Annotated in this window: 32 protein-coding genes and 1 pseudogene; 16 read left to right on the top strand and 17 right to left on the bottom strand. The window is 44.4% G+C overall.

Going from position 1 to position 44,427, the window contains the following annotated elements; genetic code table 11:
* Positions 1 to 141 precede the first annotated feature (141 nt).
* Positions 142 to 279: pseudogene (locus tag ACVA58_RS26565) on the top strand (GNAT family N-acetyltransferase); the annotation flags it as partial.
* A 126-nt stretch (positions 280 to 405) separates the two neighbouring features.
* Here the strand turns inward: ACVA58_RS26565 and ACVA58_RS26560 are convergent.
* From ACVA58_RS26560 to ACVA58_RS26550, 3 genes are all read right to left on the bottom strand, one after another.
* Entirely contained in the window at positions 406 to 642 is a 237-nt protein-coding gene (locus ACVA58_RS26560) for a PAS factor family protein (protein ID WP_446513264.1), read from the bottom strand.
* Positions 643 to 1,041: 399 nt separating this feature from the next.
* Positions 1,042 to 1,716 (bottom strand): tRNA (adenine(22)-N(1))-methyltransferase, encoded by a 675-nt coding sequence (locus ACVA58_RS26555; RefSeq protein WP_446513261.1) that lies wholly within the window; start codon positions 1,714 to 1,716, stop codon positions 1,042 to 1,044.
* An 88-nt stretch (positions 1,717 to 1,804) separates the two neighbouring features.
* A complete protein-coding gene (locus ACVA58_RS26550; RefSeq protein WP_446513260.1) occupies positions 1,805 to 2,134 on the bottom strand; it encodes a hypothetical protein in 330 nt (109 codons plus the stop codon).
* Between the two features lie 165 nt (positions 2,135 to 2,299).
* Between ACVA58_RS26550 and ACVA58_RS26545 the strand changes: the two genes are divergently transcribed.
* Positions 2,300 to 2,926, top strand: a complete 627-nt coding sequence (locus ACVA58_RS26545; protein WP_446513259.1) for an HD domain-containing protein — start codon at positions 2,300 to 2,302, stop codon at positions 2,924 to 2,926.
* 146 nt (positions 2,927 to 3,072) lie between these two features.
* Here ACVA58_RS26545 and ACVA58_RS26540 read toward each other — a convergent pair whose 3' ends face one another.
* From ACVA58_RS26540 to ACVA58_RS26530, 3 genes are all read right to left on the bottom strand, one after another.
* The gene (locus ACVA58_RS26540) at positions 3,073 to 4,089 is read right to left on the bottom strand and encodes an ABC transporter permease (RefSeq protein ID WP_446513258.1); all 1,017 of its coding nucleotides are present in this window, start codon (positions 4,087 to 4,089) and stop codon (positions 3,073 to 3,075) included.
* 73 nt (positions 4,090 to 4,162) lie between these two features.
* On the bottom strand, positions 4,163 to 5,656 hold the full coding sequence (locus tag ACVA58_RS26535) for a sugar ABC transporter ATP-binding protein (protein ID WP_446513257.1): 1,494 nt from the start codon (positions 5,654 to 5,656) through the stop codon (positions 4,163 to 4,165).
* A 79-nt stretch (positions 5,657 to 5,735) separates the two neighbouring features.
* Positions 5,736 to 6,734: a sugar ABC transporter substrate-binding protein gene (locus ACVA58_RS26530; protein ID WP_446513256.1), complete on the bottom strand. Its 999-nt coding sequence runs from the start codon at positions 6,732 to 6,734 to the stop codon at positions 5,736 to 5,738.
* Positions 6,735 to 7,362: 628 nt separating this feature from the next.
* On the opposite strand from ACVA58_RS26530, the gene ACVA58_RS26525 reads away from it, so the two are divergent.
* From ACVA58_RS26525 to ACVA58_RS26505, 5 genes are all read left to right on the top strand, one after another.
* Positions 7,363 to 9,270 (top strand): bifunctional 5-dehydro-2-deoxygluconokinase/5-dehydro-2-deoxyphosphogluconate aldolase, encoded by a 1,908-nt coding sequence (locus ACVA58_RS26525; protein ID WP_446513255.1) that lies wholly within the window; start codon positions 7,363 to 7,365, stop codon positions 9,268 to 9,270.
* An 11-nt stretch (positions 9,271 to 9,281) separates the two neighbouring features.
* The gene (gene iolD, locus ACVA58_RS26520; protein ID WP_446513254.1) at positions 9,282 to 11,132 is read left to right on the top strand and encodes a 3D-(3,5/4)-trihydroxycyclohexane-1,2-dione acylhydrolase (decyclizing); all 1,851 of its coding nucleotides are present in this window, start codon (positions 9,282 to 9,284) and stop codon (positions 11,130 to 11,132) included.
* Between the two features lie 11 nt (positions 11,133 to 11,143).
* A complete protein-coding gene (iolE, locus tag ACVA58_RS26515) occupies positions 11,144 to 12,052 on the top strand; it encodes a myo-inosose-2 dehydratase (RefSeq protein ID WP_446513253.1) in 909 nt (302 codons plus the stop codon).
* 16 nt (positions 12,053 to 12,068) lie between these two features.
* Positions 12,069 to 13,577: a CoA-acylating methylmalonate-semialdehyde dehydrogenase gene (locus ACVA58_RS26510; RefSeq protein ID WP_446513252.1), complete on the top strand. Its 1,509-nt coding sequence runs from the start codon at positions 12,069 to 12,071 to the stop codon at positions 13,575 to 13,577.
* A gap of 129 nt (positions 13,578 to 13,706) precedes the next feature.
* Positions 13,707 to 14,210: an RpiB/LacA/LacB family sugar-phosphate isomerase gene (locus tag ACVA58_RS26505; RefSeq protein WP_446513251.1), complete on the top strand. Its 504-nt coding sequence runs from the start codon at positions 13,707 to 13,709 to the stop codon at positions 14,208 to 14,210.
* Here ACVA58_RS26505 and ACVA58_RS26500 read toward each other — a convergent pair.
* Together ACVA58_RS26500 and ACVA58_RS26495 are read right to left on the bottom strand one after the other, a co-directional pair.
* On the bottom strand, positions 14,185 to 14,388 hold the full coding sequence (locus ACVA58_RS26500) for a hypothetical protein (protein WP_446513250.1): 204 nt from the start codon (positions 14,386 to 14,388) through the stop codon (positions 14,185 to 14,187). The genes ACVA58_RS26505 and ACVA58_RS26500 overlap by 26 nt on opposite strands.
* A 305-nt stretch (positions 14,389 to 14,693) precedes the next feature.
* Positions 14,694 to 15,494: a hypothetical protein gene (locus tag ACVA58_RS26495; protein ID WP_446513249.1), complete on the bottom strand. Its 801-nt coding sequence runs from the start codon at positions 15,492 to 15,494 to the stop codon at positions 14,694 to 14,696.
* Positions 15,495 to 16,051: 557 nt separating this feature from the next.
* On the opposite strand from ACVA58_RS26495, the gene ACVA58_RS26490 reads away from it, so the two are divergent.
* Positions 16,052 to 17,557 (top strand): Mur ligase family protein, encoded by a 1,506-nt coding sequence (locus ACVA58_RS26490; protein WP_446513248.1) that lies wholly within the window; start codon positions 16,052 to 16,054, stop codon positions 17,555 to 17,557.
* 419 nt (positions 17,558 to 17,976) lie between these two features.
* On the opposite strand, the gene ACVA58_RS26485 is transcribed toward ACVA58_RS26490, so the two are convergent.
* Both ACVA58_RS26485 and ACVA58_RS26480 read right to left on the bottom strand, forming a co-directional pair.
* A complete protein-coding gene (locus tag ACVA58_RS26485; protein WP_446513247.1) occupies positions 17,977 to 18,453 on the bottom strand; it encodes a hypothetical protein in 477 nt (158 codons plus the stop codon).
* 207 nt (positions 18,454 to 18,660) lie between these two features.
* Complete coding sequence (locus ACVA58_RS26480) at positions 18,661 to 20,142, bottom strand: winged helix-turn-helix domain-containing protein (RefSeq protein WP_446513246.1); 1,482 nt, start codon at positions 20,140 to 20,142, stop codon at positions 18,661 to 18,663.
* 312 nt (positions 20,143 to 20,454) lie between these two features.
* Between ACVA58_RS26480 and phnN the strand changes: the two genes are divergently transcribed.
* Positions 20,455 to 21,066, top strand: coding sequence for a ribose 1,5-bisphosphokinase (phnN, locus tag ACVA58_RS26475; RefSeq protein WP_446513245.1), 612 nt, complete (start codon positions 20,455 to 20,457; stop codon positions 21,064 to 21,066).
* Positions 21,067 to 21,221: 155 nt separating this feature from the next.
* On the opposite strand, the gene ACVA58_RS26470 is transcribed toward phnN, so the two are convergent.
* Complete coding sequence (locus ACVA58_RS26470; RefSeq protein ID WP_446513244.1) at positions 21,222 to 21,701, bottom strand: hypothetical protein; 480 nt, start codon at positions 21,699 to 21,701, stop codon at positions 21,222 to 21,224.
* Between the two features lie 247 nt (positions 21,702 to 21,948).
* The gene (locus ACVA58_RS26465; protein ID WP_446513243.1) at positions 21,949 to 22,692 is read right to left on the bottom strand and encodes a MaoC family dehydratase; all 744 of its coding nucleotides are present in this window, start codon (positions 22,690 to 22,692) and stop codon (positions 21,949 to 21,951) included.
* A gap of 619 nt (positions 22,693 to 23,311) precedes the next feature.
* On the opposite strand from ACVA58_RS26465, the gene ACVA58_RS26460 reads away from it, so the two are divergent.
* Together ACVA58_RS26460 and ACVA58_RS26455 are read left to right on the top strand one after the other, a co-directional pair.
* Entirely contained in the window at positions 23,312 to 24,445 is a 1,134-nt protein-coding gene (locus tag ACVA58_RS26460; RefSeq protein WP_446513242.1) for a serine hydrolase domain-containing protein, read from the top strand.
* Between the two features lie 53 nt (positions 24,446 to 24,498).
* The gene (locus ACVA58_RS26455) at positions 24,499 to 24,699 is read left to right on the top strand and encodes an alternative ribosome-rescue factor A (protein WP_446513263.1); all 201 of its coding nucleotides are present in this window, start codon (positions 24,499 to 24,501) and stop codon (positions 24,697 to 24,699) included.
* 69 nt (positions 24,700 to 24,768) lie between these two features.
* Here the strand turns inward: ACVA58_RS26455 and ACVA58_RS26450 are convergent, their stop codons facing one another.
* On the bottom strand, positions 24,769 to 25,212 hold the full coding sequence (locus ACVA58_RS26450; protein WP_446513241.1) for a DUF2753 family protein: 444 nt from the start codon (positions 25,210 to 25,212) through the stop codon (positions 24,769 to 24,771).
* 476 nt (positions 25,213 to 25,688) lie between these two features.
* Here ACVA58_RS26450 and ACVA58_RS26445 point away from each other — a divergent pair, with 476 nt between their 5' ends.
* From ACVA58_RS26445 to ACVA58_RS26425, 5 genes are all read left to right on the top strand, one after another.
* On the top strand, positions 25,689 to 25,922 hold the full coding sequence (locus tag ACVA58_RS26445) for a hypothetical protein (protein ID WP_446513240.1): 234 nt from the start codon (positions 25,689 to 25,691) through the stop codon (positions 25,920 to 25,922).
* A gap of 140 nt (positions 25,923 to 26,062) precedes the next feature.
* Positions 26,063 to 28,243 (top strand): DUF6351 family protein, encoded by a 2,181-nt coding sequence (locus ACVA58_RS26440; protein WP_446513239.1) that lies wholly within the window; start codon positions 26,063 to 26,065, stop codon positions 28,241 to 28,243.
* A 317-nt stretch (positions 28,244 to 28,560) separates the two neighbouring features.
* On the top strand, positions 28,561 to 29,901 hold the full coding sequence (locus ACVA58_RS26435) for a hypothetical protein (RefSeq protein WP_446513238.1): 1,341 nt from the start codon (positions 28,561 to 28,563) through the stop codon (positions 29,899 to 29,901).
* A gap of 342 nt (positions 29,902 to 30,243) precedes the next feature.
* The gene (locus ACVA58_RS26430; RefSeq protein ID WP_446513237.1) at positions 30,244 to 30,651 is read left to right on the top strand and encodes a GNAT family N-acetyltransferase; all 408 of its coding nucleotides are present in this window, start codon (positions 30,244 to 30,246) and stop codon (positions 30,649 to 30,651) included.
* Positions 30,652 to 30,723: 72 nt separating this feature from the next.
* Positions 30,724 to 31,068 (top strand): SH3 domain-containing protein, encoded by a 345-nt coding sequence (locus tag ACVA58_RS26425; RefSeq protein ID WP_446513236.1) that lies wholly within the window; start codon positions 30,724 to 30,726, stop codon positions 31,066 to 31,068.
* Between the two features lie 83 nt (positions 31,069 to 31,151).
* Here ACVA58_RS26425 and pfaD read toward each other — a convergent pair whose 3' ends face one another.
* From pfaD to ACVA58_RS26405, 4 genes are all read right to left on the bottom strand, one after another.
* Positions 31,152 to 32,789, bottom strand: coding sequence for an eicosapentaenoate synthase subunit PfaD (gene pfaD, locus ACVA58_RS26420; protein ID WP_446513235.1), 1,638 nt, complete (start codon positions 32,787 to 32,789; stop codon positions 31,152 to 31,154).
* A 15-nt stretch (positions 32,790 to 32,804) separates the two neighbouring features.
* The gene (locus ACVA58_RS26415; protein WP_446513234.1) at positions 32,805 to 38,669 is read right to left on the bottom strand and encodes a beta-ketoacyl synthase N-terminal-like domain-containing protein; all 5,865 of its coding nucleotides are present in this window, start codon (positions 38,667 to 38,669) and stop codon (positions 32,805 to 32,807) included.
* Entirely contained in the window at positions 38,666 to 40,714 is a 2,049-nt protein-coding gene (locus ACVA58_RS26410; RefSeq protein ID WP_446513262.1) for a PfaB family protein, read from the bottom strand. Before ACVA58_RS26410 ends, ACVA58_RS26415 begins: the two co-directional genes overlap by 4 nt.
* A 26-nt stretch (positions 40,715 to 40,740) precedes the next feature.
* On the bottom strand, positions 40,741 to 44,427 hold a 3,687-nt coding region (locus ACVA58_RS26405; RefSeq protein WP_446513233.1), incomplete at its 5' end, for a phosphopantetheine-binding protein.

Genomic DNA, 44,427 nt, shown 5'->3' with positions numbered 1-44,427 from the left:
AGCCTGACTCCTAATGAGTCAGAACGATTATATTGGGAAAGCTCTAAAGAGGTGGCCAATTATTCTTGACCACTACAAAAGTCTGGTTAGGGGAAGTTCCTGTCAACGACAGGCATTGAAAGCTCTGCTCCACCGCCTTATACATGGTCGGCTAACCCTCGCATGATGGCTTGTGCTGCGAAACTAGGTTTCAAATAAGAAGCGTGCATGAGAAAAGTACGTTACTACCAAGGCGAATACTACGACTCGGTAAATTATGGTCTTCTTCGTACGGAGTGGGAACAAGGGAGCGGAAACGCTGGGATACTTGTCATACAACATGATGCGGATAACTCATGTCGTTTGTGTTGTATTTCCGTGTCAAAATGGCCCTTTTGGAGCAAAAAGGGCCATTTGTATATCAACTTAATGGTTCGGGGCTTCTAAGACTTCAAGCGCTAAGTCTACCGCTTTCTCAATGTTGTGGCCCTCTAATTTACCCGAGCTTACAGGCCCTAATACATTGACATACAAGGCTAACTGTTTGCAAAATGGCAGGCTTAATTGTTCATATAGTGCTTGGCGAATTTGTGCGTGTTGCTCTGGGGCTTGAGCAACAAGACGTTTTAAAGTGTCAGATATAAGTGTTGTGTTTGTATTCATTTGCATCGTTAATGTTAGTTTGGGGGTAGTCTAATTCTATAACTTTTTACGACATTAATGCTGTGACATAAATCATACAATACCACAAATAAGCCGTAACTGAGACATCGAGAGATGGATTGATTCCGTGATCAGACAATCATCCCTTGAGGATAGGCGTTATAGGTAAGGGAAAATTTTTTACGTCCATTTTTCACTCTGAAATGGGGTTAAACCTCAGCCAAGAGTATCTCTCGGTAGACGAGGCTAAATTGCAGTATCAAGCTGATTCAGGGGACCGAAGCGGTAGGGATATTTGCGCACTTAAAGTGTTAGGTATGTCTTTGTAAGGAGTGGCCAATCCCATACTAAGTGTTGTATGGGATTCTGAACATCTGGCATTCTAGGCTTTGAAGCTAATCACACCACCACGGCACTGTAGCCGTCAACAATAGATTGAAGCTCGAGATTTGTGGCGTTTCCTCGTTGAATGCGACGGTAGTGATTCAAGGTTTTCGTTTTGTACTTTTTCGCGATTTCAGCTTCTTTGTCTGATGCCGGTTGCCAAATCTGGCTGCCAACGGTACTGATCTGTTCGTTTTCCCCTCGTGTTGAAGAGACATGCATGATTTCGTAAAAGCGTCGGTTATCTTCAATCAGCACTTCTTGTTTCAGGCCAAAGTTATGCTTTATGAGCTTTTGGCGTAAGGTGTATTGGTTATTTACCGGACATAGTAGAAAATCGATATTAGTGTCTTGATGGTTCAGGTGAATGGCTTCTACGAGATCGCACATCAAGTCACCGCCCACACCTGCAATGATAACTAATTGTTTTCCTGTATGTTGACTCAAAGGAAGCTTTGCTACGTCTTGGCAGTGCACTTGCCATGCCGCACCGGGGTAGAAACGTTGTAGGTTCTGTTCCAATGCTGTCATCAGATCCGGAACAATATCAGCAAAATGAATATTATCTGCTGCTTGTCGGGACAATAGTGCTGCACCGATAAGGCCATGGTCACAGCAACAATCCCAAACGTGGGTATAGTTAGGTGTAACCATTTGCTCGATTTGCTTCAATCTTTTACTGAGTTTCACTGGAGATGCCTGATTAACGTTTGAAAACGCGCGCATTGTAATGGTTTTTCACCTTATAGCGAAGTAGGTAAAGCCATAAAGTGTCGTATCAGAACAATGACATCTGCTTTGAGTGATGCGGTTTTATGTCAAGAGGGCAGTCGACCTCCTGAAAATACTCAACCCACACCTTGTTACTCCTTGGAAATTCACGCTTTAATGACTTCTTGGCTTGTTTCTTTATCTTGTCAGCATCACCCGCGAATGAGGCGTTGTTAAAGCCGTTTTCAACAAGTTGGAATTGTTCGGCATTTGCTCGGTAAATCATGAACCCGCGATCTTTCTTAAACGTCTTAAATTGAACCACTTCTTTGGGGTGCATCTGTTTTAGCTGTTTATCTATTAAAGGCAGTACCTGAGAGATATGAATCATATGCATGACATGTCGTTGTTGTGATCTACAAGATAACAAGAAAGCCTTTTCAATGATGGTTACTAAAGTTGCAGAATGAAAAACTCAGTTAATCTGGTAGAGGGTTAAGCCTGTTGCGTGTATTGTACTTTTTTGATTGAGCGATAGAGCATGGATCTGTAAGGAGCATAAGTGGTAGAAGCGTTCGAAAAACAGCTTGTTGAGTTTATTCAGTCTGAAATGCAGCAGGATCTCGCTCATGATATGAATCATGTGCTTAGGGTCGTTAAAACGGCCAAAGAATTATGCGCAAGTGAAGGGGCTGTGCTTGAAATCGTCCTTCCTGCCGCTTATCTACATGATTGCTTTTCGTTTCCAAAGAATCATCCAGATAGGGCGAAAAGCTCCCAGGTTGCAGCAAATAAAGCGGTGGAGTTCCTGGCTAGTATTGACTTCCCCTCTCAATTTTTAGATGCAATTAGTCACGCTATTGTTACGCACAGCTTCAGCGCGAATATAAAGCCAGAAACACTCGAGGCTCAAATAGTTCAAGATGCAGATAGACTAGATGCCTTGGGTGCTATTGGCATCGCACGTTGTATCCAGGTGAGTTCAAGTCTAGGTGTTAGCCTATATGATGCAGAAGATCCATTCAGTACTGACCGAGAATTAAATGATCGGCTCTACACCATCGATCATTTCTACACCAAGCTCTTTAAATTGAAGGATACGATGAACACGTTATCAGCAAAGGCTGAAGCAGAGAAACGTACCGTCTTTATGGAAGAGTACTTAAAGCAGTTAGGCTCAGAGATTTAACTCTTAGCTAAATAAAAAAAGCCACGTAACCCTAGGGGAGAAACGTGGCACCTCAACGTGAAGTCCTACAGTAAAGCTAATTCTTTATAGGCCAAGTTGTATTTATTTTTATGTACTTGTCTTTATGCACTTATTAAGGGCGATGACTATTTGCTCTTTTTCTGTCGCTTCATATCAAACACAACAGCCACGATAATCACCAGACCTTTCACGACCTGCTGCCAGTATGCCGAGACATTCAATAAGTCGAGGCCGTTCTGTAACACACCCATGATCATGGTACCAATGATGGTGCCTTGAATCGTACCGATACCACCGGCGTGGGATACACCACCAACGGTTGCCGATGCAATGGCATCTAGTTCGTACATTACCCCGAGTCCAGGCTGTCCAGAGTTGATACGAGCAGACAGGATGAGTGCTGCGATACCGGCTAGTAGGCCAGCATAGGTATAAACCAGGATCTTGTACTTCTTAACGTTAATACCTGATACATAGGCCGCTGTTTCGTTACCGCCGATTGCGTACGCATATTTACCAAAGCGTGTATAGTTCAGCAAAATGTATGACACGATGGCCATCACGATAAATATCACCACCGGAACTGGGATACCGGCAATAGAACCCTGACCAATCCACTGGTAAGAATCGATTAAGCTACTGACTGGACGACCGTCTGAGTAAAGTAGGGCTGCACCACGGGCGATGATCATCATTCCCAAGGTTGCGATGAACGGAGGGATACCAGTGTAAGAGATTAGCGCACCGTTGATAAATCCACATAGCGCACCAACAGCTAACGCGACGAGGATTGGGACTATAACCGGTAATTCAGGCATCGCCGGGTACATACGCATACCCCAGTCGAGGGTTTGCGCCATACTGGCCGAGGCCACGGCAGCGACTGCAAGGACCGAACCAGATGATAAGTCGATACCCCGGGTAATAATGATGATGGTGACCCCGAGTGCCAGAAGGCCGATACTGGCCATTTGGGTTACGACGTTAAGTAAGTTGGCTACTGTAAGAAATACTGGAGATAAAATTGACATCACCACACACATGGCGATGAATACAACGTAGATGGCATACTTTGAAATCAAGCGTTTATAATTCTGTGGCGATTTTGCACCAGACGTTGCTTCTATTAACTTCGCAATCATAATGACTTTCCTTGATAAATTATTGCGTCACCCTGTCACGACAGCAGTGAATGTTGTTATTGGCAAATGGTTGTTATGCCAGTGCCATAGACATGATTTTTTCTTGGGTTGCTTCAGGGCCGTCGAGTTCGCCTTTTAGTTTGCCTTCATGCATGACCAATACACGGTCACTCATGCCGATAACCTCTGGCAGCTCTGACGAGATCATTACTAAGCTCTTACCCATACCGGTTAAAAGACGCATGAGTTTGTAGATTTCAGATTTTGCACCAACATCGATACCTCGGGTCGGTTCATCGAGGAACAGGATATCGGGCTTGGTCAACATCCAGCGGGCTAACAATACTTTCTGTTGGTTACCACCGCTAAGGTTGTCGATAGCCTCGTTCATATGCGGGGTTTTTACCTTTAGCTTCTTACAGTGATCCTCACTGTCTGAGCGCATTTGGCGGACATCAAGGACGTTCGCAACCTTGCTCTTGTAAGCATCAAGGTGGGCAATTGATGTATTGGCAAATATATCCAACATCAAATAGAGGCCTGAATGGCGGCGATCTTCGGTTAAGAAAGCCATTTTGTGACTAATCGCATCTTGTGGTGCTTTGATTTCGACATGTTCGCCGTTGATCCAAATTTCGCCAGTATCTTTTTCGCGTACACCAAACAGCGTTTCGATAAGTTCGGTTCGACCAGCACCAACGAGACCTGCGATACCTAGGATTTCACCCTCATGGAGTTTGAAGTTCATGGGTTTAAAGCAGTCGTCAACTGATAGGTTTTTCACTTCAAGTCGAATTTTTCCCGGCTTGGCAGTTGGGGGTGGGAAAACATCGCCAAGATCACGGCCAACCATCATTTGGACAAGTTCGTCATGATTTGTGTCTTGAGCTTCACGTTCACCGATATAGCAACCGTCACGGAATACGGTAATGTCATCACAAATCTTGAAGATTTCATCCATCTTATGACTGATATACACCATGGAAACACCCTGGGATTTCAGCTTCTCGATGATATCGAATAAGTGTGCGACTTCTTTGTCGGTCAGTGCAGAGGTTGGCTCATCCATGATGATTATTTTGGAATCAAATGAAATCGCTTTAGCAATCTCAACCATTTGCATGGTGGCTACGGTGAGATCACTCATCAAGGTACGAGGGTCAAGTTCCAAATCTAGGCGTTGAAGCAGTGCATTGGTGTCTGCATACATTTTTTTATGGTCAATTAGCCTTAGTGGCCCTTTGAGTGGTTCACGGCCTAGCCAGATATTTTCTGCAATATTACGGTGAAGAACAGGGGAGAGTTCCTGGTGGATCATTGAGATGCCACTTTCTAGTGACTCTTTTGCACCAGAGAAGTTGACGAGTTCCCCTTGGTATCTAATGCTGCCTTCATCACGGTGGTACGTGCCAAACAGCACCTTCATCAAGGTCGATTTCCCTGCACCATTTTCGCCCATGAGTGCCATTACGCGGCCTTTCTTCAACGTAAGTTGCACATTATCGAGTGCTTTTACACCAGGAAAGGTTTTGGTAATACCACGCATCTCAAGTATTACTTGGCTCATACTGATTTGCTCCAAAATAGGCCCTACGTGGTTAGCGCGTTGTAGGGCCGAGTTAGTTATTTATAGAGAGGGATGTGGATTAACCTTTAGCTTGGAATTCAGCGAGGTTGTCTTTGGTTACAAGTTCAGCAGGGATCCAAGTGATTTTCTCTTGTGGCTTTTTATTGATAGCGTTCAGTGCAGCATCAAGTGCACCTCTGGCTTGACCGACACCATCCTGGAAAACGGTGGCATCCAATGCGCCTTGTTCAATAGCCATGATGCCATCTGGGGTCGCATCAACACCGACGACAATGGTGTCATCTAGTTTGCCTGCAGCACGAAGCGCCTGAATTGCACCTAGTGCCATGTCGTCATTGTTTGCCAGAATTATGTCGATTTGTTCACCAGAGTTGATCCAGTTTTCCATCACGATCATGCCTTGCGAGCGTTGCCATAGGCCGGTTTGCTTACGGGTAACGTTGTATTCTGGCTTGTCTTTGAAGAAGTCTTCTGCTCCTTGGGTACGAAGCAATGCGGCTTCAACCGTCATCATGCCCATGATGATACCGATATTTCCGCCCTCAAGCTTTGAGGCGGCATATTTTGCCTGTTCTTCACCGAAGCGGAGTTCGTCAGATCCAACATAAGAGACGCCTTCTGGTAGGTAACCAGGGCGACGGTTTAGGTATACCAATTCGATACCAGCTTTTTGAATGCTGTCAGTAACTGGTTGGGTTGCGTCCGTATTAACCGGAACAAGAATGATGCCGTCAACTTGCTGGACAATGAAGTTTTGGATTTGCCCCAATTGTTTCACGGTATCTTCTTTTGCATCGACGAAGATAAGTTCTACATCGCCTAACTCCTTCGCGTACTCCGCCATAGAGTCTTTCATGTAGACCATGAAGGTGTCGTCAAAGTTCGGAATAGCAACGCCGATCTTTGTTTTAGCTTCACCTTCATCACCACCACATGCAGCCAGTGTTAACACGGCGCCGATAATGGCGACTTTGCGTAGGATTCCCTTAGAAAGGGCCTTTGTCGTCGAGATAGAGTGTGTAAGTAGAGAAGTAATTCCATGTATCAATGACGGCATTGTTGCCTCCTTTATATTGTGCACCTAACCGTTTTTCTGGGTGAAATATACATTTCAAAAATACGGTAAATAGGTGCTATTCACTTTCTGGGACGAAATATCTAGCCAGAGAGCGTGTTCACGTTGATTGAAATAAATTTATTATTTTTATGTAAACAACTATATGCTCGAGCTCAATTAATAACCACCCCTGATTGAGTGTAAATGACAAAATTGTTAACCAAGTCTCACTGAAATCAATGCTTAATAGTTATCTCATGCTCTAATTTTATGATTTATAAGGCTTAATAATGCGTTAATATACTGGATTTATACTAAGTTGTTGATATGGAATGGAATATCAAGCTGAGGGTGAAATGTTGCTGCTATGTTACTGGTAAATGAAAAATATTTTTCATTGTGAGCGATTGTTGAATAGGTTTTGGGTTGGCAATAAAGTTTAACCTTGATCACAAAATATATTTTTCATTTCATTTTAAATTTAAAATGAAATGGATATTTCGTATGATAGGTGTATCGAAACAATAAGGGTTGGGATAGGTGTTCTCAACTTAGATTGTCAAAATCAGTTCAACCATTATCAGAGCGGTTTTTAACTACTGAGTAGTTAAAGGAAGGAGTGAAAAGGATGAATACCAGCAATAAGAAGTTGGATCTTATTTGTTTGGGTCGAGTTGCCGTTGACCTGTATGGCCAGCAAATCGGTGCTCGCCTGGAAGACATGGGCACTTTCTCAAAATATCTCGGTGGGTCTTCTGGCAACGTCGCTTACGGGACGGCAAGGCAGGGGCTTAAGTCTTCCATGCTTGCCAGAGTAGGTGATGAACACATGGGGCGCTTTCTGAGAGAAGAGCTTCAGCGAGTTGGTGTTGATACCAGTAACTTAATTACCGATGAAGAACGCCTAACTGCCTTGGTGATTCTCGGCATTAAAGATGAAGATACTTTTCCACTGATTTTCTACCGTGATAACTGTGCTGATATGGCGATTACTGCTGATGATATTGATGAGCAATACATCGCATCAGCACGTTGCCTCGCAATCACTGGCACCCACTTATCGCACCCTCATACCCGTGAAGCTGTTTTAACGGCATTACGCTATGCCCGTAAGCATGGTGTAAAGACAGCTATTGATATTGATTATCGTCCTGTTCTTTGGGGGCTAACCGCGCTTGGTGACGGTGAAACACGCTTTATTGAATCAGGTAAGGTTACCGAGCAGCTTCAAGAGGTGCTAGGGCTGTTTGATTTAATTGTCGGAACAGAAGAAGAATTCCATATTGCGGGTGGTTCTACCGATACAGTGGAAGCACTGAAAGCAGTGCGTGAAGTCAGCCAAGCAGAATTGGTTTGTAAACGTGGCCCTCTGGGATGCTCAGTGTTTACTGATGATATTCCTCATGATCTTGATGAAGGGATCACCGTTGAAGGGGTTCGCGTTGATGTACTCAATGTTCTTGGGGCCGGTGATGCCTTTATGTCTGGCCTGTTGCGCGGATACCTCAACGAGGAAGGTTGGGAAAAGGCGTGCGCTTATGCCAATGCCTGTGGTGCCTTAGTCGTCTCACGTCATGGTTGTGCACCAGCGATGCCTTCAAAGGAAGAGTTGGATGATTACCTGACTCGTGCCCATGATGTTCCTCGTCCTGATCTGGATGAGCGTTTGAACCACCTACACCGAGTGACGACTCGTGATAAAGAGTGGGAAGAACTCTGTGTGCTGGCGTTTGACCACCGTGTTCAGTTTGTAGATATGGCCCGAGAAGCAAATGCAGATATTAGCCGAGTCAAACCGCTGAAACAGCTGATTTTGCAAGCAAGCCGCGAAGTGGCCGAAGAAGCCGGATTGACAAGAAAAGCCGGATTACTCTGTGATAGTACATTTGGCCAAGACGTATTGAATGAAATTACCGGTGAAGGCTGGTGGATTGGCCGTCCGGTAGAGCTTCCAGCCTCACGTCCGCTTGAGCTTGAACACGGGAACATTGGCTCGCAGCTGATTGATTGGCCTTTAGAGCACGTTGTGAAATGTTTGGTGTTCTTCCACCCCGAAGATCATCATGCGCTGCGTCTTGAGCAAGAAAAACAAGTGCGTGAAGTGTATGAAGCCTGTTGTAAAACAGGGCATGAAATGCTGTTGGAAATTATTTTGCCTTCAGATATGGAACGCTCTGATGCGCTATATCTGCGTGCGATGCAGCGTTTTTATAATCTTGGAGTGAAACCAGATTGGTGGAAGCTGCCGCCAATGACTTCAGAATCATGGCAGAGCGTCGATGAGCTGATCCAAGCGAGGGATGAGCACTGCCGTGGTGTTGTGTTACTTGGTTTAGATGCCCCGGAAGAGGAGTTGAAAGCCGGCTTCAATGCGGCTGCAAGTACCGGCATAGTTAAAGGCTTTGCGGTTGGCAGAACCATTTTCGGCCAGCCTTCACGTCAGTGGCTTGCTAATGAGATTGATGATGCTGGTTTGATTGCACAGATCAAGCAGAACTATCACAACCTTATTACTTTGTGGCGCCAGCGTGGCTAAAGGAGTCGTTCATGAGTGTTAATACTGTTCGCCTGACCATGGCTCAGGCACTGGTGAAATACTTGCAAGCGCAAAAAGTGGAAATAGCTGGTGAAGTCCAACCTATGTTTGCGGGTGTGTTTGCTATCTTTGGCCACGGCAATGTCGCCGGGCTAGGGGAGGCACTTTACCACGCCAATGAAACACTGCCGACATACCGTGCCCATAATGAGCAAGCAATGGCACATAGCGCGATTGCTTTTGCCAAGGCCAATAATCGTCAGAGAATGATGGCTGCCACGACATCGGTTGGTCCCGGTGCATTGAATATGGTGACAGCGGCTGCACTTGCGCATGTCAATCGTCTACCCGTTTTGCTTCTGCCTGGAGATACGTTTGCTACCCGTGAACCAGATCCGGTATTGCAACAGGTTGAGGACTGGAGTGACGCAACAATTACGCCAAATGATTGTTTCAAACCAGTCAGCCGCTTTTTTGACCGTATCGCTCGTCCTGAGCAATTGCTAAATAGCCTGCCACAGGCGATGCGAGTATTGACGGATCCGGTTGAGTGCGGCCCTGCAACCATTGCGCTACCGCAAGATGTTCAGACCATGGCATTTGACTACCCGTTGCATTTCTTCAAAGAGACAATCCATCGTGTTCGTCGACCGGGGGCTGATGAGAAAGAGCTTGCTGACGTTATTGAGTTGATCAAGCAAGCTAAACAGCCTTTGGTAGTCGCGGGTGGAGGTATTCATTACTCTGGAGCGTTAGCGCAATTCCGTGAATTTGTAGAAACCTACCAATTGCCAGTGGGCGAAACCCAAGCCGGTAAGGGTGTACTGCCATGGGATCATACATCGAATCTAGGTTCTATTGGTGTAACGGGCTCAGCGGCCGTGAACACAATGGCTGCTGAAGCTGACGTCGTCATTGCTGTGGGCAGTAGATTACAGGACTTTACCTCTAGCTCAAGGGCCTTATTTAAGGCTGATGCCAAAATTGTTTCGCTGAATGTAAACGGCTTTGATGCCACCAAGCACTACGGAACGCCTTTGGTGGCTGATGCCAAGGCAATACTGCCTAAACTAACGCAGCAATTAGCTGACTGGCAGGTCTCTTCAGTTTGGCAAAATAAAGCAGAGACGCTTCGCCAGGAGTGGAATGAAACGGTTTCTATTGCCATGACAGATCGCGAAACGGATTTACCGACTGATGCCGAAGTTATCGGTGCGGTAAACCGCTCAGCCGATGAAAAAGACATCGTGGTCTGTGCGGCTGGTGGTTTACCTGGTGAGCTGCATAAGTTATGGCGTACCCGCTATGACAAAGGCTACCACTTGGAATATGGCTTCTCTTGTATGGGTTACGAGATCGCTGGTGGCCTTGGTGTCAAGATGGCTAAACCGGACTCAGAAGTGTTCGTCATGATTGGCGATGGCTCTTACCTGATGTTGAATTCTGAAATATCGACGTCGGTCATGCTAGGGCACAAGCTGGTGTTAGTGGTGTTGGACAACCGTGGCTATGGCTGTATCAACCGACTTCAGCATGCTTGCGGAGGCGCTGGCTTCAATAATTTGCTCAAAGACTGCAATACCGTTGAAGAAGGCGCACCAAAAACTGATTTCGCAGCCCATGCCCGTTCGCTAGGAGCGAAAGCAGAAAAAGTCGCCAATATCGCTCAGCTTGAACAAGCATTGATGCGAGCCAAGCAGGCGACATCTACTTATGTCATCACCTTGGATACTGACCCTCTAAGCACAACAGAGTCTGGTGGTTCATGGTGGGAAGTTGCAGTCCCCGAAGTGTCTGAGCGTGAACAAGTTCGCGCCGCCAGAGCGCGGTATGAAATCGCTAAACAACAGCAAGTTATTTAAGGAGAATAAGCATGACTGTTCAACTAGGTATAAACCCACTGACCTGGACCAACGATGACTTGCCATCACTGGGTGCTGAAACACCGCTAGAGACATGTTTGACGGAAGGGCGAAAAGCCGGTTTTGTAGGCTTTGAGCTGGGGAATAAGTTTCCGCGCGAAGCCAGCGTGCTTGGGCCAATTTTGGCAAACCACGATGTTAAGTTGGTTTCTGGCTGGTATTCCGGTGAATTGTTGACCCGTTCGGTAGAAGAAGAAATTGAAGCCGTACAACCTCACTTAACATTACTGCGTGAGTTGGGTGCCAAGGTAATGGTATTCGCTGAAGTGACTAATTGTATTCACGGGTTACAAGACACGCCAGTACGCTTACGACCTAAATTTCCCGCTGACAAATGGCAAGAGTATGGCAAGAAACTTAGCGAGTTTGCTAAGTACACCAAAAGCCAGGGTGTTGAAGTTGCCTACCATCACCATATGGGCACGGTTATCGAAACCGCGGAAGATATCGATAACTTGATGGAATACACCAGTGATGAGGTGGGCTTACTGCTTGATACTGGCCATCTGACTTTCGCTGGTGCTGATCCAGTGCTAGTCGCAACACGTTGGGCTCACCGTATCAACCATGTTCACACCAAAGATATAAGAGCGGATGTTCTGGCCGATGTGAAGAATCGAAATACCAGTTTCCTAAATGCGGTGTTAGATGGTGTTTTCACGGTACCGGGTGATGGTTGCGTAAATTACCCTGCGGTATTTGAGCAACTGAAGAAAGCGAATTATCAAGGTTGGTGTGTTGTAGAGGCAGAGCAGGACCCTTCCATTGCTCACCCAATGACGTATGCAACTTTAGGTTTTAACAATTTACAAAAACTTGCTCGCGAGGCCGGGCTATTAACTGGCGAAGGCCAAGAGTAATTACAGGAGCAAAACAATGGAAACAGTTCAAAACTTCATTCAGGGCCAAATCAGCGAAAGCCACAGCCAGCGCTTTGCACCGATATTTAACCCGGCGACAGGCGAACAAACTCGTCAGGTGGTTCTAAGCTCTGCGGCCGAAACCGCTGAAGCTGTCGCAGTAGCTGACAAAGCATTCCCAGCCTGGGCGAAAACTTCACCGCTTAAGCGTGCCCGTGTCATGTTCAAGTTCAAGGCGTTGCTAGAGCAGAATATGGACAAGCTGGCCCGTATAATTTCTAACGAGCACGGCAAAGTTTATTCAGACGCGGTCGGTGAAGTAACTCGCGGTCTGGAAGTGGTTGAGTTTGCCTGTGGTATTCCGCACCTGCAAAAAGGTGAACATTCAGCAAACGTTGGTACAGGCGTTGATAGCCATTCATTGATGCAACCGTTAGGTGTATGTGCAGGTATTACCCCATTTAATTTCCCGGCAATGGTACCAATGTGGATGTTCCCGATTGCATTGGCAACGGGTAATACGTTTGTTCTGAAACCATCAGAAAAAGATCCTTCATTGGGGCTGGTCATTGCAGAGCTGCTAAAAGAAGCAGGCTTACCAGATGGTGTGTTCAATGTCGTTAATGGCGACAAAGAAGCCGTTGATGTACTCCTTACCGACCCTAAAGTTCAAGCGGTTAGCTTTGTTGGTTCGACCCCAATTGCCGAGTATATTTACTCAACCGCATCAGCACACGGTAAGCGTTGCCAAGCCCTTGGTGGCGCAAAAAACCATTGTATCCTAATGCCAGATGCAGATTTGGATATGGCGACAAGTGCTATTATGGGCGCAGCCTACGGCGCTGCTGGTGAACGTTGTATGGCATTGTCAGTTGTCGTTGCTGTTGGTGATGAAACCGCTGATCAGGTTATTGATAAACTGAAGTCACAAATTGATGCGATGAAGGTCGGTCCTGGTGTGGTTGATGGCCCTGAAAACGACATGGGCCCAGTTATTTCTGCACAGCACAAAGAGAAGATCTGTGATTACATTAATTCAGGTGTAGAGCAGGGTGCTGCACTGGTTGTTGATGGTCGCGATATCAGTATTGATGGTCATGAAAATGGTTTCTTTGTTGGGCCAACGCTGTTTGATAATGTGTCACCAGAAATGACTATCTACCAAGAAGAAATCTTTGGCCCAGTCCTAGCGATTGTACGTGTACCGGATTATCAAACCGGTCTTGAGCTTATCAACCGTCATGAATACGGTAATGGCACCGCTATCTTTACCCGTGATGGTGAAACTGCGCGTCAATTCAGTGAAGACGTACTAGCTGGCATGGTTGGGGTAAACGTGCCAATTCCAGTCCCAATGGCATTCCACAGCTTCGGTGGCTGGAAGCGCTCGGTTTTCGGCCCGCTGAATGTGCATGGTAACGACGGTGTGCGCTTCTATACCCGGATGAAGACAGTCACTAGTCGTTGGCCTACCAGTGTTCGTCTTGAGCAGCACAGCAGTAGCTTTGTTATGCCAACCATGTAATACGATTTGAGTTAAAGAATAATGCCAGGCTGTTCTCAGTCTGGCTTTTTTAATCGTGGTAGGTTTATAAAATGACTAATTCATTGTTTATTGGATTTGGTATCGCTATGAATAAAGGATTTAATCAATATGAAAATAGCAATTGGCAATGATCACATTGGCGTCGAGATGAAGTGCCATATAATAAAAAATCTTGAGGCTTTGGGTCATACAATGGTGAACGTTGGTACTGATGACAAAGATCGAACACATTCTGCTTTGTATGCAGAGGAGGTAACAAACCTGATAAACCAAGGCAAGGTAGATCAAGGGATTTTGATATGCGGCACAGGTGTTGGTATGTCTATCTGTGCCAACAAAGTTAACGGTATTCGTGCAGTGATGGGGGCAAACCTTTACACGGTAAAGCAATCAAAAGAGCATAACGATACCAATGTGCTTACCCTTGGTGCGCTCACTACCGATCTATCTACTGCGGTGCAGCTCGTTAAAACATGGCTTGATGCAAAGTTTGATGGTACGGAAACACGCCAATATAGGCTTAGCCTTATCTGCGATATAGAAGCTCATCAGCTAAAAAAGAAGAACTTCACTGTAGATGATGGCATTAGCGAAGTGCTTCAATTGCCATAGGTAGCAATTCTACCCAACTATAGATAACAATAATGGCTATTACGACTGTCCATATAATGCGCTCAACCCAACTCTTGCGGCTGTAGTAGCGAAATGGGTCTGGTTCACCACAATTAGGGCAGGTATGAGCGCGTTTAGAAATCTCTTTTTCGCAAAGTGGGCAAGCTAGCAGTGGCATTCTTAATTACTCCGTACGTATTAGTCACTTTTTAAACATAGTGTAAAATCAGTAGGCTGGCGAAAGCCTTAAGTGAATAGATTCAGCAAAAAGTGAACCATATCAAGTTTTCTTATTTTATTGGTACTAAGGGTTAAATCGCCATCAATGAGGCAGTCAATAGAAAATATATTGTGTAGAAAAACGGGAATTTGGCTGTAAAAAGATGCAGGGAGATGTAAAAAAGCGAAGGAACCCCCTTCGCTTAAGAATATGGCCAAGTCAGTAATGTTGAGCAAAGCAAATTGAAGCTACATGGATACGCATTAATAACCAAATGCAGGACTTAGCACGTCATAAATGATCGCCGGGTAAGCTGGATCCATCTTTAATGGTCTGTTGTAGACAGAGTCTGTTTCGTTGTCTATGAAGTTGGCGATGAAGAACAGTTGGTCAACAGTGCGATATGAGTCCATCACAAAGTCTGAGCCTGCACCATCTAGCGGTGAGCCATCAGAGAACACATGGTTATTATCCGAAATGATGGCAAGTGGGTGTTTCATAGTGTGGTAATCCTCCTCCTCTGTACAGGCGTTTTCCTGGCAGAAACCCAGCGAATAGAAGACTTCGCCATACTCAATATGCAGCTCTTTGCCATCTAAGCCAGTTGCTATATGGTTGGCTTGTGGCCAAATTTTACCTGCAGCGATATTGTCATCATTCACTACCCACGTGAAGTTGTGCTCAAAGTCAGTGCTGCTGTGGCCTGGATCATTGTCAGCTGTATTCTTCGCCGCATAGTAGGTGATTGTAAGAGTGTCATTTTGCCAATCACAGCCAGTAAAGACTTCGTATTGCGGGTGCTCACCCTCAAAGCTACAGGCTTTGTGAAGAGCAGCAACTGTCATACCAAAGCGTTCAGAAACTTCAGAGTACCAGTTGTCTGGCTGTGGGCGATCTGGGCCAAACTCAGGCAAGTGCTCTGGTACCTCAGGTACAGGCCTCTCCGGAACTTCAATTTCAGGCAAATGAGTTGCAGGTGGCATTACTTTGTCATCAGTAGAGTTATTTGACGAGTTACAACCAGCTAGCAATGCAACAGCAAGGATTGCAGAAAGTTTTTTCATTTCAATTCACCATAATGATGACCTACCACAGTAGTAGGTGTTGGGTTAAGTGCTTAAGTTATGGTGTATTTATACAGTGTTTTATTGTTGTTGGTATAATTACTATCGTTGATATCTATCATAAGCAATTCTGATTGCTGAGATAAAAGAATATTGTTTTATTAAATTTTTTAATTTAAATAAATAGTGTTTTATTAATATTGAGTGCGTATGCCATCATCAAAACTTCGACATTCACCTGACGAAAAGAGTGTACTCGCTCTGTGAGTCATTTCTGCTTGGTGTGTGTGCTATCACGTGGCGGCTGATCGCCTTTAGATTAAAATCAGGGATAGAGACGGGTTGTAAGGTTGATCTGTAACCAGTTGTTCAAAAAGGGTTGGACAAAATAGCTGAACTGCGTAGCCAGAGACTCCAACAACAAACTTGTCATGCTATGATTGCTGGTTAACAACATTAGCTAGCAGTATTGATTATAAGTTTCGACTGGTCATTGAGATTCAATAGCACTTTCAATGTAAGTTGCAACATATATGCCCTTAAGGGCGAGACGAGCCATGAACAGTAGCCACCGAAAACTATTAACGACATTAGCTTCACTACCTGTAACGGAATTTAAGACTCATAGCCAAAAGGTTAACCTCGGTGATGTGTTTGTCTGTCGCCAAGGATTGACTTGGGACAGTCATCTATCTGCAGAGGATGCGATACAGCGTGGCGCTTGTGGAATAATCGCAAATCGCCCGTTGGAGCTGTCGGTTCCATGTATGGTGACGCCAAGCCACAGCACGTCAATTAGCCTAATCAACCAATATTATGCATACCCACAAGATAAGATTAAGCATATTGGGGTAACGGGTACAAACGGCAAAACGACTGTGGCATATTGTCTTAACCAATTGTTGAACCTGAGAGGAAAATCAGCTTACACCGGTACGTTGGGAAGCTCTTTCGATAACGTGTATTACCCGCTAGACAACACGACACCTGATGCCATTACCTTGTTGAATTTGTTCCACGCGATGGAAAAGTCTGGCGTGTCACACCATGTGATGGAAGTCAGCAGCCATGCGCTATCACAAGACAGGGTCACTCATATTGACTTTGATACGGTGATCATCACCAACATTGGCTCGGATCATCTGGATTACCATAAGCATCGTGAAGATTATATACAGGCCAAACTTCGTTTGATTGATCGGCTTAAGCCTGGCGGGATAGCGATTGTCAACATCGATGATGAACAGGCGCTTTCAGTAATGGAGCGCTGCCGAAGCCGTTGTGAGGTCATCTCTTTTAGCTGTGCAGACGATCAAGCCGATCTTTATGCTTCACATATACATTCAACCTGTAGTGGCAGTGAATTTACCTTGGTATATCAAGGGGCGCAGTATCAAGTGGTATCAAATCTGCCGTTCCGGTTCAATATTGAAAATAGCCTAGCAGTTATTGCCTCAATGCTGGCTCTGGGAATGGTGATTAGCGAAGTATTGGCATTGTTTGGTGACATGCAACCAGCACCTGGAAGAAGTGAAGTATATCCTCTCAGTAATGGTGCTACGGCGATCCTCGATTATGCCCATAATTTCGATAGCCTGAGCAATTTGTACCGGAATGTCCGTGAACATAACACTGGCAGGGTAGTAACGTTGATAGGTGTAACCGGTGAGCGGTTAGCCGATGCTCCGGAGATAGGGCAGCTTTGCTTTAACCAGTCTGACCGATTGGTACTGACAACTGATAATCCGCTGGGAGTAAGTCAGGATGTGTTGTTTGGTGCGTTAATGAGCAACTTACCGGCTGAACTGAATTCAAGGGCAACCAGTGTTGAAGACAGACAACAGGCGGTTATTGTGGCAACAGCCGATCTTCAACCCGGTGATGTCTTGTTGTTGTGTGGCAAAGGGCATGAGAAATATCAATATATCAGTAACAACAAAAATAATGCTGAACCTTATTTAGGGGATTTGGAAGCATTAAATGTCGCTGCTGAAAATATGGGTTTGCGAATAGTATCGAGCCAACTGGAGTCCGAAAAAACCGCTGATCTAATGGTGAAATAAAAATCGGGCAATAGATTTCAAGCAGCCAGCAGTTTAATGGCGACTGTTGTAAACAAGGTGATAAAAAAGGGCTTTGATATCGAAGGCGGAAGATCTTGCCATGCGGAAGAATGCAACGTATCTCAACTTATTGCCAGTTTAAATATGGCATAGGGGTCAGTTCGTTTACTTTAGTATTACTCGCATGGGATATTGCCGGGGGTGAAGCTAGTGCCTTACTTTGCATTGCGTTTGCAATTAAAATGTTTGCTTATGTTGCTCGGATCTGGAATGTCATTTATTCATTGGTGATGGTTGATTACTTAGTTACTCGCTGGTTTCAGGAGAAGACTAGAGCGTCGAGTTGTGGGAGAAGTAGGCCACTAAATATCAGAGTATAAATATTTTTATCAAGTGGCCTATTAATTAGTCATGATTTGTTATTTAGTCTGTTCATGACGGATAAACATGATAGCAATCATGCTAAATCCCATAAATTGCCATAAATATTGACCATCACTCGCGCCAGTAAGTGTTTGAGTAAATGCCATACAACCAGCTACAAAGAGTGATGAAACGGCAGAGTAGAATAGCCAAGGGCGTTCTTTATTTGCCATGAACTCGCCGTTTAAGACTGAGCGAATAATTAGAATGAATGGTACACATTGTAAAAGGATTAATACTGGAAACATGAAGTCAAATGTTGGGCTTAGCAAGGTATGACCTACTTGGCTATTATCCCATGTGCCAACAATATAACCTTTCCAACCAGCCCACGTATCGCCTGAATATGCTGTCTCTGGTGTAATGACTCCTAATATCACACCCATTACTTTATCTATGAAGCCATTTTTGAACCAGAATACAAACAAGAAGATCTGTAGTGGAATAATTTGAAAAGCCATTTTCTTTAACATGGTTTTACCTCGAGAAAGCAATAATTTTGAGTGGGTGAGATTATGGGCAGGATAGGCGTACTTATTGTTGATGCAAGGCAATCGGCAGCGTAAACAAACAAAAATCAAATCTAGGATATTACAGGTGAAGTCGGTGTGGATTGCTGCTACGTGCCTGAAACCCTTGTGAGACAAGGGCTGTAGGATGAAGATATAACGATTGCCAAGTTAAGAAGGATTTTGGGTTTGGAAAAAGTTTGCTTTTTGTAAAGGTTCCATAAGATCAAAGAGTTGCCCGTTTACCTCTTTTTTCATATCGCTATAGCATTGGTAATGGTAAGCCGCGCCTCTTGGGTTGTGTGATTGTATGTCAACCACACTCAAAAGATAGAAACTGATCGGGCTTGGGGTACTTTCTGCTGCGTAGAAAAGGTAAGGGAAAGCTTGGTCATTACGTCCGTTCAGTAGTAATGCCAAACCTAAAGTTAAATTGGCAATATCACAGCGAGGGTTCATCTCAAAAGCTTGGTTCGCAAGTTGAAGAGACATTTCTTGGTCCGCCTTGCTTCCGTTTTGTAAAAACCGTAATGACGCATTATAGGACAGTAATGAATTAACAAGATAGTTTTCACGCCCCTGTTCTTTTATCGTTTGAAGCTGCTTGGCAACAGAGTCGAGAGCGATATTTCCTTTTCCTTGATAAAAAAGGGATATACCCGCAGAGATCACTTTCCAATCATTGTAATCTGTAATTGAAGTAATACGATGATTAGCGATTTCATATCCTGGGTCATCGGGCGATATGAGCGTCTTTAATTCGAGAACAACATCACCAACTTCATTGAAAAAATTGTTTTCATTGAATTGTTTTTCTATTTTTTTATTTAATTCTGGTTGTTTCGAGTGTTGCACAAAAACGGTTAATAGATAACCTTTTTCGTTATGCTTTATCCAGCTTTTAAGTTCAACGCCATTGCTACCGAGTGTTTTTTTTGCCTCAGGTGTCAGTTGAGAAAAATGATAGCCTGAAATGGTTTTTGCGGAATTTAGGCCATAGAAAAGATAATTATAAACACTTTGTGACATCTCATAATCTTGCTCTATATCAAGTTGTACTTGATGCAGAAAAACAGGCGTAATCTGTTGTGCTTGTGTAATTTTTTCAGCCTCTATGTTGAAAGCAGATTGTTGCCAGGCGTACCCTACGCCAAGCCCTCCCAGTAGTAACACTCCGAAGATGATGATAGCGAGACGTTTATTCTTTCGCTTTACCATTAGTTGCGGGTTGACTGTTGTTTGAACGGATTCTAGTTTTTCTTCTTTTGGTATTAGAGCTGTGCATTCAACATGTGACTCTGCTGTATTTAGCTCTGGCGAATTTACCTCGGAAACCACCAGATCAAATAGGTACCCCTGTTTAGGAATAGTTTTGATAATACTGTAAGGCCTGGTTTTATCTCTAAGTTGACTCCGCAGTAGGCTTATCACTTGGCGAACCAAGTTGTCTGAAACGTGACTTCTTTTCCACACGCTATCTGCTATCTGGCGGGCATCAACTACATTGCCATTTTGTTCGATGAAATAATTGAGAAGCTTCGACTGTAGCGGCTCGAGGTGTATATCTTCTTCCTCAATCGTGATCTGGTTATGGCTTGGAGTGAAGAGGATCCGAGGTTCGTGGTGAATAAGATAACGGGGCATGTCAGTCATGGGCTTACAACAATGAAAAAATTAACCCTGCTAGCCTAGAGGGTTTGAATCGTGGAAGCAAGTCTCTGCCTTTGATGAACCTTTTTTGAGGATATTACCTAGACAATTTGGCCTGCTGCAGGCTTATTTGAAGTGTTGCTCATTGATTACTATGTATTTTTCACCACAACATATCGAACAAGACAAGTGTGTCGACTTAGTCCTTGGGCACCATTTGCATGATCACATTTATGCCACTCACGTTTGTCGTCAGAGCAAACAGGTCTTTTAATTAAAGAAGAGACAGAGAACAGGATACGCAAGGAGAAATGCGTGAGTAAACAAGGCACGTTATTTTATGTAATGGGCGCGTCCGGGGCAGGCAAAGATAGCCTGCTTCAGGCGATACGTAATCTTTATCCGCAACAGCTATTGGTCGCTCATCGGTACATTACCCGCTCGGCACAGGCTGGTGGTGAGAATCACGTTGAGCTGTCGATAGAAGAGTTTATCCAACGCCATGCTCAAGGGCTGTTTGCCATGAGCTGGCAAGCGAATGGTTACCACTATGCATTAGGCAAAGAGATTGAGCTTTGGTTATCGCAGGGTCTAGATGTCGTCGTTAATGGCTCTCGTGCCTATCTAGAGCAGGCCATGAAGGATTTTGGCTACAGGGTTGTCCCTATTGTTGTCGATGTCAGTGTCGAAGTGCTTGAAGCGCGGCTTTATGCCCGTGGCCGTGAGACACAAGATCAAATTGTTGATCGCCTTGCGAGGGCTGAGTATTACCGAGGACAATGCCATGATAATGGGTTTGTGCTTAATAACAGTGGCACGTTAGAGCAAACTATTACGCAATTTATCGAAGAGTATAAAAAGTACCAGAGCGTTAGGCCCCAGATAGATGGTTATCAGTATCAAAGGTCTGGGGGGATACGGCAATGAAGTTAACGGTAATAGGGACAGGGAAAATGAATAGATTCGCGACAATCTTCATTTGTTCCAGCAAAATATGCTGTAGCCTTTCTGGAAGGCTTGGAACAGTTAGCCAAAGTCTAGAGCTGATATTGTAAGAGAAACCGTGCCAAGGTATGGTTTTTTTAGCATTCTGAATCAATGAATTCGACGATGTAAGAGTCTGAACCTTTAGCATCGGTATAAATGACTCGACAATGATAGTTCAAGCTACCTTTCCTTGGGAATGATATATGTGCAGTTAAACCGCCATTTTTATTGCTCGTATTTGTTACATATAATTTTGCGTCAACGTCAAAAGCTCTACGTACGTTATCAATATGGCCCGAAGGGTAGCCATTGCAAATATAGATATCTTCAAGGAAAAATGAATTCTTACTATTTTCTAATGCCTTACTGAGCTCTTCGCTGGTATCTGGGTAGCATTTCGACAGTGCACCGCTGATATCAGCTTTGGTGTGAACAAGTTCAGACATTGTATGAATGTTTGTCACAATTGATTTGAGTGTTGATTTACGTGCATCAGACTGAATGCCTAACATTTTTACAGCGGCAGTAATGGCTAAAAAAGCGACTAAAACAATGACGGTAACGAGTCTAATCATAATGGAATGCTGAGTTTAATTTATTGATAGTATGGTTGATAATTTTGAATGCTGTTTTTTTGTTTGATGTGATTCTATGAGTAAAATTATGCTTATGCAAGTGATGTATGATTAGGTGTCTAGATAGCACACAATTTTATTGGTTGGTTTATTGGTTAGGAGGGGAAAAGGTTAGGTGGGTAGATACAAAAATGCCAAAAGCACATCGCCTTTGGCATAGAGAATTTTTGGTTTGCTACGTCTTGGATTAGAAGTGCAGTTGAATAACCGATTCAGCCACACAGCCAGGACGGCGAACGCCTTCAATCTGAACGGTAAGCTCCTGGACAATTTCTAATCCACGCTTAACAGCTTTCACAGACTGAATTTTAGTTGTCGCACGAATGCGGTTTTCAGACTTAACCGGATACGGGAAACGGATCTGGTTGAAACCCAAGTTAACGGTCATTTTAGCCGTTGGGAACTTCTGATTCTCAGGATCAACGCTGTCAGTAAGAACTGATAGCAGTGATAAGGTCAGGAAGCCATGCGCAATGGTAGTCTTAAACGGAGACTCTTCTGCTGCACGTTCTGGGTTGGTGTGAATCCACTGATGATCTTCAGTGACATCAGCAAATTGATTAATACGACCCTGATCGACGGTCATCCATTCACCTGTATGGATAACTTCACCAAGGGTAGCAGTCAGTTCTTTGTAAAGCGCTTCAGCTTCAGGTTTCATTTCAATTGGTGCTGGCGTTTTTACAGCAGCTTCAGGTGCGATATTTTCCACAACAGTCTTTTCTATCTTTGTTTTACTAGGCTGCTCGACCACGTCATCGTTAGATGCAGACTGTTTGTTCATAACAAGGGAACCTAGCTGAGTTTTGTTCGCTCGGTTAACGAAATCAAGCCAGTGCTCACGCAATGAAGGAGAGAGTAAGTCTTTTAGTTCAATCGCATGCAGTGATAAGTCACCACGTTTTTGCTTAAAATAATCGACAACTTTCATGACTTGATACCTTATTATTAAAAACTGCCTGAAGCCGAATCAAGGCGATGTATTGTAATGAGAAATGAAAATTTTAAAAGAAAAAATGTGTTATAGCTCTCGGTTTTCTTATCTGTTTTCTTTTAAGTCATTGTTTTATGGCGATAAGTGATTTTTGTTGTTTTAGTGTAATAATACTAAATAGCTTACCTTTGGTATTAAACTGCTAGTAAAATCGCCGTTTCTCTACAATTCCAGCTTACACCTGTAAGTTAACTTCAGCGTACAGTTGTAAATATATTTCAGCTTACACGTGTATATTTATTTAAATGATAAGAGCATAAAAAATACACTGTATAAAACTGATGTTGAATAAATTCATAGTAGAGTAAATCAAGTCGAAATGCTCTAAAAAATAGCAGTATTTTATTCTTTTCGAAAATAATTTACGTGATGAAATTGCTAATTTGTCAATAATGTCACCAAGCTGAAACTCATTCTCAATTGAGAGAAAAAAGCTCCTTCAGTGATACGTCTACGCTTAAAGCCAAACAATTTGAAATGATGTTATTTGGATATAGACCCAATTCATTCCTTGGCGTGTTTTGGTAAGTATAATTTTGGCTAGGTAGTAAAATTGATGAAAAGTTATTGGACTCTGGGGTTGGCCTTGTGTTTGCTGACGTCAGTGCCTGTCGTTGCTGCTGAACACGATGACATGGCAGTAGAACTTGATCAATATGTCAAAAAAGCGGTTAAGAAGGGCATTCCTGGTGCCTCATTAGCAGTTGTTATTAATGGTGATATCAGGCTTTTACGCGGATATGGTGTAACCAAAAAAGGTGGCAAAAACAAGATTGACTCAGCGACTGTGTTCCCATTGGCTTCTATATCAAAGACGTTCGCTTCTGCTGCAGTGTCGATTCTTGTTGACCAAGGAGTAATAGAGTGGGATACCCATGTTGTTCCGTATTTGGATAACATCGAATTTAGCGATCCACAGCTAGGTAAAGACGTAACATTGCGTCACTTGCTATCTCATACCACAGGCTTGGTGCCACAAGCCTATTCGGATTTGATAGAAGATAACGTTAAGTACACGCGTATTCTTCAGATGCTTGATAGGGTTAAGTTTGTCTGCGATCCGGGCAAGTGCTACGGCTATCAGAATGTGGTCTACAACCTTTCAGCTGATATGTTGAAACTGGCCGTAGGAATGGATTATTCGACCTTTGTGCAAGAGAACATTTTCCTGCCGCTTGAAATGGATCATGCATCCTATGGCATGGAGGGATTTAAGGAGTCAGGTAACCGCGTTACCCCTCATGTAAAGGTGAAAGCGGGCTTTGCGCCTGTTAAGCCAGCACCTTACTATTATCGTGTGCCAGCAGCTGCAGGTGTTAATGCAAGCGCTCAAGATCTGGCAAAATGGATGTTGGCACAATTTGGTCATAATCCGTCTGTATTGCAGCCGCCGCTTTTGGATATAATGCACAAGCCGCATATTCGTGCGAATCAGTACCGGTACCGGGCAAAACTCAGTAACGTTTATTACGGCTTGGGTTGGCGTACATTTGATTACAAGGGGATTTCGGGTTTCGTCCACCATGGAGGCTGGGTAAAAGGGATTCGTACTGAGATGCTGTTTAATCGTTATACACAAACAGGGATGGTCTTTTTAACCAACTGCGAGACGACTGTTGCAAGGGAGATTGTACTTCACTTCCTTAAGCTGTATCGTCAGCAGTTCGAACAAAACAAGGACAAAACTTAGATTAACCTAAGAGGAATTTATCTATGGGTAAGAAAAGAAAGGCTTCACTCACAATCGTCAGTGCCAACGATAACCACGATATTGGCTCGGCTGAAACTGAGTTCGGTAGGGGCAAAATCAAAGACAACGCACTGAAAGCGGTTGTCACCAGCCAGTTATTCAAAACCCGAGTAGTGAAAGCAAAAAAAGGTAAAGGGAGCTTTAAACGTAAAGATAAACATTTAGGACGAGAGTCCTATTCAATGGCAGCTTGATTACAGCTCTCCTTGAATAGGACTTTCTTCTTGAAAGCTTTCCGAAATACAGATTCAACGAGATGAGCCTTAATGAAGTTGGAACTTAACAATCAATTCGCATTCGTTAGTGGAATGTAGTTGTTCGACATGTTTAGCCACTATTGGATTGGGGTGGCGCTTCAAGTATTCGATCATTGCTGAATTGCAGCAGCCAAGTGAAGAGATAAAACTCTTACAACTGGTGTTAGGGCATTGTGGCAGTAAAGCCATGACTTCTTCTGAGGCGAGCTGTAAGTACTTCAACTCATAATCGCTATCACCATGAATCCGCCAGAAGTTGGCGAGGTTGTGGCAAGACATCACCTTAATGGTCAGTAATTCTTCAAGCTCTTCTCGACTTCCTGTTGTAGGGGTAAGTTGCTGAGATTCAGCTAAGGCTAGGTGATAGTGAAACACAGCCATCATCGGCTTTATCTGTCGCTCTGCTTTATCGGCTAATAATGTATGCTTTTCCCATCGAGCTGCGTCCATAACCCCTCCTAATTTCCCCAAGCACTAAATTGAGTATTCTGTAATCAACCATGGTAATGATAATCATTATCAAGGGTTGCTACAACTTCATTTATGCAGTTCTATCTAGTTATTCTGATTTACAAGTTTTACCAGCAAAAATGAGGTATGAATCGCATCATGTATAGCTAGTCGTCATTGATGTCATGGTTTTTTGCTTCTATTCACAACTTGATACCCATTTTCTTAAAAATGACCAAAACTGGGGTTGTTTGTTTTCTGTTCAGATTGCATTATGGTCAACCCTGTAACGCAGGGGTGTTGACCGTTAAACTCTTTTATTATTAGCTGTTTACGTGTGGTCATGTTAAAAAAGTGACAGTTTGATGCTGGCTAGGTCATTGAGTTATCAGCTGTTTGAATGCAAACACACTATTGGGTTGGTACTTTTTTGTCACAGACCTAATAGTCTTGAATCAAGAAAACAGAATAGATAGATGAAAAAGCAAATTACAATCAAGATGCGTAACACACGCCGAACAAAAAAAATTCTCGGTGCGGGGTGTGGGGCGGTGGTAACCGGACTTCTTTTCGCTGGAAGCGTACAATCTGCGGGAAAGTGGGTTGAAGTCGAAAATGTTCACAATGGACGAGCGCCGTTGTGCCATCACATTGAAAGTGGTGAGCTGAAGTTCTGCTCTGATATTCAGCAAGAGCAAGAAGAGCCATAATTTGTCAAAAAGGGAGCACTATTCAGTGCTCCCTTTTTGCTTTTAATCGTGCCAATTTTACTGCCAATCTAATACTCAATATTTGTCCATATCGTAACAAAGCTAAACTCTATAGAGGAGAATAATGCTGTGTTGATGCTATGAAAAAACTGATATTCGGCGTATTGGGGCTATTTATATTATTTATCATTAGTCTACAGTTTGACAGCCAAGACGGTATTGCTGCTAGGCAAGTCAAGGCGCTAGCACCGGTTGAACAAAATTACTTGCTGGAGATCGATGGGCATATCAGTCAAAGCCCGCGACCTGAAGAAATCTATTCTTTTCCGATTAGAGTGGGGGAAATCGGCCCTGTTAACTCACTTTATTCCGGCCCAAATCAACACCCTTTTTTCTGTATGACCGTCGATTCTGGTTTAGGTCAACCTGTTGTTGATAACCAAGAGGGATACGGTGTTACCGTATATGACCCATTTAATGGAACCAAAGGTATAGGCTATTCCAAAGATTGTGCGCTAAAAACGCAATTGTCTTATGTTGTTGTTGATGAAGATAATGTCATTTCCAATCGCACTGAGTTGGAGCTTAAGCAGAATCCACCAAGTGAAAATGAAATACTTATTCGAGTCGAAAAGGGAACGATCAATCGTTACATCTATTCTATCGCTATGCCGATAGATATCGGTGAAGTGGGTGATCAAGATAGCTCCCAGATGTGGAACCAACGGTTAATATATCGCTTTGAGGGGGGATCAGGTTTAGGTTTCCGGCAAGGTAAAATGAAATTACACCGGTTGATCAAAAAGGAACTGTCGCAAATAAGAAAAGGCTACGCTGTGGTTGCATCCAGCGGCAACAAAACCAGCTATGGCTACAATATGTTATTGGCTGAAGATACTGCAAGAAGGGTAAAGGCACAATTTGTCAGTTTGTTTGGTGAGCCATTATATACCGTTGGTATTGGTGGTTCGGGCGGCGGGCTGGCCCAGTACCTTATTGCCCAAAACAGCGAAGGGATCCTAGACGGTTTGCTGCCACTGTACTCATACCCAGATATGGTGAGTGTGTCGATATATGCTCTGGATTGCGATTTGCTCAATACTTATTTCAGCTTTAGAGCTAGCGATAGAAAGCGCTGGCAAGATTGGCAGTCACGAGAGCAAATTGAAGGGCTTAGAGCAATTAATAAAGCAGAACAACGTTTTGGTTGGTTGCAGCCTTTAAATCAATTAGTGCGTTTTAAGTTGCCAGAATTTCCACAGGGAAATAGTGAATGTATAAATGGTTTCTTTGGCTTAAGTAGTTATCTGAATAATCCACGGCAGGGCTTTTTGAAGCCTTATTATCATGAATCGGTTGTCGAGAAGGTCAACTGGAATTACTGGCAGGATCTTGTACATATCTATGGTCAGGACGAACAAGGTTTCGCTCAATCGACTTGGGACAACGTTGGTGTTCAATATGGATTACAGGCACTGCGTGATAAAACAATTACGTTAGATGAGTTTATTGAAATCAATCAAAAAATTGGTGCCTGGAAGCCATTTGATGCAATGGAAACAGAGAAAAAGCTAAGCCTAAGTGCGAGTATTCCACCGCTATGGTTATCACTGTGGGGGGAGCATAACGTAACTGAAGATAAAACCATTCCGGCGAAACGACGATCTGCATCAATCTCAACTATCGAGCGTGCTTACCAATATGGTCAGGTGTTTATTGGCCGAGTCAGTTTACCGATTATAGATATTCGTCATTACCTAGAAGATGATTTGAATATGCACCACACTTCGGCTTCATTCGCGACCCGTTTACGGATTTTAGATGAAATGCAACATGCCAATAATCATGTAATTTGGATTTCAGATAAACAGTTTAACCCGGTAGAACAAGCCTATGAACTTATGGATGAGTGGTTAGTGGCAATTAATAAACAACCTGCATCGATGAACTATCAGCAGAAGGTTAAGTCAGCCAAACCGCTATTAGCAACGGATACCTGTTTTAATGCTGATGGGAATATACATGCCTCTGGGAGAGGGGTCTTTGACGGGCTGTGGAGTGGCAAAGAAAATGGTCCGTGTGCTGATGCATTCCCGATTTATAGTAATAGCCGCATTCAAGCAGGAGCCCCTTGGCAAGGAAGCATATTCAAGTGTCATACTATCTCTGTCGAAGCGGCGATAGACAAAGGAATATACGGTGATGTTGATGCTACGGATCAACTAGCAGCGTTAAAGCAAACTTTCCCTGATGGTGTTTGTGATTACTCATTGGGGGACAAAGGTAGGCCAAAATCGATGAGTAACATCATCACCCATTAGTTATCTATTTTTGGTGCGAATGCAGTTTGTTTTTGAATCAAATCAGTGCACTACCGCCGACCGGTAAATGGCACTTACCTGAACTATTTAACCAACGGTTGTTGAAGCTGCTTTAGATATAGAGTGACAGTGCAACTATGGTTGATAATAGCGAAGTGATAGGTGGATTTTTTTAACATATCACTATTGGCTCACAGAAATACCCCATTAATAACAGTGAATTAGGTTAAATCGTGTGGGATGATGTAGAAATGATATGTTGAAAGATTCAATGTATGAAGCTGTTAGCTCTAATAAATTTAACATGAGGTATGTAAATGAGAGCAATAAGAATTATTTATGTTGTGATTGCCGCTCTTGTTGCTTTGTCATCGGCGTTTGCTATTTGGATTTACTATATAAAAGAAGGTAAGGATTTACTAAACTTTACGATATCTATAGTTGGGTTCTGTATCGCTGTATTAGCTCTTTTTATTGCGGTTAGAACTTATACATCGATAGATAGTGTAAATAACATAAGTAAAATGGACGGAAATATACTAGATAATGAAAATTATGTAATTTCAGTTCCTGAATTAGTTAGACGCTTTCAGTGTCATGATGAAAAAACTTTAGAAAAAGAGTTATTCAAGTCCATAGAACTTAAGCTCAAGAGAGAATCTGATACGGCTGTTTTATTTGCCGATACTCTTCAATATATGGTTGACCTTATCGTGTTCTTTCCGGCAGTGTTTAATGCTAGTGATATTGATAAAGAAGCATATAGAAAACGTATGGGCTCTATTCTGTCAGAGATGGAACGTCGCTGTGGAATTTTACATGCAATTAGTAAGGGAAATTCAATACAAATTACTGAAACGATAAAGTTATTTAAATCAGTAATTTCATATCAAAGCTTTGTCGCTGATAAAAGCTTCAACATTCACGCAGACTTACTTCATGTAAGAGGGCCAATACTTCGTAATCCAGTTACTAAGACCATATACCATAATTATCTAGGTTTATATTACAATAAGAAAGGAATGCTCTTAATTAATGAGTCACTAGGTCTAAAGGGTATTGATGCTCTTTCTATCGAAGGTGTGAAATTAGTAAGTAAAAAAATAGGTTTGATGTCACCATCAAATAATGAAGATGCAATTATGTACTTTAAGTCAGCATGTGAGCAATTTGAACGGGCACACTTAGCTTGTGGAGATGACATAATGTGGCCTGGATTTATTGATTATAATAAAGCACGTACTCTGTTTTTTTTACGTTTATTGACTAATGAAGAGAATGAATGGCTAGAAGTCATGAATAATGCAATTGAGGCTAGAAGTCGATTAAATCGAATGATTGATGAAGTATTGACTGTTCATCGCTCTGAAAAACAGCAAGTAAATAATACACATTTACGTAAGTTTTTTATGTATCAAGAAGAGTTAGCACGCATGGTTAAGCTAAATATTTTACTTGGTACAGCATCAACATATTCAGACGTTTCCTCATTAGTTGTCTATCGAGGTTCATATCTTATTGGTAGGTCAACTGAAGAGCTTAAAAGTTTGCTTCAGCCTACTCATGGTTTCTCTGTTGCAAAGAAATATCAAAATGAGTTAGCTTTACATTTTGGGAGCAATCGCTACTGCACTGAGCTAACAAAAACATCAAGTTGACGTGAACTTCACAGCTAACGCTCGGCATTTTTAGTTTGGTTGGGTTTAGTGATTAAGGAGACTTTGTTTGAGAGCGTTGGTAGTTAGCTGCAACTTAGCAAGGCGCTACAGATGCGCAGCTAAAGTATGCATTTTTCATGTGCCCAAATTTTGAATATGGTCTTCAGACTAAGTTTGAACGTGATGGTGTTAGGGTATGGGCACTTGAGGGTGCAAATACGCTATAACAAGGCGCTCAACTCGATACTGCGTTACGCTCCGCATTATTGGTTTGAAGTATGGTGGGTTTTGTTAGTGTAGTGGTCGCACAATTTATAGCGGCGTTGTCTAGCTAGAGGAAATATGGACGTTTCAGTACAAATTAGCAAAGAAATCGAAGAAGCAGAAGTTGTTGGTTTATACAAAGCCAATGGTTGGTCATCTGCTGATGTTCCAGAGAAACTGATACCAGCATTATTAAATTCAGACATGTTAGTAACAGCGCGCAAAGACGGAAAACTTATCGGGATAGGTAATGCTATTTCCGACGGTTATTTAGTCGTTTACTATCCACACATGCTTGTTGATCCAAATTTCCAAGGTTTGGGCGTGGGTAGAATGATGATGGAACTTATGCAAAGTAAGTACAAAGGTTTTCATCAACAAATGCTTACTGCTGATGGCGACGCTGTCGATTTTTACAGAGCATTAGGTTTTGAAAGGGCAGGTAAGACAGAACCTATGTGGGTGTATGCTGGAAGCGATCATTAATGATCAGATTAATTTTATCCAAATTTTTACGTCGCTTAGCTTGGCGTTATGTAAATGGAGTAGAAATAAGCGATGGAATACAAGGTTATTAAAGAATATCGAGAAGCGCCAGAGTCACCTATTCGCATAGTAAAAGGTGAGAAATTACAGTTTGTCGAAGAGTCTAACCGTGAAGGAGACTGGGCCAATTGGGTTTTCTGTCGAGGTGCAAACAAAGGAGGTTGGGTTCCAAAGCAAATACTAGTCATCGAAAACCGTGAAGTAACAGTACTTGAGGACTATTTTGCTAAAGAACACAATTTAACAGTTGGTGAGATCATAGTAAAAGAGTATGAACTAAATGGTTGGATCTGGGGCAAAAAGCTAGGCAAGTCGGATGAACTCGCTTGGGCTCCTTTAAATCATCTAAGTGTTTAAGGTCAAACAAAAGCCCAGAAACATCTTTGCTTCTGGGCTTTATTATTTCGGCTGATTTAATTAAGGTTGCACTTAAGAAGCCGTTAAATCATTTTTTCAACCGGTTTCCAACGAGCAACATCAGTAGGTAGCTTAATGCCTTGCGAAGCCAGCAGATTAATCCGAGCTAAATAAGCGGCGCCGTGCATAAGGTGTTTTGCAACATCAGCAGCTTGGCGATTTTTATAATCATCTAAATAGCTACCTTTCGCCCATGCGTTGAACGCACCAAGAGCAGGACCCGCCCAAATTTGGTAGTCCATTTCACGACCCGCTTCACCGGTGTTTGACCAGCGGCTAGAAAGGCCAAGGTACCATCGGAAAATCAAAGCCATCTTACGTTTAGGGTTGCCTTCGGCACGCGTAATTTGCTTGGGATCGCGCTCGTTAAAGTGCGCAACGGTGCCAGCCCAGATGTCATCGAGTGTTGAGCGGAAAACTTGGGTTTCCAGCTTATGACGCTCATCGGCAGGGATCGCTTCAATAGAATCATAACGCGTGTAAATGTCATAAAGCTTATTGGCACGCATAGGGAAGAGCGTACCGCGTTTAACAACTTGTAATTTAACACCCATTTCAAACATGTCGGCAGCGGGTGCCATGGTTACATCGGCCATTTCAGTGGTCGAAAGCAGTTTACGAGTATGCTCACTCGCGCCCGCTTCAATACATGCTTGGTTGACAGAACCTGTGACAATATAAGCTGCACCCATATTAAATGCTGCCAGTGCCGCATCGGGTGTACCAACACCACCGCCAGTACCGACACGAAGCGGTGTTTTGTATTGGTGTTTAGCTTGAATTTCTTCTTTCAACGCTAAAATTGTAGGTAGCAAAGTGACCAGAGGGCGGTTATCAGTATGACCACCCGAATCCGCTTCAGCGGTAATATCGTCAGCCATTGGAACGAGTTGTGCTAGTTCCATTTGTTCTGGTGTAATTCGACCTTCGTCCACCAAACCTTGCAGCATTTTAGCAGGCGCAGGCTCCATGAACTTGCTGGCTACTTCGGTACGGCTGACTTTGGCGATAACCTTGTTAGCAATAACAATATCGCCTTTATGATCGCGGCTTAAACCTGCAGCGCGGTATTGCACAATTTGTGGTGTTAAACCTAAGAAGGCTGATGCTTCTACAGTACGCACCTTATGCTTTAGGAATAGCTCGACACTACCACGCTCAAGCGCTGGTTCGCTTGGGCTGTGGATCAAGTTAAAGGCGTAAGGACCGTTAGGCAGTGCCGCTTGAATACGGTTGATCGCTTGCTCTACACGTGAAGGGATGAGCCCCGCAGCGCCAAATGAACAAAGAATACCGGCTTGACCCAGTGCAATCACTAATTCTTCAGAAGAAATGCCATTCGCCATCGCGCCGGCGTAGTAGGCGTATTTAACACCATGCACGCGACAAAAATCACTGTCACCAAGGCTTTGTGTGCCAAGTGCTGGCGCAAATGCACTGACTGGGTGTGTACTGCTAGCGCTTGCACTATCACCAGAGGTCAGTTCTGCCTCTTGGCTTACACCAAGCCCTTTTTCTGGGTGATTGATGACGTAGCAGCCACGGCTCAGATCCTTTAATACTTTAGCCATTGCTTCGGTATTGAATTGAGTGGCATTTTCTTCAACTTGCCATGGCCAAGGAGAAAGCTTTTCGTTATTTAGGGTTGTTTGCATTGTCATGTTCTAATCCTTAACTCAAGCTTCTTCGATACAAATAGCGATGTCTTTTACTTCGTAAATTCGTAGGCCGTCTTTACTCAAGTTAGCGTTACCAATAATAATGCGCTTACCGTCTTCATCTTTAATTGCTGTGATGTGTACATCGAGCGACATTTGCTTGTTCAGTGGGTTGATTTGACCACGGTATTTCCATTTCACTTCCGATTGGATTTGACCAAATTTAGGTGAGCGGAAACCCGCACCAAGATCTTTGTTTAGGGCGTAGGTCTGCATTAGCTCAATAATCGCTTCAACACCTAATGAGCCAGGCATAACAGGATCTTGATGGAAGTGGAACTGGAAGAACCAATCACTTGAGTCGATAGTGCGCTCAGCGTATAAGTAACCTAAGCCTTCTTTACCGCCATCACTGGTGATTTGCACGGTATCAATGAAGTTCAAGCGACCGCCAGCAAGCTGGTAGTGCGGCTGTTTTTCACCGGTTGCAGAGACTGGTGCGTTGAAGTAACGGCTGGTTTTATCAAGCAAGTCAATCGTGACATCTGGGGTACGATTATTATCAACATGCCAAGGGTGGGTGACTTTACCGTTATCCAGGCCAAGTTGATCTTTCAGTGCCGCGCCTTTGAAGTAACCAAATACCGCTGTACCTTGATAGAAAGGAACACCATCTGTACTTAGCTCAAAACTGAAGCTCTGAACGATATTGGTGCCCATCATAACGGTTGAAAGCAGGCGAGAATCGTTAACAATGGTTTTGCCACGTAAGTCAACATTACGTAGCATCTTGCCGCTACCATCAAGGTTACGGAAGAAAAGCTCTTCACCTGGGAAGCCAAGGGTTGTACCCATATAACCAGAGATAAAGCCATTTGGCTGAAGAGAAATTTCCATCAATACCGAATAAGGCATCAGTGTTTGATGGCTGTTTTCGTCAAAGTACCATGCGTTTTCAGGCACTTCGTATTCCGCAATACACGACGACGGCGTTTTGAAGTTACCACGGGTACCATTAACTTCAATAACACGAGTAGTTAGCTGTAAATCACCACATGGAGTACGAGGTGGGATCATACCGCGGTAAATCGAGAAGTCAGGACCGAAACATTTCTCGATGTCACCCGTTGCAAATTCAAACATGTGGTACGGCGTAAACGGTACTGTGTCTGGGGTGCGATTCGGGTAGTCAGGCGTAATCGGCGCTTCTACGTGCTGTAGTGGGATCACACCTTTATTGGTCGCGGTGGCTAAATCGGGGATTTGCGCCATCAAGGGGGCATTCGCCGATGCTGCTTTGCTCACATTCGCTTCTGGTGTGCCTGTAACTTCAACGTCAAGTGCTACTTCAACGTTAAGAACAGCTTCAACCTGTGCTGGCGAATCTTCGACAACGTAATCTGATGAGCCAAGGTAACGCGTGCATTCCTCTTCTTCACGGATCATCACACCAAGATTTTGGAAATCCACCACGACTTTGCCGTCAAGCAAAATATCGATATTGGCTTTGGCGTATGGGCGAGGGCTCAAACCAATTTCTGTCACTTCCATACGATAAGTTAATACCGCAGATTGTGGCAGCACTTGACCACGACAACGTACTTTTTGTGGTGCGTTTTCAAGCGGCTGGAATCGACCATTTTGTACTTGGGTGTGCATACCTAGGTACATCATGTAGAACTGGAGTAACTGACCACAGCCTTCAGCCATCAATGAGCCCGCCATCACGGAATCATCTTTGAAGTGGCAAGGGAAGTACCAGTGTTCAGGTTCTAGCTGTTTATGACCTTCGATTAAGCCAAGTCCCCATGCGCCACCTTGCGGCTCAACACGGCTGACTTGTTCAATCATCATGAATTTTTCAGAGCTAAAGCACAATGAAGGCTGGTGGCGATCAGAAATGTGACTTTCACCAAAACAGCCCGCAATGTTTGCACTTAGCAAGTTATGCAGCGTGTGGTAGTCGAACTGTGTTTTCTGGCAATGAAGAAGCGGGTTGAAGCGCTGCTTAGTAGCTAGGTTACGCGCTTTGATCTCGTCTTCAGTACGGATAACACCTTTACCGTCAGCGAGTTCTTCATCGGTGAAGAAACCTGCACAGCCGTTATCCATTTTCAGGATCATCTTATCGCCAACGAAACATTCGTACGAGAAGAAGAACAGCAAGGTATCGCCGTTACGTGCGAAGTGATTAATCGAGATGTCGTAACGTAGTGTGTCACCACCGCGAGGTAAATCACCAAGGAAGGTCAGGGTACAATCGAGCAGGCGATATACGCGTTCGCCTTTATTTTCGAAGTCGATACCTAAGTAGCTGATCAGCATTAAATCACATTGACCAGACTCAACGGCAACTGCCCAAGGGATTTGACCATCAACCAAGTAAGGTGCATCGACAGGAATATCGTATTCCGTTGTCATGGTACTTGGTTTGTACTCCAGCATCGTCGCGTCAAGTTTCGTGACACGGGAAACTAGCAGGTAGTCTGTGGTGGGTAGTCTTACGCGACGTGAGTAGTTGTCGATAATGGCATAGTCTGGGCCAAAGACATTAGCGATATCACCTTCAGCGTATTCAACCAAATCATCGTAATCCCAAATGCATGGTTTACGGATGGGTTTGACGGGGGTTGCATACACGTTCACTGGTTGTGCGACAGCTTGTGTTGTTTGTGCTTGATCTGATACAGGTGCGGGTTGTGGGTTATAACCCGCTTCCATTTGGGCTGTTACTTCATTGAGTTGTGCTTTTAGTAAAGCATCAGCCATTTTCAAACCTTGTTCACGGCTTTGTAAGAAGGCTTGGTGAACTTGTTGAGCAAGTTGTTGGTTTTCGATAAATGCCGCTTGCTGTGATGATGCCGGGCTGTTTGTCTGAGTGTTCTGGCTGTTATTAGCGGATAGGACGTTGGTCATATTGCTTGGAATTCCTGTAATCGGCGCTTGGCGTGTTGTGGCCAAAATCGGGGATACGGGTGGTTGCGAATGCTGCTGTGTCTGCTGAGGTGTTGGCTCTGACAGCGAGGGCGCAATAGGGTTGAACACTGGCTTATGCGGTTTAATTCGCGGTGCAGTATTGGCCACTTTTTGTTGAATCGACGCTATCTCTGCGAGTTCGGCTGTGACTATGTGTTGGTAAATATCACGGCCACCAAGCGTTACTTGCTTGATGAGCTGGCGTTTATTGTCGTTTGCCAGTTCATTGTTTAGGCGAGTGTTTAACGCTTGCGTTTCGGCTTGCGACTGCGAAACGAGCAGTTGCGAACATTGGCTTTCACTCACACTAGCGACAATGGCGGATTTGGTCGGCTCGTGCGTTGCAGTGTGATTTAATGTAATTAAACCATGCAGTAAGCTCGCCATGCCTGAAGCGGCAAAGCTATGACCTAAACGTTGATTTGCGTGTGTAGGCTTAGCGGTGTGCAGTGGTAATTGTAATGCCTCAGTGCTGTCTGGGGCTTGGTTAATTTCCAATACCTTGATGGCAGAGACTGGTACACCCGTTGATGTTAACAAGCGATCAGTGACAGTGTGACTTTGGCTGGTAGCACTAAAGCCTGATGCTGTGATTTCACCGTATGAGTGCGAGTCAGAGTTAGAATCAGAACTTGCATCTGTCAGTACGACAGCGCCAGCACCTTCACCGACGTGCCAACCTGAATCTTGTACTGTGTTGGCAATAGGGCGAATGCTGTTTTTCAAGATCACTTGCTCAGCACTGCCACTTAAATCAACCGCAGCAATGACAACAGCATCAAGCGATTCTTGGCTCATGAGGTTTTCAGCCACATCAATACAACGAGCGACAGATTGCTCGGCAGCCGAAATGGTGAAGGCAGGGCCATTAAAGTCCCATAGCGACGCAATGCGTGACGCCATGATGTTGCCGATGAAACTTGTGTACTGGTTCAGCTTGGCAGCATCCAACACACTGTCCATTGCAATGGCTTCAAGTGATTCATATTCTGACTCTGTCAGCGTAACGCCCATGTTCGCAAGGCTGTCAGCAAGCTGAGTATGCAGGTTTACGCGTCCACGGAACTGATGCATTTCAAGCTCAGTTTCCATTGCAACTAATACGGCAACTTTCTGGCCTGACTCAAGTTTGGCATCACGAATGGCTTCATCGGCGACTTTCATCAACATGAGTTGTTGTGAAATTAAGCGATCGTCTTCGTTTGGCGGCACTTTAAAGCGTAAAAAGTCCAATTCAAACTGATCGATATAAGCACCATGTGGGATAGTCGGTAGACCAAACTGGCTTAATAGCTCAGGGTGTTGGTCTAAACCTTTCCAGCGTTTCTTCGGTAAGGCAACAAATGCATTTTCATTATGTTGAATCGCATGGCTAAGGGCATTAATGGTTTTTAATGATCCGAAGTGCGAAGCAAGACCTGTCACTTTTAATGCGGTTGAGTGACGCGGTAACGAATTGACCTCTGAACCTGCCGTTTTCTTCGCTGAGCCTGTTGTCGACTGTGCGTCTGAATAAGCCTCAAGTAAGAGGTGAGCATTACAGCCACCAAAACCAAAGACTGAAACGCCAGCACGTCGCGCAGGATTACCTGCTTTATCTGGCCAAGGTTGCACTTGGGTTGGCAGCGTTTGAGCACCAAATAAACCTTCAGGTGATGACAGAGGATCTGACAGGTTAATACTTGGCGGGAGCACGCCTTCTTTCATTGCAAAGATCATTTTCATGATCCCTGGCATGCCAGCAGCGGTGAGTAAGTGACCTAAATTTGATTTCGCTGAGCCAATCAAAGGCACTTGGCTACCGTTGAGTTTATCAGTAAAGAAACGCTCCATTGAGGTTAACTCAACTTTGTCACCCAAAGGGGTGCCTGTTGCGTGACACTCAATCACTTCAATACTTTCTGGTGACAAGTTTGTTGCTTCATAAGCGCGCTCAAAGGCTTGTACCTGACCTTTGCTATTTGGGCTTAACACAAACTGACCACGACCATCATTCGATAGACCAATGCCACTGACAACAGCATAAATATGGTCGCCATCGTGCTCGGCGTCCTCAAGGCGTTTTAGCACTAAGACACCAGCACCTTCACCTGCGAATAAGCCTTTACTGTTGCTATCAAAAGGAACAGAAACACCGTGATCTGGGTAGGCGTGGAAAATTGAGAAGCCCATATTGATGAAGAATGGGTCTGCGCCAGAAACTGCACCCGCCAGCATCATGTCGGCTTTGCCTGTACTGAGGTAATCACAAGCCAGTTTTAAAGAGTAAACCGAACTCGCACAAGCCGCATCAAGGCTTAGCTGGGCGCGACCAAGGCCAAGTGCATCAGCCACAATTTTTGATGCGTTATGTGCAGCGACACCATTTGCGGTATTCAGGGGTTGTGGTTGGTCGTTCGATGGCAACAGTGAAAACAGTGGGTTAGCAAGTTTGTCTTGTAGCGCTTTCTCTACTGCAGAGTGATAGATAGGCAGGAACAAGTCATTTGAACGCGTTGTCGGGAACGATAATGCCCCCATGATAACGCCAGTGCGTTCAAGTACATCGGCATCAAGTGCAATTCCAGCGTCTAATAGAGCCTTACGGCTGGTATCTAGCGCCCATAAGAAGCTATCGTCTAAACCATTGAAATAATCAGTGGGTAAACGGTAGCCAGTAGGATCAAAGGTGAAGTTTTCGATGTAGCCGCCTTTATCACAGTAAAAGCGGTCTGATTCACCTTGCTGGCCCTGATAAGCGTCTGGGTTTGCACCTAGCTTTTCAGGGCGTAATGTTGTGCGCGAATCTTTTTTATCTAACAGATTGTGCCAAAAATCCTTTGGCGTATCGGCATCGGGATATTGATTGGCAAGGCCAACAATGGCGATTTTTGCCGCCTTGTTGGCCGAATGGTGTTGAGAACTCATACTGGCTCTCCTTGTATATGAACTGAAGATTGAGCCTCTGAAGCGGCGAGTTGGCGGACAAGACCGTCAACTAATGGCGAAATAGATAAAGGCACCTGCTGGGTGATCAACTGAGCGATGCATTTCAATAAGGTTTGAATGTCATCACCGCCTTTAGCATTCGTTGCCACAGCAAGGCTATTTGACACTTTGTCTGCACGATTGATCTTATCGATTAAGGTGCTGGTTTGGCGGTCAGCGCCTAACTCGATGAACAAACGCGCGCCGTGTTCTCGAGCTGCACGAATGAGCGAAGTAAAATCAAGCGTTGAACAGAAGGTATCAGCAATGGAGGTCGCAATACTTTGTCTATCTATGCTCACTGGCTGATTTGCGTTTTGTGGCAGTAACTCTGCTGCGCTAATGAAACGAATATGGTGTGGGAGTACATCACACAGTGGCTGATTATAAAAATCAGTGACTTGAGCATGCTGGCTCAAAGCGGGTGTGGTATGCATAGCCGTCACGCGGTTAGAGGCAATACCCCGTTTACCCAGTTGCTTGAGTAGGGCTCGACAACTTTGTTCACAGCCCGCAAGGATACAAGTATCACCTTGGATAATGGCAAGGTAAGCACGAGGGAATTCAGGTAGCAAAGCCTCGATTGCCGCGGGTTCGCTGCGGACCAGGAAGCTATTCCATGTAATTTCTTCGTCTTGATTGAGTTGCCATACCTCACGTACTGCTGTTAATTCACCCGATATTGCGGTGGTGAAAATCGGGCTAGTTTGGGTCATCTCAATCAAAGCATGAGGATTACGCCACACGCCTAAGCTGGCCCACATAGAGGCTTCACCTTTGGAATAACCCAGTGCAAAGTCAGGTTTCACCGAAAAAGAGCCACACAGTAGTTGAGTCAGTATGTAACTGCTGCCAACACCGGCAATGGCAAGCTCACTGAGCGTCATCTCTTGGGAGGAGTTCCCTGTCTTTTCATTGCTAGTCGCGTAGGTTTTGTCCGCTTGCAGCATTTCTTTCAGATTACCTTCACGCTCTAAACGGGCGTAAAGCTCAGGGAAATACTGGTGAAAATCACGCATCATGCCCGGGTAGACAGTGCCTACACCAGGATACACAAAGGCCACTTTGCCACGGCTATCTGGTGCTGGTGAAAAATAGCTACCAGCAGGGGTCTTATAGTCGGTTTGCTCGGTAATTACCTTGGATAACACCTTTGTTAGCGCGTTGATTTCTAACAACACCGCATCGGCAGATGCGCCTTGCAACACTATGGTTAATTGCGCTGCTGGTGGCTGTGTTGCTTTTAGTTGGGTAGATAGTGCTTGAAAGCACACTAAATTCTGGTGCATTAACTCGATGAGAGCTGCTGAGCTTTGTTTGGAATCAAGCGATGAAACAGGGTTTAGATTTTTGCTTAGGCTCTGGCTTAGTTCTGCGAGCTTTGTTGATAGCTCCGTCTCTGTATTTCCCGAAATAATGAAAAATAAACGAGATGTATCGAGCAGCGGTCTTGCCGCTTTTAAGCCTGTCGCTTGGGTTAAAACTAGGCTAGTACTGCTTGCTTGGTTTTCGGCATTTAAGCTCAAGCAAGCAACGCGCGCTTTGTTTGGTTCTGTAAACCAGTAATGGCCCAGCTCGACATCAAGCTGTTGGTGACGTGCTGAGATGTCATCAATCAGTTGATATAGCGCTGAAAATTGCTCAGTGGCTGTTGATGCGGTAGATGTTTGCTCAACACTTATGTCATCAGGTTGACGACGCGATTGCTCAACCGCAAGTGGCAAACTTGCCGCAAAGCCTGATAAATAAGCATGTGGGTGGATACGGTTTTGAGCGGCGGTTAAGCCAGCCATTAACATAATCGAACGATTCGACTGCGATGTTAATGTTACCGCTTTACCTTGGTTAACTACCTGAATAGCCATATTCAGTGTGGCAGTGAAATCGTCAGAAAGTTTGATGTTTTCAACCACTAATGACGAAGGTAAAGGGTTGGCAGAAAGCCCAGCGCGAGGCTGGGCTAAAAGAGCGATGCGCAATGGCATCGCTTTATTAATAGAAGAATCAGCCACTACGACAGAAGCTCCTTTTCTAATTGGGTTTTCACCAAAAACGCCTCATTGAGGGTTTTGCTGATGGTCACTTTAGCCCCTTTCATTACGGCACTTAGGCGTCCATCTTGGTGGTATAACGCAATATTGGCTTGTAATGAGCGAGCAGTGCTTTTAATCACCTCCAGTTCAATCCAACCGCCGTCACCAGACTGCATCGGTGCATACGAAACAAACTCGCCAATAGCCGATGGCAGGCTGGCAGAACCGTATTTCAATCTTGCCCATACCAACATAGCTTGTAGTAAGCAGTCTTCTGCGAACGGTTGACTACCACCAGCATGTTGCGTTGGAATAAACGCACCACAATCGGTATTAGAGATATCGGGTAACTGACATTTAGCCACTAAACCGTGATCGTCAAAACGTGTCACAGATTGAATACCTTGCAAGCGAGGCCCATGAAAGAGGGTGCCATTGCTGTATAGGTCATTGGCTGTTGCCACAGGTTTCGCTGAATCGTTAATAAAGGTTTTCTCTAAACCTGTAGCCATGGTGTCGTTATCAATAACAAGTTGCGCTTGATATTGAGGTCGACCACCACAGCTGATTAACGCTTTCCACTGCGTTGCTATTTTTGCATCAGGTGAAATATCCAATGTGAGAGTTTGCACATCATCATTTTCAAAAATCACCCCTTTAAGCAGCTTGTAGTTGCGAACGCTAACGTTCGCCCCTAACCATTGCTGTGCTGCTTCACGCATCCATTGAATGGCACATACCGTTGGCAACACAGGGTTGCCAGCGATACAGTGGTCCTTGATGAAAGGCATTGCTTTCGGATCAAGGTCGCGTGTTACAGTGATGCTCGTTTTCAGCGGACTCTGTGCTACCTGCATAGACTCCGCATTAGGCTTTTTTACAGCATTCTCCTTGCTATCAGTACCTTGCATGCTGGTGCCGATAAGTAATTGAATACCTGTTTCATTTAATAGTTGGCTGCTGAATAGATCGGCACCTGCTTGTAGTGGAATAACGTACACACCACGTTCAATGAACATCTTCTTCAGTGCAGGGTTTACCATCCCACCATCCCAAGGTCCCCAGTTGAAGCTCATGACTTTCGCTTCAGGGTGACGGGCAGAGAATTGCAGCGCTGCTTTGTTCAAAATGTCGTTAGACATGGCGTAGTCACTTTGGCCGGTATTGCCGTAGAAACCTGCCGCCGATGAGAACATAGCGACTAGTTTGAGTTTGCTGTTATCAATCGCATTAAGTACTGCTTTTAAACCACCTACTTTGGTGCCGTAAACAAGATTTAGCTCGTCTAAGGTTTTATCTTGGATATGTTTATCAGCAAGTACACCCGCACCGTGGATCAGGCCTGTAATGCCGTCGATTTGCGACAGTGTATTAGCAACCGAATCACTGTTAGATACGTCAAGGCTGATGTATTCAGCACTTGCGCCTACTGCTGTAAATGCAGACAGTGCAGTGTTAATTTCGAGGCTGCTTAATACTGGGCGAAGTAGGGCATCGACTTTCTTTGGTGTTGGCTTATCACCTAATGATTGAAGGTGGCGAATTGCCGCTGGCTTCAATTCATTGTCTTCCTTGCCTTGCGCCCATTCTGGTAACTCGGCAGCAGTAATATGTTTGCTACGGCCAGCAAGAATGAAATGTGATTGGCATTGTTTAGCAAGTGAAAGTGCACATTCAAACGTTACGCCTTTAGCGCCACCAGTAACGAGTACTTTGTCGTTTTGGGTTAGCTTAGCCGCTGCGTTTTTGGTGTCGGCTTGACCGGCTTCAACCGCAATCAAGGTCGAACGAGCCGTGTTTTCACCTGCCAAATTAAAGCCAACTTCTACTGCTTGAGTATTAATATCGAATAATTCAGCGTAGATAGCCTCTGCGAGGTGGCGAGCATCCAATCCAGGCGCTGCATCAATGGCACGGCAGAATACAGTTGACCACTCATGGCTTAGGGTTTTGGTTAAGCCTGCAAGTGCCGCTTGGTTGAGTTCTGCTTTTGCGAGTAGTGCAGCATCAGCATAGCCAAAGCCACCATCAATACGGCTTACAGTGAAGAAAACACGACGATTTGTTGAGCTTGTTTTGTTTAATTGGTCGTTAAGCAATTTAGCGAACAGGAACGCAACATCTAAGTGTGATTTAGCATCTGCATTTAGAGCAATAGTTGCAGTGTCTGTGACATCTGACTGCGGTTGTAGGTGAATGAAGCCACCGATTTCTTGATTCGCCGCTTCGATATCAGCAATAACCGCTGCGATGCCTGCGTCATCAATGCTTGCTAAGTCGTAGCTTTTGATTTCTGTGCTTAGCGGTGATGCGGCAGATAGTGGACTGCGAACAACAGCGACTTGTAAGCCGTTTGCCGTTAATTTCTCTGCCAGAACACCCGCGTTGTGACCATCATCGGTGATCACAACACATGCATTTTGAGCGAAACAGTCTGATAGCTTATCTACCGCTGGTAACTTTTTTAGCGCGACCTCGTTGTGCGGAGGAAGATCGGCGCTTGCTGTTGAAACCGATGTTGCCGCGACCGGTGCTGATTCATTAGCCGCTCGTACAGTAGCAGAGTCTGCAGCAAGCTTACTTTGCATATAGGTAACGATTTCCCCGAGTGTACGGCACTCAGCGAGATCTTCAGGATTCAGCTCTGGCAGTGAAGGCAATTGGTCTTGCACTGTCCCTAGAATTTCAACTCGCTTGATAGAGTCGATACCAAGGTCTGCTTCCATATCCATCGCAAGGTCAAGCATTTCTGCTGGGTAACCCGTTTTATCAGCCACAACCTCTAGCATGGTGCTTTGAACGTGCGCTGCGTCTAAACCGTTAGATGGTGCTGTTGAACTAGCGACTGGCACTGATGAAGCAGCAGGAAGTTTGCTGTTCATGTAATCCACGATTTCGCCAAGCGTACGGCACTCAGCCAAGTCTTCTGGGTTTAGCTCTGGCAGTGAAGGCAACTGGTCTTGCACTGTCCCTAGAATTTCAACGCGCTTGATAGAGTCGATACCAAGGTCTGCTTCCATATCCATCGCAAGGTCTAGCATTTCAGTTGGGTAGCCTGTTTTATCAGCTACAACGTCAAGCATGGTTGTTTGCACTTGTGCCGCGTCTAAATCGCTAGATGCGGCGACAAGAGCCACTGTTGCAGGTGCTGTTGTTACCGATGAAGGAACAGAAACAGCAGGTAATTTGCTATTCATGTAATCAACGATTTCGCCAAGTGTACGACATTCAGCTAAGTCTTCTGGATTCAGCTCTGGCAGTGAAGGCAGTTGGTCTTGCACTGTCCCTAGAATTTCAACGCGCTTGATAGAGTCGATACCAAGGTCTGCTTCCATATCCATGCCAAGATCTAGCATTTCAGTTGGGTAGCCCGTTTTATCGGCTACAACTTCAAGCATGGTTGTTTGCACTTGCGCGGCATCTAAACCGTTAGATGTAACAGTTGAAGATGTGACTGTTGAAGCAGCCGCTACATTTGTCACAGACACCGGGACAGAAACAGCAGCTAGCTTACTGTTCATGTAACCAACTATTTCACCAAGCGTACGGCACTCAGCTAAATCTTCAGGGTTTAGCTCTGGCAGTGTTGGCAGTTGGTCTTGCACTGTCCCTAGAATTTCAACGCGCTTGATAGAGTCGATACCAAGGTCTGCTTCCATATCCAT

This window comes from Photobacterium sp. DNB22_13_2, assembly GCF_052873915.1.
The sequence above is the reverse complement of the archived record's forward strand: the minus strand, read 5'-3'. Positions and strand labels throughout refer to the sequence as shown.

What these genes read in the sequence shown, in the direction of transcription:
- ACVA58_RS26425 (WP_446513236.1), top strand. Translation starts at nt 30,724, where the DNA reads ATGGAATACAAGGTTATTAAAGAATATCGAGAAGCGCCAGAGTCACCT.
- ACVA58_RS26525 (WP_446513255.1), top strand. Translation starts at nt 7,363, where the DNA reads ATGAATACCAGCAATAAGAAGTTGGATCTTATTTGTTTGGGTCGAGTT.
- ACVA58_RS26415 (WP_446513234.1), bottom strand. Translation starts at nt 38,669, where the DNA reads ATGAGTTCTCAACACCATTCGGCCAACAAGGCGGCAAAAATCGCCATT.
- iolD (WP_446513254.1), top strand. Translation starts at nt 9,282, where the DNA reads ATGAGTGTTAATACTGTTCGCCTGACCATGGCTCAGGCACTGGTGAAA.
- ACVA58_RS26490 (WP_446513248.1), top strand. Translation starts at nt 16,052, where the DNA reads ATGAACAGTAGCCACCGAAAACTATTAACGACATTAGCTTCACTACCT.
- ACVA58_RS26410 (WP_446513262.1), bottom strand. Translation starts at nt 40,714, where the DNA reads ATGCCATTGCGCATCGCTCTTTTAGCCCAGCCTCGCGCTGGGCTTTCT.
- ACVA58_RS26460 (WP_446513242.1), top strand. Translation starts at nt 23,312, where the DNA reads ATGAAAAGTTATTGGACTCTGGGGTTGGCCTTGTGTTTGCTGACGTCA.
- ACVA58_RS26465 (WP_446513243.1), bottom strand. Translation starts at nt 22,692, where the DNA reads ATGAAAGTTGTCGATTATTTTAAGCAAAAACGTGGTGACTTATCACTG.
- ACVA58_RS26435 (WP_446513238.1), top strand. Translation starts at nt 28,561, where the DNA reads ATGAGAGCAATAAGAATTATTTATGTTGTGATTGCCGCTCTTGTTGCT.
- ACVA58_RS26450 (WP_446513241.1), bottom strand. Translation starts at nt 25,212, where the DNA reads ATGGACGCAGCTCGATGGGAAAAGCATACATTATTAGCCGATAAAGCA.
- ACVA58_RS26530 (WP_446513256.1), bottom strand. Translation starts at nt 6,734, where the DNA reads ATGCCGTCATTGATACATGGAATTACTTCTCTACTTACACACTCTATC.
- ACVA58_RS26540 (WP_446513258.1), bottom strand. Translation starts at nt 4,089, where the DNA reads ATGATTGCGAAGTTAATAGAAGCAACGTCTGGTGCAAAATCGCCACAG.
- ACVA58_RS26470 (WP_446513244.1), bottom strand. Translation starts at nt 21,701, where the DNA reads ATGATTAGACTCGTTACCGTCATTGTTTTAGTCGCTTTTTTAGCCATT.
- ACVA58_RS26535 (WP_446513257.1), bottom strand. Translation starts at nt 5,656, where the DNA reads ATGAGCCAAGTAATACTTGAGATGCGTGGTATTACCAAAACCTTTCCT.
- ACVA58_RS26510 (WP_446513252.1), top strand. Translation starts at nt 12,069, where the DNA reads ATGGAAACAGTTCAAAACTTCATTCAGGGCCAAATCAGCGAAAGCCAC.
- iolE (WP_446513253.1), top strand. Translation starts at nt 11,144, where the DNA reads ATGACTGTTCAACTAGGTATAAACCCACTGACCTGGACCAACGATGAC.
- ACVA58_RS26560 (WP_446513264.1), bottom strand. Translation starts at nt 642, where the DNA reads ATGAATACAAACACAACACTTATATCTGACACTTTAAAACGTCTTGTT.
- ACVA58_RS26445 (WP_446513240.1), top strand. Translation starts at nt 25,689, where the DNA reads ATGAAAAAGCAAATTACAATCAAGATGCGTAACACACGCCGAACAAAA.
- ACVA58_RS26495 (WP_446513249.1), bottom strand. Translation starts at nt 15,494, where the DNA reads ATGAAAAAACTTTCTGCAATCCTTGCTGTTGCATTGCTAGCTGGTTGT.
- pfaD (WP_446513235.1), bottom strand. Translation starts at nt 32,789, where the DNA reads ATGACAATGCAAACAACCCTAAATAACGAAAAGCTTTCTCCTTGGCCA.
- ACVA58_RS26500 (WP_446513250.1), bottom strand. Translation starts at nt 14,388, where the DNA reads ATGCCACTGCTAGCTTGCCCACTTTGCGAAAAAGAGATTTCTAAACGC.
- ACVA58_RS26430 (WP_446513237.1), top strand. Translation starts at nt 30,244, where the DNA reads ATGGACGTTTCAGTACAAATTAGCAAAGAAATCGAAGAAGCAGAAGTT.
- ACVA58_RS26480 (WP_446513246.1), bottom strand. Translation starts at nt 20,142, where the DNA reads ATGACTGACATGCCCCGTTATCTTATTCACCACGAACCTCGGATCCTC.
- ACVA58_RS26440 (WP_446513239.1), top strand. Translation starts at nt 26,063, where the DNA reads ATGAAAAAACTGATATTCGGCGTATTGGGGCTATTTATATTATTTATC.
- ACVA58_RS26550 (WP_446513260.1), bottom strand. Translation starts at nt 2,134, where the DNA reads ATGCATATGATTCATATCTCTCAGGTACTGCCTTTAATAGATAAACAG.
- ACVA58_RS26505 (WP_446513251.1), top strand. Translation starts at nt 13,707, where the DNA reads ATGAAAATAGCAATTGGCAATGATCACATTGGCGTCGAGATGAAGTGC.
- ACVA58_RS26485 (WP_446513247.1), bottom strand. Translation starts at nt 18,453, where the DNA reads ATGTTAAAGAAAATGGCTTTTCAAATTATTCCACTACAGATCTTCTTG.